58 protein-coding genes (1 of these 58 running past the window's edge) are annotated in these 57,671 nt (G+C 39.2%); 29 read left to right on the forward strand and 29 right to left on the reverse strand.

Annotated features, from left to right (window positions below; genetic code table 11):
• Nucleotides 1-865: 865 nt before the first annotated feature.
• Genes Q0976_RS11925 through Q0976_RS11940 form a run of 4 tightly spaced genes read right to left on the reverse strand, consistent with a single transcriptional unit; the run spans nucleotide 866 to nucleotide 2,047 of the window.
• On the reverse strand, nucleotides 866-1,180 hold the full coding sequence (locus Q0976_RS11925) for an alkyl sulfatase C-terminal domain-containing protein (protein ID WP_299494057.1): 315 nt from the start codon (nucleotides 1,178-1,180) through the stop codon (nucleotides 866-868).
• Between the two features lie 16 nt (nucleotides 1,181-1,196).
• Entirely contained in the window at nucleotides 1,197-1,475 is a 279-nt protein-coding gene (locus Q0976_RS11930; protein WP_299494059.1) for an alkyl sulfatase dimerization domain-containing protein, read from the reverse strand.
• Entirely contained in the window at nucleotides 1,463-1,783 is a 321-nt protein-coding gene (locus tag Q0976_RS11935; RefSeq protein WP_299494061.1) for a hypothetical protein, read from the reverse strand. Before Q0976_RS11935 ends, Q0976_RS11930 begins: the two co-directional genes overlap by 13 nt.
• On the reverse strand, nucleotides 1,784-2,047 hold the full coding sequence (locus Q0976_RS11940) for a hypothetical protein (protein ID WP_366525075.1): 264 nt from the start codon (nucleotides 2,045-2,047) through the stop codon (nucleotides 1,784-1,786).
• Between the two features lie 1,104 nt (nucleotides 2,048-3,151).
• Between Q0976_RS11940 and Q0976_RS11945 the strand changes: the two genes are divergently transcribed.
• Nucleotides 3,152-3,952 (forward strand): putative porin, encoded by an 801-nt coding sequence (locus Q0976_RS11945; RefSeq protein WP_299494063.1) that lies wholly within the window; start codon nucleotides 3,152-3,154, stop codon nucleotides 3,950-3,952.
• A 350-nt stretch (nucleotides 3,953-4,302) separates the two neighbouring features.
• A complete protein-coding gene (locus Q0976_RS11950) occupies nucleotides 4,303-5,184 on the forward strand; it encodes a putative porin (protein ID WP_299494064.1) in 882 nt (293 codons plus the stop codon).
• A 371-nt stretch (nucleotides 5,185-5,555) separates the two neighbouring features.
• Here Q0976_RS11950 and Q0976_RS11955 read toward each other — a convergent pair whose 3' ends face one another.
• Nucleotides 5,556-6,152: a tRNA-uridine aminocarboxypropyltransferase gene (locus Q0976_RS11955; protein WP_299494065.1), complete on the reverse strand. Its 597-nt coding sequence runs from the start codon at nucleotides 6,150-6,152 to the stop codon at nucleotides 5,556-5,558.
• A 203-nt stretch (nucleotides 6,153-6,355) separates the two neighbouring features.
• On the opposite strand from Q0976_RS11955, the gene Q0976_RS11960 reads away from it, so the two are divergent.
• Entirely contained in the window at nucleotides 6,356-7,300 is a 945-nt protein-coding gene (locus Q0976_RS11960) for a hypothetical protein (RefSeq protein ID WP_299494066.1), read from the forward strand.
• A gap of 114 nt (nucleotides 7,301-7,414) precedes the next feature.
• Here Q0976_RS11960 and Q0976_RS11965 read toward each other — a convergent pair whose 3' ends face one another.
• Nucleotides 7,415-8,620: a multidrug effflux MFS transporter gene (locus tag Q0976_RS11965; RefSeq protein WP_299494067.1), complete on the reverse strand. Its 1,206-nt coding sequence runs from the start codon at nucleotides 8,618-8,620 to the stop codon at nucleotides 7,415-7,417.
• 109 nt (nucleotides 8,621-8,729) lie between these two features.
• On the opposite strand from Q0976_RS11965, the gene Q0976_RS11970 reads away from it, so the two are divergent.
• Nucleotides 8,730-9,689: a LysR substrate-binding domain-containing protein gene (locus tag Q0976_RS11970; protein ID WP_299494069.1), complete on the forward strand. Its 960-nt coding sequence runs from the start codon at nucleotides 8,730-8,732 to the stop codon at nucleotides 9,687-9,689.
• A 193-nt stretch (nucleotides 9,690-9,882) separates the two neighbouring features.
• Complete coding sequence (locus Q0976_RS11975) at nucleotides 9,883-10,194, forward strand: hypothetical protein (RefSeq protein WP_299494070.1); 312 nt, start codon at nucleotides 9,883-9,885, stop codon at nucleotides 10,192-10,194.
• Nucleotides 10,195-10,279: 85 nt separating this feature from the next.
• Here Q0976_RS11975 and Q0976_RS11980 read toward each other — a convergent pair whose 3' ends face one another.
• Nucleotides 10,280-11,017, reverse strand: coding sequence for a hypothetical protein (locus tag Q0976_RS11980; protein ID WP_299494072.1), 738 nt, complete (start codon nucleotides 11,015-11,017; stop codon nucleotides 10,280-10,282).
• A 174-nt stretch (nucleotides 11,018-11,191) separates the two neighbouring features.
• Here Q0976_RS11980 and Q0976_RS11985 point away from each other — a divergent pair, with 174 nt between their 5' ends.
• The gene (locus Q0976_RS11985) at nucleotides 11,192-11,746 is read left to right on the forward strand and encodes a DUF2780 domain-containing protein (protein WP_299494074.1); all 555 of its coding nucleotides are present in this window, start codon (nucleotides 11,192-11,194) and stop codon (nucleotides 11,744-11,746) included.
• A 44-nt stretch (nucleotides 11,747-11,790) separates the two neighbouring features.
• Nucleotides 11,791-12,240, forward strand: coding sequence for a TerB family tellurite resistance protein (locus Q0976_RS11990; RefSeq protein ID WP_299494076.1), 450 nt, complete (start codon nucleotides 11,791-11,793; stop codon nucleotides 12,238-12,240).
• A 40-nt stretch (nucleotides 12,241-12,280) separates the two neighbouring features.
• Here the strand turns inward: Q0976_RS11990 and yjeH are convergent, their stop codons facing one another.
• The gene (gene yjeH / locus Q0976_RS11995) at nucleotides 12,281-13,528 is read right to left on the reverse strand and encodes an L-methionine/branched-chain amino acid transporter (RefSeq protein WP_299494077.1); all 1,248 of its coding nucleotides are present in this window, start codon (nucleotides 13,526-13,528) and stop codon (nucleotides 12,281-12,283) included.
• Nucleotides 13,529-13,682: 154 nt separating this feature from the next.
• Here yjeH and Q0976_RS12000 point away from each other — a divergent pair, with 154 nt between their 5' ends.
• The gene (locus Q0976_RS12000; RefSeq protein WP_299494078.1) at nucleotides 13,683-14,138 is read left to right on the forward strand and encodes an Lrp/AsnC family transcriptional regulator; all 456 of its coding nucleotides are present in this window, start codon (nucleotides 13,683-13,685) and stop codon (nucleotides 14,136-14,138) included.
• On the opposite strand, the gene rpoH is transcribed toward Q0976_RS12000, so the two are convergent.
• The 4 genes from rpoH to ftsY form a co-directional block, all read right to left on the reverse strand.
• Complete coding sequence (rpoH, locus tag Q0976_RS12005; RefSeq protein WP_299494079.1) at nucleotides 14,115-14,972, reverse strand: RNA polymerase sigma factor RpoH; 858 nt, start codon at nucleotides 14,970-14,972, stop codon at nucleotides 14,115-14,117. The genes Q0976_RS12000 and rpoH overlap by 24 nt on opposite strands.
• A 275-nt stretch (nucleotides 14,973-15,247) precedes the next feature.
• Nucleotides 15,248-16,219: a permease-like cell division protein FtsX gene (gene ftsX / locus Q0976_RS12010; protein WP_299494080.1), complete on the reverse strand. Its 972-nt coding sequence runs from the start codon at nucleotides 16,217-16,219 to the stop codon at nucleotides 15,248-15,250.
• Between the two features lie 49 nt (nucleotides 16,220-16,268).
• The gene (gene ftsE / locus Q0976_RS12015) at nucleotides 16,269-16,952 is read right to left on the reverse strand and encodes a cell division ATP-binding protein FtsE (protein WP_299494082.1); all 684 of its coding nucleotides are present in this window, start codon (nucleotides 16,950-16,952) and stop codon (nucleotides 16,269-16,271) included.
• Nucleotides 16,953-17,000: 48 nt separating this feature from the next.
• On the reverse strand, nucleotides 17,001-18,455 hold the full coding sequence (gene ftsY / locus Q0976_RS12020) for a signal recognition particle-docking protein FtsY (RefSeq protein WP_299494083.1): 1,455 nt from the start codon (nucleotides 18,453-18,455) through the stop codon (nucleotides 17,001-17,003).
• Between the two features lie 208 nt (nucleotides 18,456-18,663).
• On the opposite strand from ftsY, the gene rsmD reads away from it, so the two are divergent.
• Nucleotides 18,664-19,245, forward strand: a complete 582-nt coding sequence (rsmD, locus tag Q0976_RS12025) for a 16S rRNA (guanine(966)-N(2))-methyltransferase RsmD (protein WP_299494084.1) — start codon at nucleotides 18,664-18,666, stop codon at nucleotides 19,243-19,245.
• 58 nt (nucleotides 19,246-19,303) lie between these two features.
• The gene (locus Q0976_RS12030) at nucleotides 19,304-20,308 is read left to right on the forward strand and encodes a glycosyltransferase family 4 protein (protein WP_299494085.1); all 1,005 of its coding nucleotides are present in this window, start codon (nucleotides 19,304-19,306) and stop codon (nucleotides 20,306-20,308) included.
• A 36-nt stretch (nucleotides 20,309-20,344) separates the two neighbouring features.
• Here Q0976_RS12030 and Q0976_RS12035 read toward each other — a convergent pair whose 3' ends face one another.
• Nucleotides 20,345-20,935, reverse strand: coding sequence for a hypothetical protein (locus Q0976_RS12035; protein ID WP_299494086.1), 591 nt, complete (start codon nucleotides 20,933-20,935; stop codon nucleotides 20,345-20,347).
• An 11-nt stretch (nucleotides 20,936-20,946) separates the two neighbouring features.
• Entirely contained in the window at nucleotides 20,947-23,091 is a 2,145-nt protein-coding gene (locus tag Q0976_RS12040) for an LruC domain-containing protein (RefSeq protein WP_299494087.1), read from the reverse strand.
• A gap of 319 nt (nucleotides 23,092-23,410) precedes the next feature.
• Here Q0976_RS12040 and fucP point away from each other — a divergent pair, with 319 nt between their 5' ends.
• Nucleotides 23,411-24,703: an L-fucose:H+ symporter permease gene (gene fucP, locus Q0976_RS12045; protein ID WP_299494088.1), complete on the forward strand. Its 1,293-nt coding sequence runs from the start codon at nucleotides 23,411-23,413 to the stop codon at nucleotides 24,701-24,703.
• Here fucP and Q0976_RS12050 read toward each other — a convergent pair.
• The 4 genes from Q0976_RS12050 to Q0976_RS12065 form a co-directional block, all read right to left on the reverse strand.
• Nucleotides 24,692-25,285 carry an FMN-dependent NADH-azoreductase gene (locus Q0976_RS12050; protein ID WP_299494190.1) on the reverse strand — a complete coding sequence of 198 codons (594 nt, stop codon included), beginning with the start codon at nucleotides 25,283-25,285 and terminating at the stop codon, nucleotides 24,692-24,694. The genes fucP and Q0976_RS12050 overlap by 12 nt on opposite strands.
• Nucleotides 25,286-25,408: 123 nt before the next feature.
• Nucleotides 25,409-25,873, reverse strand: a complete 465-nt coding sequence (locus Q0976_RS12055) for a thioesterase domain-containing protein (protein ID WP_299494089.1) — start codon at nucleotides 25,871-25,873, stop codon at nucleotides 25,409-25,411.
• A 28-nt stretch (nucleotides 25,874-25,901) separates the two neighbouring features.
• Nucleotides 25,902-26,339, reverse strand: coding sequence for a D-aminoacyl-tRNA deacylase (gene dtd, locus Q0976_RS12060; RefSeq protein WP_299494090.1), 438 nt, complete (start codon nucleotides 26,337-26,339; stop codon nucleotides 25,902-25,904).
• 64 nt (nucleotides 26,340-26,403) lie between these two features.
• Complete coding sequence (locus tag Q0976_RS12065) at nucleotides 26,404-27,285, reverse strand: virulence factor BrkB family protein (RefSeq protein WP_299494091.1); 882 nt, start codon at nucleotides 27,283-27,285, stop codon at nucleotides 26,404-26,406.
• Between the two features lie 82 nt (nucleotides 27,286-27,367).
• Between Q0976_RS12065 and Q0976_RS12070 the strand changes: the two genes are divergently transcribed.
• Nucleotides 27,368-27,586: a hypothetical protein gene (locus tag Q0976_RS12070; protein WP_299494092.1), complete on the forward strand. Its 219-nt coding sequence runs from the start codon at nucleotides 27,368-27,370 to the stop codon at nucleotides 27,584-27,586.
• A gap of 101 nt (nucleotides 27,587-27,687) precedes the next feature.
• Here Q0976_RS12070 and typA read toward each other — a convergent pair whose 3' ends face one another.
• Nucleotides 27,688-29,523 carry a translational GTPase TypA gene (gene typA / locus Q0976_RS12075; protein ID WP_299494191.1) on the reverse strand — a complete coding sequence of 612 codons (1,836 nt, stop codon included), beginning with the start codon at nucleotides 29,521-29,523 and terminating at the stop codon, nucleotides 27,688-27,690.
• 610 nt (nucleotides 29,524-30,133) lie between these two features.
• Here typA and glnA point away from each other — a divergent pair.
• Complete coding sequence (gene glnA, locus Q0976_RS12080; RefSeq protein ID WP_299494093.1) at nucleotides 30,134-31,543, forward strand: glutamate--ammonia ligase; 1,410 nt, start codon at nucleotides 30,134-30,136, stop codon at nucleotides 31,541-31,543.
• Between the two features lie 259 nt (nucleotides 31,544-31,802).
• Nucleotides 31,803-33,962 (forward strand): carbohydrate-binding family V/XII, encoded by a 2,160-nt coding sequence (locus tag Q0976_RS12085; RefSeq protein ID WP_299494094.1) that lies wholly within the window; start codon nucleotides 31,803-31,805, stop codon nucleotides 33,960-33,962.
• Between the two features lie 14 nt (nucleotides 33,963-33,976).
• Here the strand turns inward: Q0976_RS12085 and Q0976_RS12090 are convergent, their stop codons facing one another.
• Complete coding sequence (locus tag Q0976_RS12090; RefSeq protein ID WP_299494095.1) at nucleotides 33,977-35,599, reverse strand: diguanylate cyclase; 1,623 nt, start codon at nucleotides 35,597-35,599, stop codon at nucleotides 33,977-33,979.
• Between the two features lie 218 nt (nucleotides 35,600-35,817).
• On the opposite strand from Q0976_RS12090, the gene Q0976_RS12095 reads away from it, so the two are divergent.
• The 5 genes from Q0976_RS12095 (at nucleotide 35,818) to glnG (ending at nucleotide 40,946) form a co-directional block, all read left to right on the forward strand.
• The gene (locus Q0976_RS12095) at nucleotides 35,818-36,405 is read left to right on the forward strand and encodes a TetR/AcrR family transcriptional regulator (RefSeq protein ID WP_299494192.1); all 588 of its coding nucleotides are present in this window, start codon (nucleotides 35,818-35,820) and stop codon (nucleotides 36,403-36,405) included.
• Nucleotides 36,406-36,447: 42 nt separating this feature from the next.
• On the forward strand, nucleotides 36,448-37,605 hold the full coding sequence (locus tag Q0976_RS12100; protein WP_299494096.1) for an iron-containing alcohol dehydrogenase: 1,158 nt from the start codon (nucleotides 36,448-36,450) through the stop codon (nucleotides 37,603-37,605).
• Between the two features lie 139 nt (nucleotides 37,606-37,744).
• Complete coding sequence (locus tag Q0976_RS12105; RefSeq protein WP_299494097.1) at nucleotides 37,745-38,263, forward strand: DUF4124 domain-containing protein; 519 nt, start codon at nucleotides 37,745-37,747, stop codon at nucleotides 38,261-38,263.
• A gap of 163 nt (nucleotides 38,264-38,426) precedes the next feature.
• On the forward strand, nucleotides 38,427-39,479 hold the full coding sequence (gene glnL / locus Q0976_RS12110) for a nitrogen regulation protein NR(II) (RefSeq protein WP_299494193.1): 1,053 nt from the start codon (nucleotides 38,427-38,429) through the stop codon (nucleotides 39,477-39,479).
• A gap of 54 nt (nucleotides 39,480-39,533) precedes the next feature.
• Entirely contained in the window at nucleotides 39,534-40,946 is a 1,413-nt protein-coding gene (glnG, locus tag Q0976_RS12115; RefSeq protein ID WP_299494194.1) for a nitrogen regulation protein NR(I), read from the forward strand.
• 78 nt (nucleotides 40,947-41,024) lie between these two features.
• Here glnG and Q0976_RS12120 read toward each other — a convergent pair whose 3' ends face one another.
• The 4 genes from Q0976_RS12120 to Q0976_RS12135 form a co-directional block, all read right to left on the reverse strand.
• On the reverse strand, nucleotides 41,025-41,603 hold the full coding sequence (locus Q0976_RS12120) for a porin family protein (RefSeq protein ID WP_299494098.1): 579 nt from the start codon (nucleotides 41,601-41,603) through the stop codon (nucleotides 41,025-41,027).
• Between the two features lie 219 nt (nucleotides 41,604-41,822).
• Complete coding sequence (locus tag Q0976_RS12125) at nucleotides 41,823-42,395, reverse strand: porin family protein (protein ID WP_299494099.1); 573 nt, start codon at nucleotides 42,393-42,395, stop codon at nucleotides 41,823-41,825.
• Nucleotides 42,396-42,648: 253 nt separating this feature from the next.
• Nucleotides 42,649-43,290 (reverse strand): porin family protein, encoded by a 642-nt coding sequence (locus Q0976_RS12130; RefSeq protein WP_299494100.1) that lies wholly within the window; start codon nucleotides 43,288-43,290, stop codon nucleotides 42,649-42,651.
• 412 nt (nucleotides 43,291-43,702) lie between these two features.
• Nucleotides 43,703-44,197: a Spy/CpxP family protein refolding chaperone gene (locus Q0976_RS12135; RefSeq protein ID WP_299494101.1), complete on the reverse strand. Its 495-nt coding sequence runs from the start codon at nucleotides 44,195-44,197 to the stop codon at nucleotides 43,703-43,705.
• Nucleotides 44,198-44,480: 283 nt separating this feature from the next.
• On the opposite strand from Q0976_RS12135, the gene Q0976_RS12140 reads away from it, so the two are divergent.
• The 4 genes from Q0976_RS12140 to Q0976_RS12155 all read left to right on the forward strand — a co-directional run bounded on the left by Q0976_RS12140 (nucleotide 44,481) and on the right by Q0976_RS12155 (nucleotide 48,686).
• Complete coding sequence (locus Q0976_RS12140) at nucleotides 44,481-45,164, forward strand: response regulator (protein ID WP_299494102.1); 684 nt, start codon at nucleotides 44,481-44,483, stop codon at nucleotides 45,162-45,164.
• Complete coding sequence (locus tag Q0976_RS12145; protein WP_299494103.1) at nucleotides 45,164-46,552, forward strand: ATP-binding protein; 1,389 nt, start codon at nucleotides 45,164-45,166, stop codon at nucleotides 46,550-46,552. Before Q0976_RS12140 ends, Q0976_RS12145 begins: the two co-directional genes overlap by 1 nt.
• 66 nt (nucleotides 46,553-46,618) lie before the next feature.
• Nucleotides 46,619-47,080, forward strand: a complete 462-nt coding sequence (gene trmL / locus Q0976_RS12150; RefSeq protein WP_299494104.1) for a tRNA (uridine(34)/cytosine(34)/5-carboxymethylaminomethyluridine(34)-2'-O)-methyltransferase TrmL — start codon at nucleotides 46,619-46,621, stop codon at nucleotides 47,078-47,080.
• A gap of 388 nt (nucleotides 47,081-47,468) precedes the next feature.
• Nucleotides 47,469-48,686: a dicarboxylate/amino acid:cation symporter gene (locus Q0976_RS12155; RefSeq protein ID WP_299494105.1), complete on the forward strand. Its 1,218-nt coding sequence runs from the start codon at nucleotides 47,469-47,471 to the stop codon at nucleotides 48,684-48,686.
• A 52-nt stretch (nucleotides 48,687-48,738) separates the two neighbouring features.
• Here Q0976_RS12155 and nrfF read toward each other — a convergent pair whose 3' ends face one another.
• The 3 genes from nrfF to Q0976_RS12170 are packed head-to-tail and all read right to left on the reverse strand — an operon-like array spanning nucleotide 48,739 to nucleotide 51,783.
• Nucleotides 48,739-49,236 carry a heme lyase NrfEFG subunit NrfF gene (gene nrfF, locus Q0976_RS12160; RefSeq protein ID WP_299494106.1) on the reverse strand — a complete coding sequence of 166 codons (498 nt, stop codon included), beginning with the start codon at nucleotides 49,234-49,236 and terminating at the stop codon, nucleotides 48,739-48,741.
• Complete coding sequence (locus Q0976_RS12165; RefSeq protein ID WP_299494107.1) at nucleotides 49,233-49,787, reverse strand: DsbE family thiol:disulfide interchange protein; 555 nt, start codon at nucleotides 49,785-49,787, stop codon at nucleotides 49,233-49,235. The genes nrfF and Q0976_RS12165 overlap by 4 nt, the downstream gene beginning before the upstream one ends.
• Before the next feature lie 13 nt (nucleotides 49,788-49,800).
• Entirely contained in the window at nucleotides 49,801-51,783 is a 1,983-nt protein-coding gene (locus Q0976_RS12170) for a heme lyase CcmF/NrfE family subunit (RefSeq protein WP_299494108.1), read from the reverse strand.
• A gap of 427 nt (nucleotides 51,784-52,210) precedes the next feature.
• Between Q0976_RS12170 and ccmI the strand changes: the two genes are divergently transcribed.
• Complete coding sequence (gene ccmI / locus Q0976_RS12175) at nucleotides 52,211-53,431, forward strand: c-type cytochrome biogenesis protein CcmI (protein ID WP_299494109.1); 1,221 nt, start codon at nucleotides 52,211-52,213, stop codon at nucleotides 53,429-53,431.
• A gap of 61 nt (nucleotides 53,432-53,492) precedes the next feature.
• Here the strand turns inward: ccmI and Q0976_RS12180 are convergent, their stop codons facing one another.
• Nucleotides 53,493-53,792, reverse strand: coding sequence for a c-type cytochrome (locus Q0976_RS12180; RefSeq protein WP_299494110.1), 300 nt, complete (start codon nucleotides 53,790-53,792; stop codon nucleotides 53,493-53,495).
• A 514-nt stretch (nucleotides 53,793-54,306) separates the two neighbouring features.
• On the opposite strand from Q0976_RS12180, the gene ccmA reads away from it, so the two are divergent.
• Genes ccmA through ccmE form a run of 5 tightly spaced genes read left to right on the forward strand, consistent with a single transcriptional unit; the run spans nucleotide 54,307 to nucleotide 57,082 of the window.
• Nucleotides 54,307-54,957 carry a cytochrome c biogenesis heme-transporting ATPase CcmA gene (ccmA, locus tag Q0976_RS12185; RefSeq protein ID WP_299494111.1) on the forward strand — a complete coding sequence of 217 codons (651 nt, stop codon included), beginning with the start codon at nucleotides 54,307-54,309 and terminating at the stop codon, nucleotides 54,955-54,957.
• A gap of 8 nt (nucleotides 54,958-54,965) precedes the next feature.
• Entirely contained in the window at nucleotides 54,966-55,652 is a 687-nt protein-coding gene (ccmB, locus tag Q0976_RS12190; protein ID WP_299494112.1) for a heme exporter protein CcmB, read from the forward strand.
• Between the two features lies 1 nt (nucleotide 55,653).
• Complete coding sequence (locus tag Q0976_RS12195) at nucleotides 55,654-56,400, forward strand: heme ABC transporter permease (protein WP_299494113.1); 747 nt, start codon at nucleotides 55,654-55,656, stop codon at nucleotides 56,398-56,400.
• Nucleotides 56,400-56,600, forward strand: coding sequence for a heme exporter protein CcmD (gene ccmD / locus Q0976_RS12200; protein ID WP_299494114.1), 201 nt, complete (start codon nucleotides 56,400-56,402; stop codon nucleotides 56,598-56,600). The genes Q0976_RS12195 and ccmD overlap by 1 nt, the downstream gene beginning before the upstream one ends.
• Nucleotides 56,597-57,082, forward strand: a complete 486-nt coding sequence (ccmE, locus tag Q0976_RS12205) for a cytochrome c maturation protein CcmE (protein ID WP_299494115.1) — start codon at nucleotides 56,597-56,599, stop codon at nucleotides 57,080-57,082. The genes ccmD and ccmE overlap by 4 nt, the downstream gene beginning before the upstream one ends.
• Nucleotides 57,083-57,151: 69 nt before the next feature.
• Here the strand turns inward: ccmE and Q0976_RS12210 are convergent, their stop codons facing one another.
• A protein-coding gene (locus tag Q0976_RS12210) for a fumarylacetoacetate hydrolase family protein (RefSeq protein ID WP_299494116.1) crosses the window boundary here: on the reverse strand, nucleotides 57,152-57,671 show its 3' portion. 320 nt of this gene lie beyond the right edge of the window; the window shows 520 of its 840 coding nt (coding positions 321-840); the start codon falls outside the window, past its right edge — the gene reads right to left on this strand; the stop codon is at nucleotides 57,152-57,154.

Here is a 57,671-nt window from a genome sequence, read left to right on the forward strand (position 1 = left end):
GGGTGCGCATTATAGGGAGATTTGAGATTAGCGCAAGGGCTTTTTTGCATTTAATTTCGATAAACCATTTAAGTGCATACAAAGCCAGCTAAACGTATAAAAAAAGGGCTAAGCAGCCCTTTTAAAGTCTTATTATTCAAATAAAATTCGATTTATATAAAACATAATGCCAAATCCCAGAGGAATATTATAGGTTTCATGTTCAAAACCAAATGTCATAGTCGCAGAAGAGCGTAAGGAGTAACCTGAATAGAATAGGTTACAAACTTGCCATACTTCCCTCATCCTATAATTCACTGGCTGCTGCGTTATAGTCGTTGGTGATAAGCATCCCATGTTGAAATATTTCTGGCTCCGTATCAAAATCACTTGCGATCATTCCAACGCCAATTGCATCACTGCCCAATTGATCATTAGTATGCGTTGGAAGGGTTAAAGCTAGTCAAATACCATAACTAAAAGTCCTCTCAAGCTTTAAGAGTATTATCGGCATAATAATATTGAAATCTCCTATTCCAGACTCTTCACTATCACCGATTGTATATATAGGTAAGAAAAAGCGAGTCATCACATGACTTTATATCTCTCCCAAGACTGGGCTAAAATGAGTTTGATAATACTTTGCCTTTACTATATTTACTGAAAACCACCCCATCAATAATTTTGAAAGGATAGTGATTTTAAATTAGAAGCTTGCTGCTCTATACTAGAAACCACTTTAGGCGGATCAGTAATTGTACTCGATATTAAGGTGTTTAGTGTCATAAAAGTAAGCACCACCTTAATTAATGATGCTATTACCTATTGACGATGCTTCATAAATACTCCCTTATTTTAAATCAATAATCGCTAACTAGATGACAAATCAAGGGGTCACAATATTAAACCCAAAATATTGCCCAAGATTATCAAGCATTCCCATTGTTTCTAAAAACTTTTCTTTATCTCCTTCAAAAGTTATGCTGCCATCACTTATTGCATCTTGCATGGCTACCGCTCCTGTCATCAATTCATTCAATGTCTTACGTTGAATGGATACAGTGGCATCTGCATTTTCATCTTGCGTATTTGGAGAAGCATTTAAAACTGAATTTTCAAGGTAAAGGGCATACTTCTCTTTCACATCAGGTAATACATAATTAATGGTAATCATCTTACCCTCAGCTTTTTGGGCATCCAATTATATTCCCATATGATCAAAAATTAGGGGCCATAGACATATTTAAAATCACATCTATGCAGGCAGTATTTGGCGCTGCAACTTTTTGAATCCCATTACGAAGCTCTGTTGCTCCACTTAAATAGAAATTCCGCCAAGGCCCACTTTCAGCTTGATAACCTAATTGCTCTAACACATCTGCTTGTAATAATAGTGCAGTCCTTCTCTCTGGTTCTGCAAAGACTAAGTTATTCAAAAGAGTCGCAGCCCATTTATAATCCCCACGTTTGAAAGCTTGCTGACCTAAATTAAGCACTTTTCAGGCTGTTCATTCATAGTGAAACCCATATTAGCGAAATGCAGTGTCTGATCATGCATAAACTTATAGATATCACGTTGTGATTTTAAATGCGGGATCACACCTTGGTCCCACTCAAGCCAGTGATGCATACCTATAGCGACCTTAGACTCATCACCCCATATCATAATGGCTTGGTTTAAATATTTCGGCCATAACGAAGCGTCCCGTGTTTTTGCTCCTCTTAAAGTATATAAATTATGCATTGTATGCGCAGCATCTTCTGCGGTATTAATCATTTTATATTTTGGTACATACCACATCATTTATGAAGGTGCTTCTGATCCTTGAGCCATTAAAAACTCATATTCAAGCCCATCAATAGTTCTTTTTTCACTGGGAGGCTCCGCATTACCGTACACATATGATGCACAAGGACTCATTACTGTTCCAGCAAACACATTTTCCGCTATCGAATGCTCCATGAAGCCTTCGAGTGCAAATATTTTCACTTTACCACTATCGATATTTACTTGATAAACGACACCTTTCACACCACCAAAGTCATCGGCATGGAAATATGTATACATCGCAGCAACAACAGGTTTTTTAGGTCGGTGCTGATAATATCACTCAAGTGCCGCTTTAGCCGTTTCTGTTGAAATAAGAGGATCATAAATAGTGCTCCCTTTTTCACTTTCCACGATGGTCATGTTAGATAAATCTATGCTACGCATCTGGTAGACTCCCGGCACTACTTCAAATAAACTACTAATCATGAACAACTAACTTTGGCGCCACAAGTTAGGATTAACACTATTAGGAGACTGACTTCCCTGTTTAATAAAATCCTGATACACCTTTAAATCCCAGACGACCTTGTCTTGCGTATCTTTTACGATACCCTCATTGTTTAATGGTGCGATAAAACCTCTCTTTGCATCTTTAAAGCTATTTTTATTACGAATGGATAGGCCTCATATAGCGCATTATTTTTTTGTATCGTAAATTTACTTGCTTCCTGCCTAGTCGCAGACTCAGCACTTAACTCCCCCCCCAACAGAAAGCATCAGTTTAATGACTGGGAGTACTCTCCAAGAATCAATTATATTATTACTTTTACACTTCATAATTAGACTTTCCTCATTTTATAAATGAATAACCACAATAAATTTAGAACAGTTAACAACAAATCAAAACAGACCTTTCACGCTGGAGAAAATAGAGGGGGCCTATTCATAAACTTATTGCCACTTTTAGTCTTTATTTAAATAATAACGTTAAGAAAATTAACTTATATAAAATAATGCCTATATTTATAGTAAGATATAAAAACTGAAATTTATTTCACAATTTATTTAACTTATAATCATTAAAATATGCTTTTATTTATTATGTTAAATATATAAGTGATATGGCTCACAAAAATTTATTGATACCCACATCAAACTTAGAATAATAAATGTACAACCGGTATCGAAATCAATCAGTAATTATTTTTTATATTCAATATTTTTATTGTTTTTTATTTTTAACATCTGTATATTTGTCGGCGCTAGGAGCAAACAGTGTTTATTAATATACATTAAGACACTAATAATAACTTATGGATGAGTTGACTTTAGTCTAATAAAAACTTCATCACTTCTCATTTTTGTTCCTAGCTTTATTATAATTACAGGGACAATGAACAAATGAACAAATCAACAATCGCAGCTGCTCTTTTATTAAGCTTAACCAGTGCATCAGCACTTGCAGCTAATGATAACAATTATCATCATGAAGCTCAGTTAGATTACAACACTTCGAGTGAAGAATTCTCTGACGGTGACTGGGATCTAAACTACCGTTATTACACTGAGTCTGTTGATCAAAAAACCGTGCCTTATGCATTGAGCGGCTTTTTAGCGCAAAGCTCTAACATTGGCGGCCATTTTGGTTTTAATAATGACGAAATAGATTTCCGCAATTATGGTTTCGATGGCGAGTATGTGTTTGATTCCAAGTGGTTTATCAATGGTAAATTGAATCGAGCCGATCAAGATTCAGCAGATCAAATGACATATGGTATTGGTGGTGGTTACTACTTCAATAATACATCGAAAGTCTATGCAAACTACCAACGTTTAGATGTGGAACATCATGGTGAAAACACCGATGTTTATACTTTTGGTGTTAAAGGTTATTTACCAATTCCTGTTACTGAAGGTATTTTACTGGGCACAGAGTTAAACGGCTATCATTATTCAACCAAAGGTAAAACATCGACCAATGACTTTAGCATGTATGCCGATTGGTACATTACTCGCGCATGGTCTTTCGGTGCTAATTACGAAATTAAAGATAAAAGTGGCAGCGATGACGGTTACAGCATTAACACGGCTTATTTCTGGCGTCTAACGGATTCTATTTCAGCTATTGCCAAAGTTCAAAAGCAATTTGAACCCAATCAAGATGGTGTATCAGGTACATTAGCGATTAACGGCCGCTTCTAATATCGAGCAATAAATAGTGTCACAGTATCAACTTGAATAAAGTTGATTATTGATAAAAATGAATGCAAATCGTTTAATCGTTGGCATTCATTTTTTATTCAAATGAGTTAAATTACCCACTGCTAATATATTAGCTGTTATTTTATATAAAGAGTCCCTTCACTTGCATCTTTATTAATATTTCGCTTATAGTAATCGCGCTAGGAGCTAAGGGCTAAAAGTTAACGACTAATCCCCCAATAAAATTAATAAATATAGACTTATGGATAAGCTGAGCCGTCTTTCAACTCCCTTAACAATGTCTAGCTATTTTGTCTCCTAGCCTTATTCTAATTACAGGAACAAAATTAATGAATAACATCACTCTTGCAAGCCTGATTTTATTAAGCTTAGCCAGCCATTCGACCATTGCCGCAGAAGATAAGCCTTTTCATCATGAGTCACAAGTCGACTATATTACCTCCAGTGAGGAATTTTCAGATGGTAAATGGGGCCTACAATATCGATATTATCAAACAGCCGTCAACCAAGAAACAGTGCCCTATGCACTTAGTGGCTACTTAGCACAAACATCCAATATTGGCGGTGAATATATTGGCTTTGGCGATAGTGATAGGCAATATAATCTTGACGGTACTTATGTTTTTGACTCCAAATGGTTTGTTGGTCTAGGCTATCAAAAAACCGACCTTAGTGATTCAAACAACCTTAAACTCATTGAATCATACAAGGCTATAACACCTGACTCTAAAACCTATCAAGTCACCGGAGGATACTACTTAAATAAAACCAGTGCGGCTTATTTTTCATACCAATATAATGACGGAAATAAAGACAATAGCTTGTATAGCGAGGATACTACAGGTCATTATGTCGGCGCCGGATTAAAAACCTTAGTTCCCATGACTGTGACTGAAGGCATTTTTATCGATGCCAGTTACCATTATGCCGACACAGAAACAAAATATAGCGGTACAGGTATAGGAGGGAAAACAGAGCAAAACAGTAATAATTTTAATCTACAAGCTGATTGGTATTTTACTCGTTCTTGGTCTGTTGGCGGTTACTACCATACCGATGACAGTAGCAGCGATAATGATGATTACGGTATTGGTACCGCATACTTTTTACGCTTAAATAATGTCCTATCGGCACGAATTAATATCATTAAACAGTTTGAGCCCGATCTTGATGGTGTTTATGGTAATTTAAGTGTAAACGCCAGATTTTAACGCGTTACCCGTGAGACTTAAAGATGCATGTTTTCAGAGCCTGTAAAAGGTCCTAATTCAAAGCGTACTCTTGTAAAAGAAAAGGTGCAAGAATGCTTATTGCCTTTTAAGGTGATACAACTTCGATGCAGGTGATTTTACAGACTCCCAAAGGGCAGACTCTTATCAGTAAAGAGGAAAGCCTTTTATACTGCGTTATTGAACATCAGCTTAGAATGACTAGGCACGCTGTTTAGCTGACCATCAAGGATGATGGAAATGTCATTTATGCAAGAGCAATTAATGACCTTGCCTAAAAGGCTTTTAATTCCAGCTGCATCCTACATCTTCAAGTATCACGGGTATTGTTGCACGGGGAAAATTAACTCTCATCATTTATCATAGCGCTTCCTCGCCGCTTCAGGCATAAATTGAAGTTGTTTGTTCACCATGGCATTAAGCGCCAGATACAAAGGCGCCACATCAAGATCGCAATCGATAGTCTTAAGACTTAATGCCACAGCCTCAAGCGTGGATAAACTATCACCGCGAGGCGCTTTGCGTATTTTATACTGCGAAGGCTTATCTAAATTTAAATGCAAAGCTGGGTATTGCTCAAGCCAAGGATTTAAATTGATCATTTTGAACACTTTACGCCAGGTACCATCTAAAAAAAGTAAAATGGCATCCTTCACAGGTTTAATATCATCTATACATATGCTGTCATTACTTGGGTAAATGACATATACGGCTTTTTTACTCTGCTGCAAGAACAGCTTTAATCGAGTAAAGTCTTCTGGTGTTTCTCCCACGATAACGCTGATATTTGGAATAACCAATGTTAATAACTTAACCGTATTTTTTGCATGCTTCACTTCAGCAGGATCTTGTAACACAATCACTTTATTTGTGATTTCAAGCTGAGTAATGCTCTCACAAATACAAGCGACCTTGGGATATTGGCACTTCAAACATTTCTCTCGTGACACAGAATAATTCTCTTCATTAAATAATCGATATTAAGCAATAAAAATCTCAATTTTGATATTGGCGAGTTTTACACTTCTAGTCTATATTCACAATGCTGGGAGCGTAGGCAAGAGATAACTAACTCAATGCCAAAATAAATTTATGGATTAAGTTGTACCCTTAACAATACTCGCCTCCTAGTCTCATCAAAAGGGAGATGATTATGAAACGTACAACCGCTATTGCTATTTTACTTAGCTTAACAGGATCTGCCGCTATCGCAGCAGATGACAACAATTATAAACACGAAATTCAAGCCTATTACTCTTCATCCACTGAAAATTTTTCAGACGGGCGATATGGTCTTAGTCAACGTAGCTACTTTGGTGGTGACGGTGTCAACCAGAGCAACGTCCCCTATGCTTTAAGTGGCGAGCTGGCTCAAAAAACAAATTTCGGTACACATTTTGCCGGTTTTAATGGTAACGGAAAAGATTATCATGTCGATTTTGAATTTGTCTTCGATTCCAAGATTTTTATTGCTGCAAAATATTATAAGACTGAACTAAAAGATTATGATGTAGATGGTTACTTTAGTTTAGGCGACTATGATGATTTTTACGGCATGGATATTGATAGAGACTTTACTGTACAAGATTATAAATCTGATGGTTATATTGGAGCTATCGGCTTTTATTTTGATCCCACATCATCAATTTATTTAGATTATCGTCGAGGAAATCTAAAGAATTATCCAACTATTCTAGACACCGAATTTGAATATAAAACAACTACCAATAATTTTGGTATCGGGGCAAATAGCTTCGTTGATTTTGTGCATACAGCGGGCCTTTATATGGCCGCTAAATATACCTATACCTCCTATGACCTAGAGCTTGTTGGCTACTCGCCAACCACAGAAGACTCCATTAATAGCATTGATTTAGCTCTTGATTGGTATCTTACTCAATCTTTCTCTATCGGAGGTAAATACCATGCTGATGATGGCAGTTTCGTCAGCAACGACGATGATTATGATTATAATGTGACCGCGGCTTATTTTTGGCGTATGACGGATCTTTTTTCTGCTCGACTTGAAGTCACTAAGCAACTTGAGCCCCAATTAGATGGCGCATATGGACGTATCAGCTTGGATGGACGTTTCTAAATAGCTCCCTTCCAAATCATATACTTTATGTTCTATAAAATGGCCAGAATCAATTCTGGCCATTTATTTTCAAGCAACATGAAACTCACTTTTCCAATGACTTTGATATTACAGTCACTCAGACAAGATTTTTTGTTTATGCCAGTGTGACAAGCGTTTCATTTTCATAATAACTAGCGAAATACTTGATAACACCAACATGACCAATCCAACAGCATAAGGTGCACTTAAGCTCGTTTGCTGAACTAACCCCGCTAATATAGACGCCCCGCTCATCTGAATAAAACCCAATATCGCCGTTGCCGTTCCTGCTCTCTCTCCAAACGCTGACAAAGCCATACTTGTTGCAGGTCCCAAAAGCAACGCAAATCCAATACACAGTAATAAGATAGGCAGCATAAAGCTCAGTGCTGCTTCAAAACCACTATTTGGCCCCCATTCTTTTAATACAATTTGCAAGCTTCCAGCCATAAACAAACATATTAATGCGAGGATCACTGTGCCTCGGTTACCCAGCTGTTTCATCACTAAAGGTGCAGCAAAACACGCCATAATATTCACCACGGCATTGAGTGCAAATAAGCCACTAAACGTTAGCTCGGACATACCTAAATGTTCAATAATCCATACAGGAGCATAAGACACATAACTTAAAATTGATGTCATTCCCACCATACAAATAAAGGCATAAAACAAGAAATGAGATTCTAACAGTACCGGCTTATAGCGTGACCAACGATATAACGCGCCTTCTGTCACCGTATGACTCGGTCTCGTTTCGGGTAAACGATAGCCAACATAAATGATGACAAATATGGCATAAAGCATCATAAACACAAATGTTGAACGCCAGCCAAATTGCAACGCCAACATCCCGCCTAAAGTGGGTGCTAACGCAGGAATAACACAAATCATACCATTTAAATAGCTATAATAATGCGCCCCCTCTTGAGATGAAAAACTGTCTCTGACTGCACTAAATACCACAATAGATGTTGCACATGCAGCCAAGCCTTGAAGCACTCGGGCAATTTGCAGCCAATGAAAATCAACAGCCATTGCAGCTAGCAAACTGCTTAGACAATAAAGAAGAATACCTATTAAGGCGATAGGCCGCCTACCATATCGATCTGCTAATGGGCCAATTAATAGCTGGCCTGTCCCCATTGCAAATAGGAAAAGTATCAAGGTCGATTGAATTTCACTTGCCGACACCCCAAACTCCGTTGCCATATTAGGCATTGAGGGTAAATAGATATCGATAGCGAGTGGGCTTAATACCACCATAGACATTAATATCGGTAATAAATTACGACGCATGCTTAAACCAACCCTCTTTTCTCTAATAATAAAACGGCTATTTTACTCAATTCATGTTATGAATAGAAATGATATGATTTACTAACTATATTTCCTATAAGGAATATCTATGAATTTAGATAACCTAGCTCGAATCGATCTAAATTTACTGGTCATTTTACAAATTTTGATTGAAGAGCAAAGTGTTACACGAGCAGCTAATCGTCTACACTTAAGCCAATCTTCCATCAGTAAAAGTTTAAATCGTTTAAGGGAGACCTTAGATGATCCCCTCTTTATTCGTACTGCTCATGGTTTAAAACCTACAGTGCATACTTTACACTTAACCAAAAAGTTGCCGCCGTTATTACAACAAATATATCAACTGACACAAGCCCCGCAATTTGTTCCAACAAGCAGTGAACGGCACTTTTCATTTGCTATGGTTGAAAGTGCCTATGACACATTAATTCCTTATTTTATCGGCCCTTTACTCAACGAAGCTCCAAATTTAAAATTAGACTCATACATATGGACAGAGAAATCCATGCAAGCAATCCAACAAGGTCAAATTGACTTTGGTATTTCAGGACGAGACTTGCATCCAAAATCTAATTTACAGATCCAACAACTTCCAGAAGGCATCGCACATCAAACATTGTTTACCGATCACCAAATTTGCTTGGCAAGAAAAAACCATCCTGTATTGAACATCGTCAAATCAGGACAATGGGATCTTAACCATTATCTCACTATGCAACATGTACAGGTTCGCTGTGAAGGCAATAATTGGTGGATGCTTGATTATCACTTAGCAGATCTTGGTTTGCGACGCCAACTGAGTACAACAGTATCTGATTTCTATGGCGCAGCGAGTGTTTGTGCCCACACTGATCTCATTTTTACCTTGCCAAGCAGTTTTGCTTGCCATGCCAAAAAGCTCTATCCATTAGTTGAACTGCCTTTACCGCTTTCTTTTGCGTCTATGGCTTATGTATTGCTTTGGCATACCAGCAATTCAGAAGAGCCAGGACATTTATGGGTCAAAGACACCATATGTAAAAGCATTTCTCAAATTATTAAACCTTAAGAAGCTAAATTTAACCTGAATAACCTGACATGAAAGCTATGAAGCACCTTACTTTACGTATATTATAAGGGTATTAAGTTTATTTAACGTGATCCTAAGCGCCAGAAGGTGCAACATATAAACTGACATTGGTGTTAGCGCCCTAAAATCAAACTGCGCCAGTCACCAATCATCAAATTATTTTGGAGTCATTATGATTTACAGCCAATTTCAACAAGCCCAATTACGAAATAGACTATCGGGTGCTCGAGGCTGGGCTTCCTTTGCAATAGGTATTTTATTACTTGCACTTATCCTCATCGCTCTCCCCTTTATCTTATTACTCGGTGCGATAAGTTTTGTGACGTTAGCCGTTTTTGGGCGTGTTTTTTTAAAGCGTCAATTAGCCCGTTTTCGTCAACAACAAGCCAAAGATATTAATCAGCAAGCACAAGACATTAATGCATCCTCCTCGCAAGCTCCCTCAGAAGGACGGACTTTTGAACATAACCCAAATGAAAAATAATCCATTTGGGCTCAGTACAGTTTACATTATTCAATAGTCAATTATCCCAGTTCAATTCGCTTATACCGTTTGAACTGGGTATCACTCATTCCCCATCTTGACTGATATTTTGGCTGTCATCCGTGTGTTCACGAGACACCATATATAAACGAAACAAAGCCACATTAATAAATAAACCAACAAAAGCGACGATGACATCCATCAAGTATTGTACTGGTAAACCTACCCCTTCTACTAACTTTGCTAATCCACCCCCTAATATTAATAGGGGGATATAAAGGCTGGCTATCATCATTGTTTTGTACACAATTGGACCACTAAAAGCAAAGCTACGCTTAATTGCCTCCATTGGCGTTAATCTTTCAACAACAACCATGAAATTAACAAAGGCTAAACGAGAAAAAATATAAAAACTAGCCGCTATTCCAACCACCCCTAACACCGGTGCGATAGCAACTAAAATAAAGAAGGGACCCAATATCGCTAACCCTGAAAACACCCCGGCAAGTAATAAACCTGGAACAAAATTTAAACTGGTTTTCAAAACTAAACCATTACTGGGTTTGTGCCCGAGTGAACGTAATTCTAAAAATAATGTTAATGCCGCAATTAACAAAGAAAAAAGCAATAATAAGACCATCATCACAATCATATGGGATGCACTAAATTGTGGATTTTCAACATCTGCGGAAGTAACTTCTAAACTTAACCACATTTGTAATCCGACCTGAATTAATAGGATCGGGATAGTAAGAGTTGCTAGTTGGCTGATATTATTTCTAAAAAAATTCAACGCTTGATTTAAAATTGCAGACAATGACATGTGTCTTTCCAATAAATAATGTAGATAAAACGAATTAGTGCTAAGGATACCCAAGTTTTAACCTGAATGCACAATACAAAGGTTAAAATTATGCCAATCTTAATGTAAAAAAATGCACCATAAGGCACAAAAAAGCTAAAATTATTGATATCAATTGACACTGGAGAGTCTCCAATGAAATCTTTAGCCCCTTTCCCCTTCACCCTGCTTCTTTTTATTTTTTCTTCTATGGTTTATGCTTCTCAGCTTGAAAGTTTAGCCGACACTATGCTTCAAGCAGATAAGACCTCAATATCAAATAACCCCGATCAGAAAGATCTTGTCAGCATGACAATGGATGAACTGGGGATCACACAAAACCAAGCACAAGGCGGATTAGGTAGCTTACTGTCAATGGCCAAATCCAGTCTTGGTGATAAAAGCTTTAGTTCTATAGCCGAATCTATTCCTGATATTAATAGCTTACTACAAGCGACACCTCAATTAGACAATACCTCAACGTTATCGACATTGAATAACACATTAGGTAATCAAAGCCCTACAGCACAAGGAAGCCTTATGGTCTACAATGCTTTCGATAAATTAGGCTTGTCCAAAGGACTGGTTGATCCTATGATGGATATTCTCGAAGATTATTTAAGCTCCTATGGTGGCAAAGATACTTCTGATTTACTCATGAAAGCCCTAACACCTTTAACTGTTACACAAGATCCTCTCGATCTTAGATAATCTGCCGATGCCTTACTGATCACGCTTATAAATTGAGTATTACTATGATAGAGAAATTAAAGCAGTTCTTAAATTTTCATGCTCAAGAACTTTCACCAGAAGACAAAGCTCAACACCTTAATTTAGCCGCAGCCTGCTTATTATTAGAAGTCATATACGCTGATGAGTCTTTCTCGGCTGAAGAGGCAAAACTACTTCCTCAATTGCTTTCCAAGACATTAAAATTAGATGATAAAGCTGTTGAGCAACTGATTAGTGATGCCAAAAATAAACAGAAAAAAAGCACCTCGCTTTTTGAATTTACATCTGAAATTAATGAGCAATTCTCTATTAAACAGAAACAACAGCTTATTTTAGCCATGTGGCGCCTCGCTTATGCTGATGGTCACTTATGTCAATATGAAGATCAACTCATTCGTCGCATGGCTGAGTTACTCTATTTAAAACATAGTGAGCTAATACAGATGCGAAATCTTGCGCTTAAGGAACGATAATAACCAAAAAGCCACGTGACGTGGCTTTTTGGTTATTATATTAAGCTAGTGCTGCTTGCCTGCGCTTTTTATGTTGTTTACGGCCTTCTAAGTAACTAAATAAAAGAACAACCAAACATACGGCATAAAGCATATTAGCCCCTAATGCGATACCAAGTATTAAACATAAAAAACAGCTGACGATTGCCAACGGCAGATAACGTTTACTTAATAATCGCCCAGCCGCTAACATAGAAACCGAATAAATAATCACAAAAACGCCATTCGTCCATGAAATAAGATCGTCCAACTCTTGCCCTGTCACATAAGTCAAAACAATCACGACAGCCATCGCAGCAATCACTGCATTAGATGCTCTCACGGGTAACTTATTCTCATTAAGTACTGAAAAATATTGCGGTAAGACTCCTTCACAACTAAAGCTATGAATAAGACGTGAGACACTGGCCGTATACACATTCACAGTAGCTAAGCCACTGGCAATCCCCAATACACCAATAATCTGTGCTCCATAGCCACCAAACTGTTGATTTATCACTCCCACCATAGCAACCCCACTCCCCTCAGGCACGAGCAATAATAGCAAAGTACAGCCCAAATAAACCAATCCCACAAGCATAATTCCTATCATCATTGCCGGAAGCATGTCTTTTTTAGGATTTTGAAAGTCATTAGCCAGATGTGTCATCGCTTCCACACCAAGAAAGCTCCAAAAAGCAATACCAGCTGCAATTGCAATGGTATGAACTTCCACTTCAATATGTGTCGTCAACGTCTTAATATCATCGACATTAGCCCCTATAGCTCCAAATAAGCTAACCACAACAGCCACCACACCTAAGGTCAGCATAAATTGGATTTTAGCCGATACCTGAATTCCTTTTTGATTGAGGAGAAATAAAATACTCAGCAGTAATAACTCCACCCCAACCTGATACCAGCCTGATAATGCCACTAATTCATTCACAAATTGAAAAGTCATTAAAATGGCTGCAGGGGCACCTAATGGCACAACAAGTACAAACATCAAGCCAATGGTACGCCCCGCACTTTGTCCAAAAGCTTTCTCAGCAAAATACGCAGGACCCGCTGCATGAGGAAGCGCTCCAGCCAAACGCCCAAAAACTAACGTAATAGGGATCATCGCAACGGTCAATAATACCCAAGCGATTAACGCTCCATTTCCCGCCGCTTCTATTGTCAATTGAGGTAGGATAAAAACTCCAGTACCCAGCAAAGTGGTGGCCATTAACCCCGCCCCCTGCCAACGTCCAATTTTTCCTTTCATTGATTATTTTTACACTATTCATCTGATTTATAATCTTTATATTTTAAACTTTCCTCATACTAAAATCTGACATACCACTCTGCCATACTCACAGCTTTTCCGTTAAAATGACGGAATTCCCGCCCTACACACACATTTTGATTGATACCCCCTCATGGACAAATTTGACTCCGCTATTGTAAATGCACTCAAACAAGACGCTAGACAAAGTATCTCTAATATTGCTGAGCAAGTGAGCCTATCTCGGTCGGCGGTATCTGAGCGGATCAAAAAAATGGAGCAACAAGGGATCATTCGAGGTTATCAAGTCTTGCTAAGTGAATCTCAAAAAGTCGGTGTATCCGCCTATTTTGAAATTCAACATCACTGTCCACGTTGCGCTGATGTGGTACACGTTTTTCAAGCAATTCCTGAGGTCATGACTTGTCGCGGGATCACTGGCGACATGGATTTATTGGTTTATGTGCAGGCGAAATCAATGCAGCGACTGCATGAAATAAGGGAATATATTGATGCACAAACTGACATCATCAAAATTAAAACTCACGTCGTGATGAGTGAGTGGATAGATAATCAAGTCAAATACTTAAGCTTCCATTCGACCTTTTAATTTATTCATGGCATTCTTTTCAAGTTGCCTGATCCGCTCAGCTGACACTTGATAGGTTTCAGCAAGCTCTTGCAGCGTTGCTTTTTCATCATTTAGCCAACGCGCTTGTAGAATATGTTGGCTACGCTCATCTAACGTTTTAATCGCTGACAATAAACGAGAGTGATTTTGAGAGTCCCAATTATCATTTTCAACTTGGGAAGCAAGATCGGATGAATGATCTTCTAAGTAATGCATGGGAGCAAAATCATGCTCATCATCATTATCACTGGATAAGTCAAAGGCAGGATCTTGTGCGGCCATTCGAGATTCCATTTCTGTCACATCCGCTTTTGACACACCTAAATTCTCAGCCACCATAGTGACCTCTGCATCGCTGAACCAGCCTAAACGCTTTTTAGCCTTACGCAAATTGAAAAATAACTTCCGTTGCGCTTTAGTGGTTGCCACTTTGACAATGCGCCAGTTTTTCAATACATACTCATGAATTTCAGCTTTGATCCAATGCACTGCAAAAGACACTAAACGCACCCCAACATCAGGATCAAAACGCTTAACGGCTTTCATTAAACCAATATTACCTTCTTGAATTAAGTCAGCTTGAGGCAATCCATAACCAGAGTACCCTTTGGCAACATGAACAACGAATCTCAAATGCGACATAATTAATTTTTTTGCCGCTTGCAAATCACCTGTCTCTTGAAGTCGCTTCGCCAGCTCATATTCCTGCTCTGGCTCAAGCATACTAATACTTTGGGCCGAGTGAACATAAGACTCTAAGCTACCACTACTTTGAGGAACCATTAGTGCCATTGTTTGCGTTTGATCAGTCATTCACGCTCCTAACTGTACTTAAACTCTATCGATACACTGCTAGTAAAGACTTTTAGCAGGCTGAAGAACTATCGACTATCTGACAGAATATGTCAACTATTCTACTAAGTAAATCCCACTTAATTATACTCAAATGGTCTATTACATTATGTGATAACGATCTTTATTTTCATTATTACACTATTTCATTTACGTTTATTTTTGCAACAAGAGTGTGCCAATGCAAATGAAGTCTCGTTCATATTCCCTTCTTCCATTTAATAGAGTCCAAATCGCTAGGAAGGTTCAATGGCTTTTAAATGCTGCCGAACTGATAAGTATGACCCTAACCATCCTAGAAAAGAAGCCAATATTACCAGTTGTATTAATTCAGGGAAGGTCAATGATTGCATCTTCAGCTCACTACCATACAAACCGAGCAGTTCACCTAAAGCTGATGACAAATATAACACCAACACATTAATAATAAGCCAAGCCAATACGCCGCCTATAATGCCGTACCAAATCCCCGTATAAAGAAAAGGCCGGCGAATAAAGGCTTCTGTCGCCCCCACCAGCTTCATTACTTCTATTTCTGTTTGCCGATTCATAATGGCAAGTCTTATGGTATTTCCTATCACTAAAACAACCGCTAATACCAACAAAGTTGCAATAGCGAGTACTGTACGCTCAAGTAAATTTAATATTGCTTGTAAACGCTCTAACCACTCAATGTCTAAACGACCAAAGCTCACTTCTGACTCTTGCTCTAATTTGGTCAATAGCCTTCTAGCCCCTTCAGGACTTGAGTAATGTAAAGTGGGGATCACGGTGATCACCGCAGGCAATGGGTTCGTATCTAAATAAGATAACGCCTCTCCAAAGCCGGAAAGTCGCTGAAACTCAGCCAAAGCTTGTGAGCGATCAATAAAATTCACTTCACTGACTTCAGGGTAAGCCTGAATGCGTGTCAGTAAACTCTGCATGGCCTTTTCATTAGGCTCTTTTTCAATAAATAAAGAAATTTCAGCGGCGCTATTCCAAGAGTGAGTAATCGCCTCGGCGTTTTTAACAAGTACCTGTAATGCAGCAGGTAAACTTAGACTCAACCCCAAAACTAACATCGTCATCACAGAGGATACTGGATTGCGCCAAAGCTCTCCCATGCTCGCCATTCCATGTTGAACATGACGAACAAAAAACATAATGAATCGACCCGATAAAGGCAGTTTACTGCGATTAAGTGAAACAGATTTTGATTGACTCATGAATATATTCCTTTCTACATCACCATAACTCTTCTTTACGAGTATATAATCACTGAATAATGGAAGATTCTAGCTCTTGCGCCCCTAGCATTCTTCCTTGCTTTAAGGTTAACGTTCGATATTTCATTCGCGCAATCAATCCCAAATCATGAGTAGCAACTAATACTGTTGTCCCTGCATTATTGAAGGTTTCAAATAAACGCAGAATATCCATCGACAATTTGGGATCCAAGTTCCCAGTAGGCTCATCAGCTAATAACAAAGGTGGCTTATTCACAATCGCTCGAGCAATACCCACTCTTTGCTGCTCACCGCCCGATAACATAATAGGCTGATGCTTCTCTTTACCGTACAAGCCAACCATGTCTAACGCTCCAGCGACTCGCTTACGAATTTCACCATGAGAAAAACCTTCTATCATAAGCGGTAAGGCCACATTGTCAAACACACTCTTATTCATCAATAAATGATGATTTTGAAAAATCATGCCAATATCACGACGAAGATAAGGCACTTGAGCCCGCTTCACTTTCGCTATATCGTGTCCATTAATCGATACACGGCCACCATTCGCTCTTTCTATTACGGTGATCAATTTGAGCAAGGTACTTTTACCCGCGCCAGAATGCCCGGTTAAAAAAGCCATTTCTCCCACTTTTAAATGAAAGCTGACATCTGATAATGCTTTTTGACCACCAGCATAAACTTTACTTACTTGCTCAAATTGGATCATTCATTCTCCAGAGTATGCGATTAAGCATTCATTCACATAACACTTTTATTATTGACCTGAATTATCAAGATTCTCTTGACTGAATAAAGCGTCAATAAAGTCTTTTGCATTAAAGGTACGTAAATCTTCAATTTGTTCCCCAACACCGATATGGCGAATAGGAATACCAAACTTATCGGCAATCGCAAAAATAACCCCCCCTTTTGCTGTACCATCTAACTTACTTATCGTGATACCTGTTACACCCACAGCCTCTTTAAATAACTGAGCTTGGCTTATCGCATTTTGTCCCGTACTCGCATCAAGCGTTAACATCACCTCATGGGGGGCATTCTCATCTTGTTTTTTCATCACACGAACGACCTTCTTCAGCTCATCCATCAAATGCGATTTATTCTGTAATCTGCCAGCAGTATCGGCAATTAACACGTCAATATTACGCGCTTTCGCTGACTGCAACGCATCAAATAATACCGAAGCACTATCAGCCCCAGTATGTTGAGCAACCACAGGAATATCGTTACGTTGACCCCACACTTGCAACTGCTCCACTGCCGCGGCTCTAAACGTATCGCCCGCAGCCAACATCACTGATTTACCTTGAGCCTGATATTGTTTTGCTAGCTTTCCAATGGTTGTGGTCTTCCCCACCCCATTAACGCCCACCATTAAAATAACAAATGGCCCCTCTTTATTGTCAGGGACTAAGGGGACAGAAACAGGCTCTAAGGTTTTTTGCATCTCCTCCCTTAATAAATCGTACAGTGCTTCACCATCTTTTAACTGCTTTCGACTTGCCTGATCTGTTAGCGTATCAATGAGACGTGTCGTGGTTTCAACACCCACATCAGCAATTAATAATTGCTCTTCTAATTCTTCAAATAAATCATCATCAATCTTTTTACCGCGAAACAGCCCTACAAAACCACTGCCAATATTTTCGCTGGTTCGCTTCAATCCTCGCTTTAAACGCGTAAAAAATCCTTCTTTTTCAGGTTTGGATTGCGGCTCGGGTTGAACGTCTAAAGCTTGTTCATCGATTGCGGCTTTTTCTGCAGCTTGTCTGGCTTCTTCTGCTTTCAGCGCCTCTAAACGTGCTTGCTCCTCAATTGCCGCTTTTTCGGCAGCTTGTCTGGCTTCTTCTGCTTTCAGCGCCTCTAAACGTGCTTGCTCCTCAATTGCCGCTTTTTCTGCAGATTGCCTAGCTTCTTCCGCTTTCAGCGCCTCTAAACGTGCTTGCTCCTCGATTGCCGCTTTTTCTGCAGCTTGCCTAGCTTCTTCAGCCTTCAGTGCCTCTAAACGTGCTTGCTCCTCGGCTGCGGCTTGTTCGCTTACCGCCTTTTCTTCTTGTGCGATTAACGCCTGCTCGTCTAACGCTCTCGCCTCTAGCAGCGCTTTGTCATCTTGTACTTTATCTTCTGTTACCGTTTCTGTCGGTTCAGCCTTAACTTCACCTTTAGATTTATCTTTACGAAACCAAGAAAAAAAACCTTTTTTTGCCATGTTAGATACCAGTGCTCAAATAACGAATATAATGCAATTAGGGTAAAAGACGCCTAAAAACACCTCAATGACACATTAAAATAGAGATGTTAATCGACAAAACGACGGTATCTCACCTTTTATGCCCACTTTGATATAAAATAACGACCTTAAATCAAAACGTGACAGTCTACCACTTTCTTTCTTCAGGCAAAATCATGAGGGCAAAATGACCAAAAAAAAACCGAATACGGGTCAGGTTCGTATCATTTCAGGACAATGGCGCTCACGTCGCTTACCCATTCATGATTTAGAAGGATTACGTCCTACAACGGATCGCGTCAAAGAAACACTGTTTAACTGGCTCAGTACCGATGTTGTAGGCGCACGAGTATTAGATTGCTTCACTGGCAGCGGCGCACTGAGTTTTGAAGCCTTATCGAGATACGCCGACTTTGCACAAATGTTGGAATTACAGCCCTCTGCAGCCAAGCAATTGCAACAGAACTTAACCACATTAAAATGCGAGCAAGGAAAGGTCATTAAAGGTGATACACTGACTTTACTCAAGACACCGCCTGATGAGCCCTTTAATATTATTTTTATTGATCCCCCTTTTCGTCAATCTCTCGCTGAAGAATGTATTCGCTTACTGAATTTACATCAATGGATAGCACCTGACGCATTAATTTACCTAGAAACAGAAACAGAGCTTTCAGCGCTGACTCTTCCTCAGCATTGGGTACAACTGAAAGAGAAAAAAGCTGGACAAGTGACTTATCGTTTATTTCAATCCACAAGCATAAACTGACATTAATCATTCGTTATCCTAGGCTTAAATAAAATATATATGAGCCTAGGAGCAACACTTGCGGCCTAAAGTCCTACATTTAATTAGTGCGTCTGAATTTGGCGGAATCCAATCAGCACTAAGTAGCTTGCTATCTTCTCCCCTGATAAATGATTTTGAGTTTCACATCAAAACGATTGATCTGAAACATTATCCATTAACGCATTACGAAGCAGATATAATATGCCTACATCATGCACTCAGCTGGCAATATCTCCCCAAAATACTCTTACTTAAACTCAGGAATTTTCACACCCCTATTTTATATCAAGAGCATCATTATTGTGATGGTTTTGTAAAGCACCAAGTCAGTAGGCCTAAGCGTTTTTTTTTAATGCTAAAGTTAAGTTACGGCATCATAGATACTGTCATTGCAGTTTCCCATTCTCAAGCTCAATGGATGAACCAACACCATCTTATCCCTCCAAAAAAACTGTTCGTGCTACAACAGGGAACAAAATTAAATCGCTTTGTTACATTACCAACAAAAAAAGCCGGGGAAACCTACGTTATTGGTTCCTACGGCAGATTACATAAACAAAAAGGATTCGACATACTTATCGAGGCTATCAAACTCATACCGAACGAAAATATTGAGCTCAAAATTGCAGGATCAGGAGAATTAGAACATATGCTTAAAAAGCTGGCTTCATCATTAACTAATATCCAATTTGTTGGTGCGAGTGACAATATCCCTGCTTTTCTAAACGAATGCGATGTCATCATTATTCCCTCAAGGTGGGAACCATTTGGCTTAGTGTTTCAAGAAGCAATGGCTGCAGGAAAACCTATCCTTCATTCGGGAGTCGATGGTCTCAATGAGCAAAGTACCCTACTCGATAAAAACCAAAATGAAGCCATATTTGAATTAACAGCCGAGTCCATTGCTCAAGCAATCCTTCACAGCATAAAATCCCCTTTGAACACTCTAACATCAGAACAACGATTGCAGATGCGGAAAAAATCGGATGAAACAGTGAGTCAATGGAAAAACTTATTAAACGCTTTTAAAGATAACAATTAAAAAGGGGAAATCGCTTTCCCCTTTCATATGTCATGCTCAATTAATCATCAAGCTTTGATTAGTTAGGTTTTCGTCATAACGCCACACATAGTAAGCAGGTTGGCTACCATCAAACGTCCAAATAGCAACAATCAACTCCTGTTGAGCAGTACCCAATACAAGATCTGTCACCAATACACCTTCATTTAATGGCCCTCTTATTAAACAAGTATCATAATCAACCTTATAACCACCTTCATCTTTGGTAACAAATTCTTCACAAATAGACACATATGCTCTATCACTGTATCCAGTATCGATACCTACAAACAAAGTATATTCAGATAGTAACTCATTCTCTGATCCAACAAACAAATTGCTTAATGATTCCACATCAACAGCAGCTTGTTCATCATCAGTCGTCGATACCGGCTCATCATCTACAGAATCTGTCGTGGTTATGCCTGACGAACTATCATCAGTTGTGCTGCTTGTATCCGTGCCGCTTGTAGTACTTGCCGCTGTAGAGCTATTATCACTCGCCGCACTAGAAGAGCTGGAATCATCTCCTCCTCCCCCTCCGCCACAGGCAACCAGTAGAGAAAATAAACCTAAAATACATACTCTTTTATACATTGAATTATTCATCGTCATTCCCTCTACTCGTTTGGAATAATTAAACCAGTGTCACCATTTTGATACCAATTGGGATTACCATTACCCAATGCATAATCAACAAAATCTGGATATGCTTCATTTAACGGTATTTTTTCAACTGGGTATGACCATCTCTCTGGAATAATTAATGCCCAAGGCATGCCATTCGCATTCTGAAAATACAAGCCTTCACTGGGGTTTGATGCATCATCGCCTTGACCAAATAAACGTGGATCAAACTTATCTGTGGGAGCCTTATTCTTAAGGTGAACCTCTAAAGCTCGCCCTGGATTACCACCGAGTACCGCTTCTGGTAACCAACCATGTGGAATATTGGGATTAGCAAAAATAAATGGATCATAAGGTAGCTCAGGCATGTCACTACTATTTATAGGTGTTTCAAAAGGGATCGTAATAGTCCAAGTAGGGTGCTCTGTTTGAGTACAACCTAATTGTGTGCCCAAGAATTCGCAGCCATAGGGAACAGTAGTATAGGAATGAACATCTTCAGTGATTATAAAAACGGCATTAGTTTGCCCTTCCTCTAGGATAGCATGGGACTGATTAACACCATCTAAATCCCAACGGATCGCAGATTCTTTGATTGCAGAGCGAGGAATGCCGGGTAATTGAATACCAAAACCATTGTGAAATGTTGCTCCAACAGCTAGGACTTTAACTTCTATTTTAACTCTTCTGATCTTTCCATCTTTTTCAAACTCATTAATTTTTACCTCCATCACAACATCGTTAAAATCATAATCTCCTTCCAGAGGATAAAGATCTTCATATACAATTGTCGCCACGCCTTCCGAACCGACAGGGTAATAACCCGTTGTCACGCCAGTTTCTGTTATTGTGATAGGATAATCTTCTACTTCACCATCCCCTGCGCCACCTGTAGGCCCTAAACTCTGTGTTGTACTCAAACGAAAACGTGCCCAAGTGTCACCTGCCTCAACCCAGCTTGGCACCTGAATAATGACAATGTTCTCACCTTCATCCATATATTCAGAGGCTATAACTTGCTCGTCACTATCGAAGTCTCCATCATGATTCAAATCAATCCAGGCATTGAGGTAACCTTCATTTCCTACGACATCGACAATTAATATCATATCTTCACCCACTTCAAACCCAGTAGGCATAGTAATACCATCTTCGTCATGACTATTATCACTGACATCATCAGAAAGAGGATAAGCATAAGCATCACCTTCATTATCAATTAATGCACCTAATTGAATACCTGAAACAATTTTATGACGAGCACCGTTACTAGCAATATTACTGCCATAAGAGTCTGGGGCATCGCCAAAATCAACCGAATCTCCAACAGGTACGTCAGCTAATGCACATCTTGCACCATCATTACTAGTAGAAGAGGGCCCATAAGCAAAAATGCCACTCACGCTCGGCTCCCCCTCTAAATTAGAGACTTTGTAAATATAACCATCAGAATTATTACTAATATACAAATTGCCATTCACGTCGAAAAACTGAGCACCGAAAGTAAAACCTCGTTGTGTGGCTGTTAAAAGTGTACCTAAATCCTCAGCTGCACCCGACGTTTTGTCTATTTTTAATAATTTTGCTGTTGTGCCATTGGTGACTGTGTATAAATATCCATTATCAGGATGAAAAGCAAAATCCGTAATACTATAACTCGCGTTAGACTGACTGCCTGCAACCAAGGTCATTTCATAATTATCTGGATCATCTAAAATAATTTTGAATAACCCCTTATTTTTCCGATAGCCATACCAAGCATTTTCATCTAATGCCACATCGCCTACATAAAAATTTCCTGCACTCGATGAAGCACCATCTTTACTCACATCCAATGCCACAACTTGATGATCAGTCCCCACTCTACCAAGTGAACCACTGGCGTAATCCCAACCATATAAATAACGATCAAATTTATTAAAACCAACACCGTTAAATGCAGCACCGCTTCCCATATCATTAGATAAAATGGTATAGCTACCCGTACCTAAATCGACACCAAAATTTTTAGGTAAAGATGAGGGCTTTTGAATAATAAAGGCTTTGGTTGGACACTCCTCAAAAGGTGCCGCATACGCGGACAACGAAAAGATAATGCCAATAATAAAAGTAAATGAAATAGGCCTTAGAGATAACATAGCAGCTCCTTCGCTAGAATAGATATATCTACTAAGCAATAGCCATGCCAAAAAAACAAAAACATTAAATATCAATAAGTAAGACTTAAACCATAAAAAACTAAAAGCGCATATTCGCATTTTGCAATGCAAATTCTCAAATTAAGAAAATGTTCCTTTGACTCTTCATCAAATGAAATAACAAGGTTAAAAGAATAAAGGTATTAAGTTACATATTTAGCTATCTACAGGGAAAAGGCTAAGATTAATTTATCATTGCAGTCACTGATGCATATGATGGGTAAATAACCCACAATAATAAAATGCAGCGGATCACCACATGAAAAAAATCCCTCTTATTTTCCCCACTATGCGACTGCCTTTTCTTTTATTACTTATTTGCTTTGCAGCATGGGGGGTCGCAGCCAATATGACCGATCCTTTAGTCAAAGTGTTTAGCCAAATTTTTACTATGTCTAGCGTTCAGGCTGCTTTAGTGCAATTTTCATATTATGGTGCCTATTTTTGTTTAGCCATTCCAGCCGCCATGATCAATAAACGCTATTCTTATAAAACAGGTGTTCTCACAGGATTAGGTTTAGCTATAGTTGGGGCTTTTTTATTTTACCCTGCGAGCCAATCTCTCTCATATGGTTACTTTCTCACAGCACTTTTTATTTTAGCAGGAGGGCTCTCTATTCTAGAGACTTCAGCCAGTCCTTATGTCATCAATATGGGACCTGTCGCCAATGCCACCAAAAGACTTAACTTCGCTCAATCATTTAATCCCATTGGTACCAACATAGGTGTCTTTCTTGCCGCCAGTTTTATCCTTCCTCATTTAAACCCAGCAACGGCACAAGAGCGAATGAGTATGCCAATTGATCAGCTAGCATCCATACAAACAGCTGAACTTAGTGCGGTAATGACACCTTATGTCGGCATGGCCTTTGCTCTGTTACTCACTTGGCTTGCCATTGCGATTAATAAGGCCCCCTCAGTCAATGCTTCCGTTTCATCAGAGGCACATCCTAAAATTCACTTTTTTAGTACCATAAAGCACTTATTAAAGAATCGACATTATAAATATGGTGTCATGGCACAGTTTTTTAATATGGCTGCACAAACCTGTGTGTGGACGTTTACGATTAGGTATGTCATGAATGCTTTGTCTAGCAATGCAGAGGAAGCTGGCACCTATTTGCAATACAGCATGATAACCTTCCTATTATCTCGATTTCTTATGACATGGTTAATGGGCTATGTTAAACCAACCCTATTGCTTGCCATTTCCACCATCATTGCAGCTAGTCTATCGGTTTTCATGATGTTTACTCCTACAATCTATGGAGTATGGGCGTTGGTGGCAATTTCAGCCTGTATGTCGCTTATGTTCCCAACCATATACGGTATTGCACTACAAGGCCTCAAACACAATACACAATTTGGTGCTGCAGGTTTAGTCATGGCCATGTTAGGAGGTGCCCTAATCCCTATGGTACAAGGACTTCTCATTGATACCTATGGCGTCGTATTTTCTTATATCGTGCCTGCTATTTGCTTTATATTAGTGACATGCTATGCCTTATTCGATTTAAACGTCATAAGGCATAATACAGATTTAAGCGAGTAATAAATCTAATTCAAATTGGGCTTTTTCTATACTTTCTTGAGCGATAGCCTCTCCCATAGATAAGCCTTCTGCGTAGATAAATTCAAGCTCTGTGATCCCGACAAACCCTAGTACCGTTCTAAGATAAGGAGAGAGATGATCGCTGGCCATATTTTTATGGACACCGCCTCGAGTAGTAATGACAATGGCTTTTTTATCAGTTAATAACCCTTCAGGTCCCTGATCGGTATAACGAAAAGTTACACCTGCTCTAGCAACAAGATCAATCCACTGCTTCAATTGGGTAGGAATGGTGAAATTATACATTGGGGCGGTAATAATGACGGTGTCGTGTGCTTTTAGCTCTTTCACTAAACGATCTGACAAAGACAGCGCATCTTGTTGCCGAGCATTTAAACTCTCAGCCCCTCTTAAGGCCATCGCCAATTCACCATCCAATGTCGGTAACTGACTGTTTGTTAAATCTCTAATGGTCACATTCACATTTTTATCTGATAATTGTGCCATTGCATAATCAATCAATTGATTAGATTGAGAATGCTCTCCTAATATGCTTGAAGTTAATACTAAGACTTTAGACATCATTGACTCCATCAATATAAAGAGACCCTTTCTCTTTATCATAAGCTGATTCTAATAGCCTACAAAATAGAAAAAAAGTGCATAAAATCTCTATCAATGAATCAAAAAATCGAAAGGTTAATCTCAGTTGTTCTCCACAGGAGTCGTCACATAAACCCCGTCAAATACTGCGCAACGCTTTTCATTACAAAAGAGTTCAATCAATAACTTACACTTTACTCTACGACCTTTCTCTAACCCTGACAAATCAATATTCGGCCAAGTCACAACCGCTTGAGGTTGCTCATGAATGGGGGCAATGTACCTTATATCGGCCTTAGCTAACACGATATCACCTTTAAGTTTACACTGCTTTTGTTTTAACCATATCAGTCCCCAACCCGTTAATGTCATCAAAGTATAAATACTGCCTGCAAACATAGTTTGATGTAGGTTGAGATTAGGTTCCAAAGGAGCTGAAACAGACAATTGCCTGCCATCATACTCAGCCGCCTTTACTTGCATAAATTGACTTAAAGGAATGGTTTTATGCCAAGTCATTGTTAATTCTTTTAATAAATCATCAGTATCCATACACTCATCATTCATAACAACCTCAACTCAAATTCAAACGTATTTATACCTGAAGGTTAAACGTCACAGGACCATCATTAACTAAGGATACTTGCATGTCTGCAGCAAATTGCCCTGTTTGAGTTGTCACCCCCTCGCTTCGACAAAAATTGATAAATCCACCGTATAAAGCTTCAGCCTGCTCAGGCGTACCCGCTCCCGAAAAACTGGGGCGTAACCCTTTTTTAGTATTAGCAGCTAAGGTAAATTGAGAAACAACCAGTAATTCTCCAGCAATTTGCTGTAAATTCAGGTTCATTTTTCCATTTTCATCAGAAAATACCCTATACTGCATCACTTTTTTCGCCAACTTTTGCATTTTCTCTATCGTATCATCTTGCTCAACACCTAATAACACGAGTAAACCTTGTTTTATCTCACCACAGGTCACTCCATCCACATCAACTTTAACCTGTTTAACTCTTTGAATTAACGCTATCATTTTTACCTTTACTTCTATGATTAAGTGTATGTCAATTGATTGAATAACCATTTTCCGCTAATAGCTATTCTTCTTCATCTACGCCAGCAATTAACTTCTGTAATTGTTGATCGATATGTTCAGGTAGTGCAGCAGTAATTTCAGCGCCAATTAATACAATCACCCAAGATAAGTAAACCCACACAAATAAAATAGGGATGGATGCTAATGCACCATAAATAGCTTCATAAGTCGGAAATTGCGTCACATATAAAGTAAACCCTTTTTTACTCAACTCAAATAAAAGGGCAGCAACAAACGCACCAAATAATGCATGAATGAACTTCACTTTTTGATTAGGCACTACCATATACAACAATAAAAAAGCGGCCATAGAAAAAAACATAGGCAAGCGTTTAACCAAAGGCGCCACATGAACAAGATCCGATTCACTCACTACTTTTAGCGATACGATATATGAACTTGCAACTAAACTGGCCCCCACAAGTACTGGACCAAGAGTAAGTACCATCCAGTACATCGAAAAAGACACCATACTGCGACGCTTCTCTTTTGTGCGCCAAATACTATTGAGTGCCTTATCGATAGCGGAGATCAAGAAAATAGCCACCAGCACTAACGCGGCAATCCCCACCGTCGTTCCTTTCGAAGCATTATCAACAAACTCATTTAAATAGACTTGAACAGTATCACCGGCTGCGGGAAGAAAGTTTTTATAAACAAACCCTTCAATTTCTTCTCTCAGTCCCACAAAGACTGGAAAAGCCGATAACATCGATACCATAACTGCGACTAAAGGTACTAATGATAGTAAAGTCACATACGCTAAATGACCCGCACGAATATTGACTTGATCGGTTTTTAATCTTGCTAATAAATGGACTAAAAATTCCCAAAACCCTCGAAACAGACTGATAAGCTTTTTAATATTCATCATTTTTTTCATAAGGTTTCTCTTGCTTTTTCCCTAGTTACTTCAGTATTGTGACTCATATAAGGTTATATTAACAAGTTACTAAGGTAGATCTATGTCTCAACAAGGTTCGGCAGGTAATGTGATTGCTGCTATCGCTAGCGTATTCATTCCCGGTCTTGGGCAACTAGTGCAAGGACGTGTTTTGGCTGCTCTATTATTTTTTGTCTTTATTGGCGCGGCGTATAGCATGTGGGTGTTTATTATTCCTCCTATCATTGGCTTTCTACTCCATATTTGGTGCATTGCTGATGCTGCAACTTTTAGAAGCTGAACAATTGAAAACAAAAAAGCCTAAGATATTTTCATCTTAGGCTTTTAATTCTCAGTGCTGTTCTTGCTTATCTAAAGGAAAGAACAAATCGAGTTGATACTTTATTTACTGCTGCGGTTATGACGCTTACGCTCATTCTCAGTCAAATAACGCTTACGAACACGAATATTTTCAGGTGTCACCTCAACTAACTCATCATCATCAATAAACTCTAATGCTTGCTCTAGAGTCATTTCAATATGTGGCGTTAAGACTTGTGCTTCATCAGTACCTGAAGCGCGCATGTTAGTAAGCTGCTTACCTTTCAAACAGTTAACTGTCAAATCGTTAGCTCGCGCATGCAAACCAATCACTTGACCTTCATACACTTCTGCAGCATGACCAATAAAGAGGCGGCCACGATCTTGCAAACCAAATAATGCGAATGTCAATGCTTTACCAGTAGCATTAGAAATCAAAACACCACGTGCACGCTGACCAATATCACCCCCTTTCACTGGACCATAATGATCAAATGAATGATAAATAAGGCCAGTACCAGACGTTGATGTCATGAACTCAGTTTGGAAACCAATTAAACCACGGCTTGGAATAATAAAGTCGATACGAACACGACCCTTACCATCAAGCTGCATGTCTTTCATATCACCTTTACGGATCCCTAACTTCTCTATGACACTCCCTTGATGTTCTTCTTCAACATCAACCGTCAATGTTTCGTAAGGTTCACACATCACGCCATCAATTTCTTTTTCGATAACTTCTGGACGCGATACCGCTAACTCATAACCTTCACGACGCATGTTTTCAATCAGAATTGAAAGGTGAAGTTCACCACGACCTGATACACGGAAACGATCTGGGCTTTCAGTCTCTTCAACGCGAAGTGCAACGTTATGTACAAGTTCCTGCTCTAAACGCTCAAGGATATTACGCGAAGTAACGTATTTACCTTCTTTACCTGCGAATGGAGAGGTGTTGACTTGGAAAGTCATAGTAAGTGTTGGCTCATCAACCGATAATGGCGGTAGAGCCTCTACGGTAGTTGTTGCACAAACAGTATCTGAAATTTGAAGCTGACCAAGACCGGTAATCGCCACAATATCACCTGCATTGGCAACATCGACTTCATGACGGTCAAGACCCATGTAACCAAGCACTTGACCCATTTTACCATTGCGTTTCTTACCGTCAGCGCCTACGACTGTAACTTGCTGATTGGTTTTAACGCTACCACGCTTGATACGACCAACACCGATTACCCCTACATATGAGTTGTAATCAAGTTGAGAGATCTGCATTTGGAAATCACCTTCTGCATCGGCATCAGGAGAAGAGACTTTTTCCACAATTGTTTCAAACAATGGTGTCATATCTTCACTTGTTTCATCTGGATCAAGTGAAGCAAAACCATTTAATGCTGACGCATAAACGATTGGAAAGTCCAATTGCTCATCGGTTGCACCTAAATTATCAAACAAATCAAAAACTTGATCAATTACCCAATCAGGACGAGCACCTGGGCGGTCAATTTTGTTAATGACGACAATTGGTTTAAGGCCTTGCGCGAACGCTTTTTTGGTCACAAAACGAGTTTGTGGCATAGGACCATCAACCGCATCAACTAACAATAAAACAGAGTCGACCATTGACAAGACACGCTCAACTTCACCACCGAAATCGGCGTGACCTGGAGTATCAACGATATTAATACGATAATCGTTCCACTTGATGGCAGTGTTCTTGGCCAGAATCGTGATCCCACGCTCCTTTTCAAGATCATTTGAATCCATCACCCGCTCAGCGGCTTCTCCTCGAGACTCAAGGGTTCCTGACTGCGCCAGCAGCTTATCAACCAAGGTCGTTTTACCATGGTCAACGTGTGCAATAATGGCGATGTTACGTAAATTCTCTAACACGGCTAAACCTCTTACCATCGGGATATATATAGGGTTATTATAACGAAACAAATACACTTCATTTTATTCGTTACGATAAAAAGCGTGCTATTCTACTCTAGCCTAGAGTAATCTCACAGGATTATTTTTAACCAATCACAATAAAGTTACCTTTTTAGTGACTTTTGTTACTCAGGCCAATCAAATCCAATCAATAATCATGCAGTTTAATACAAATGATAATTTTTTTTGCAAGAGCCCAAACTGAAGGTGCACAATAATCGAGCATTTATCGATCCAGTAAAGTCACTTTTTTATTATCTCAATCAAATAATCAGCTATTCTTTTTACACCATGAAGGTAAGATGATGAGTTATAGAGTATTTACTCTTTACCATTATTCACTTACTTTACCGGATTGAGTGCACTGATATGATGCGAATGAAAGCGCTAAAATCGTGCAACCAACGCACCAAATTGGTGCGAAACACCCCCAGATTAAAATGGTAAAGATCTTATAATTATTTTAAATCATATTGTTACAATATTGGCACGGCTCTCGCTAATAGTCTTTCGAACTGCATCTAGCCAAAAATATGATGCCATTGAAATTAGAGTGTGACTTTACCCAACTCGGAGACTTTATATAATGTCAGCTGAATCAGTTTTACAGCAATTACAAGAATTAGAAGTTAAATTTGTTGATTTGCGTTTTACCGATACTCGAGGTAAAGAGCAACACGTCTCAATTCCAGCTCATCAGATTGATGATGACTTCTTTGAAGACGGTAAAATGTTTGATGGCTCCTCTATTTCAGGTTGGAAAGGGATCAACGAATCTGACATGGTGCTGATGCCTGATCCTAGCAGTTTTGTTCTTGATCCTTTCACAGCCGATGTCACTGCCAATATACGTTGTGATATTTTAGAACCGACCACCATGTCTGGCTATAACCGTGATCCTCGCTCTATCGCTAAAAAAGCAGAAGAGTACCTTCGCTCTACAGGTATTGCTGACACGGTATTAGTTGGCCCTGAACCAGAATTTTTCTTATTTGACGACGTTAAATATGGCGCAGATATGTCAGGCTGTTTTTATAAAGTTGACGCTGAAGAAGCCAGTTGGAATTCAGGAAAAAGCTATGAAGGTGGTAACACAGGTCACCGACCTGGCGTTAAAGGTGGTTATTTCCCAGTAGCACCCGTTGATTCTTCACAAGATTTACGCAGTGCCATGTGTCTTGTTCTTGAAGAAATGGGACAAGTGGTTGAAGCCCACCACCATGAAGTCGCAACAGCAGGCCAAAATGAAATTGCAACACGTTTTAATTCTCTGACTCTAAAAGCAGATGAAGTACAAGTATTGAAATATGTCATCCATAATGTTGCCCATGCTTATGGAAAAACAGCCACTTTTATGCCAAAACCTGTTGTAGGTGATAACGGCAGTGGAATGCACGTTCACCAATCACTCGCTAAAGATGGCGTCAATCTTTTCGCTGGAGATAAATATGGTGGATTAAGTGAAACTGCCCTATATTATATCGGTGGGATCATCAAACACGCTAAGGCGATCAATGCATTTGCTAATCCAGCAACGAACTCCTACAAACGCCTAATTCCCCATTTCGAAGCGCCTGTTATGCTAGCTTATTCTGCACGTAACCGCTCAGCTTCTATTCGTATTCCTGTGGTACCAAGTGCAAAAGGTCGTCGTATTGAGGTACGTTTCCCTGATCCAATGGCAAACCCTTATTTGGCTTTCTCTGCTATGCTAATGGCCGGTATTGATGGGATTCAAAATAAAATTCATCCAGGTGAAGCTATGGATAAAGATCTCTATGACTTACCAGCTGAAGAAGCTGCTGAGATCCCACAAGTGGCCACCTCATTACAAGAAGCCCTCGACTGCCTCGATGCAGATCGTGAATTTTTAACACGTGGTGATGTTTTTTGTAATGATTTCATCGATTCATACATAAACTTAAAACAAGAGGATGTTGAAAAAGTAAACAACACCACTCATCCTGTAGAGTTCGAGCTTTACTACAGTCTTTAAATATCAGCTATGCCTTCGAGAATAAATCCTCGGCCGCCTCTTTGAGGCGGTTTTTTCCCCATTGACTATCCTACCTTTGTACCTCGCCCTATCACTGACTACACTTTATGATAAGTAAGTCGTAATTCAGTTAACTTATGGTAATGTTAATCAATCAAATGAAAAATAATCACGCTAACTCAGACGATGTCCAATAAATTGGCTTTTATTTCTGAGGGTATTTTTCATCATAATGAATCCACTAAATCAGGGTATCGTCATGATAATACAGATAATGCGCTTATTGAAATCAGCCGTGATAGGTATGTTACTTGTCAGCTTATTTCCAATAGCAGCCTTCGCCGTTGATTGGCCTCAAGAAATTACAGAACCAGAAGGAAAAATTGTTGTTTATCAACTTCAACCTGACTCTTTATCGGGCAATACTCTCCAAGGAAAAGCGGCCTTATCAATTGAATTAACAGGCCAAAGCACGCCCACTTTCGGCGCCTTTTGGTTCATCGCTAGAGTCGATACCGGCAGTGAAGTTGCTCAAGTAAGAGATGTCGATGTCACACAAATTAAATGGCCAGATTCAACACCTAATACCGATAAACTCAATACGATTGTTGATAATGCGCTAAAATCCACCACATTTCAGCTTTCAATGAAAAGCTTAACAGCCAGTTTAGCAAGCTCAAAGCAAGAAAGAAAAAGCTTAGAAGAACTTAAAAATACAGCCCCAACCATCATTTTCAAACAAGAACTCACAGTTTTACTCACTTATGATGGTGCGCCAATTTATCGGGCTATTGATAATTCGCAATATGAAAGAGTCATTAACACTCCCTTTGCAGTTGCACGAAATAAAACGACTAAAAAACTTTATTTAAGCAGTGGTAGCTTTTGGTATGAAGCTGACAACCCATTAGGCCCTTGGACATTAACCCGCAAGCCACCTGCAGAGCTTGTAAAGTTGATGCCTAAACCCAAAACAACCTCGTCGACCTCAGGTACTCCACCTGCTATTTATGCCACAACGACTCCTACTGAGCTTATTTCAACTCAAGGACAACCAAAATGGAAAAGTTTAATTGCAGGACAATTACTTTATGTCACCAATACAGAAGTACCTTGGATAAGAGATACCTCCAATAATAAAATGTATGTTTTACTGTCAGGTCGTTGGTATAGCGCTGCAAAAGAATCAGGCCCTTGGACCTTTGTGAGAGCAGATAAATTACCAGAGAGCTTTAGCAATATTCCCCCAGATTCAGATATCAGTGGTGTACGAGTATCCGTTGCAGGTACTGCGGAAGCCAATGAAGCTGTTATCAATGCCAAGATCCCGCAAACGGCAGCCATCACTCGTAAGGGCACGACAACAACAGTCACTTACAATGGCGACCCCAAATTTGAAATGATCCCAGGCACTCAAGTCGCCTATGCTGTCAATACTGACTCACAAGTATTAAGAGTGGATAACAAGTTCTATGCCGTCGATAATGGTGTTTGGTTTATTGCCTCGTCACCAACAGGGCCTTGGATTGTTGCCGATCATATTCCGAGTGAGCAAATCGCTCAAATACCACCAAGCTCCCCTGTTTATAACACGACTTATGTGCAAATTTATGATTCGACTCCTGATGTCGTTTATGTTGGCTATACTTCAGGCTATTTATGGTCCTATCCGTATTATGGTGTCCCCGTTTATGGTACAGGCTGGTATTACCCCCCATTATGGGGTCCCTACTATTATCCCAGACCCGTAACATGGGGAGTTTACGTTGGTTATAACCCATGGATTGGTTGGAACTATGGTATGTCTTGGGGTTATGGCTTCTATAGTGCAGGATTTGCATGGGGTGTTGCTTGGGGAGGAGGATATTATGCAGGAGGCTATCACGGCGGAGGTTATCGCTCACCAGTCTTTATCAATAATGGCAATATTAATATCAATACAGGTAATATTAATATTGGAAATAATATAAACTTTGGAAATAAAACCAATATAAACAATCAAATACAAAAAAACAATATTACTAGGAATAATATTTATAATAACCCTCAAAACAGAGTAAGAAATGCTGATAAGTCGACCTTAAATAAAAATTTTACTCAAGCAACTCATAATCCAACACGAAAGAATAATGTTTTTTCAGATAGAAATGGAAACGTTGCTCGCGATAATAATGGACAATGGCAAAGCCGAACAAACAAACAATGGCAAAATGTTAGCAATCAGCACAACATGTCTCAAACACAAAAAAATAACCTGAATAACAAAGCCCAAAATCATACCAATGGTTCAGGTGACTTCTCAAATGATTTCAAGCAACAAATGAATAATCGGGGTATCGATAGAGATAGTTTAAATAACTCAAGAAACATCCGTCAAAATTTTCAAGGTCAAGGACGTTTCCAAAGAGGACGTAAATAACCTCAACAACGAGGTCATTTTTCTTTAAATTGAAAACATTGAATGTTATTACGCCCTTTATGTTTAGCCGCATAAAGGGCCTCATCTGCCTGTTCTATGATATTTTCTTCATTATTTCCCGTAAAACGACAAATACCCGCTGAAAAACTCACTTTAAACTCACCTTGCTCGCTACTGTGTTCTAATTGATTAAATGCTTCTCTAATTTCATTCATTACAAACAAGGCTTCACTTTCTCGTGTTCCAGGAAAAACCACAGCAAACTCTTCCCCTCCATAACGTCCAATACTGTGACTGCCCCTCAACCTTTGCTTAAGAAATAAAGAAAGCGTTGAGATAACTTTATCGCCAACAGTATGACCATAGCTATCATTAACTTTCTTAAAAAAATCAATATCAACCATAGCAAAACACAAGGCTTCCCCTTGCTCTTTGGCATAACGGCATGCTTGCTTCAATTTATCTAATATATGTGTATGATTAAATAATCCTGTTAAACTATCCCGAATAATCAAATCATTGAGTACTCGACCTCGCTCACAACGCGTTTGCACCGTTGAAACAAGGTGTTTTGGCGCAATAGGCTTAGTGAGAAAATCATCTCCTCCCAACTTCATAGCATTTAATTGAATATCTTTATTATTCTCACCTGAAAGGAATAAAATAGGCAATCGTAAGTATGCCGATTGCTGCCGAATAACACTGGCTAATTCCACTCCTGTGCACCCTGGCATATACATATCCATTAATATCAATTCGGGTTCAAATTGCTCCATAGCATCTAATATCATCAAGGGCTCAGTCACAATATGCGTTATCATTCCCGCCCGATTTAATGCATGCTCACAAAACAGTGCTTGGCTATGAGAATCATCCATGATTAATACCTTATAAGGCTTTAATGATGGACTGGTATAAAATTGTTCTACTGAACGAAGCAATTGAGCCACTGTCGGTCGCACATAGAAACCCGAACCACCCACATGGCAAGCAGATAATCGAAGTTCAATCGAGACATTTTCTTGATGAGTAATAAAAATTTTAGGTACATTTGCCTGGTGAGCCTTCATCAACTCAATACCTAATCCTTCTTCGTCAAAATCAACATCAATGATAATAGCGCTTCGCGTGAACTCGTTTGATCGTGAAATAAAATCTTGCTTATTTTTAATAATCTTGCAATAAACATCAAAGAAAACAAGCTGTTCAGCCAACTTTTCTGCCAACTCTTGGTTTAATGCTAGAAGAATAGGATATTTATGTGGAATATAAGGCGCAGGATCCAGTTTATCATCATGACGTAACACTATTTTGGCAAGGACATTAATGTCATAATCTAAAGACACCAACTCTTCAAATTTCAAGTTGCGATTCATCTGCTGTAAGCTATTTAACTGCAATTGAATTTTAATCACTTTGTCCAATAAATCCTGTGACTCCACTTCTTTTATTTGACGGAATAAGCCATGAACTTTATCAATGAGTTTATCTAACTCATACTGTGTCAAACTCATCTGAGCGACATCAACATCTATGGGTGACGAATAAAATGTTCGCCAGCAATGCAATAATTCTCTCACCTTATGAGTTATTTTTTGAGGTAACTTATTCTTGACAGTCTGCTGATTATTCACCATGAGACTCTCTTTCCTCTTATGCCATTAATCCATTCCTTACAGTATAGCTGTCCCCTGTTTACTTTCTCTAAATACTGAATCCACATGATTTAAAAGTGTGAGTTTCATCACCGTCAAAATACTCGAATACGATGCATTCAAGATGGCTCTAGCATATTTTTACGAACCCAATATAAAAACCAATAGACGACCGGTCTATTTTAACGTAATCTCTTGTGATGAAAAAAACACCTCATACCACCAAACAACAAATCATCAATTCAGGTTATAGATTAATTTCTCAAAAAGGCTTTACCCATGTCGGGTTATCGCAAATTTTAAAGTTTGCAAACGTCCCAAAAGGCTCGTTTTATCACTATTTTTCATCAAAAGAACAATTTGGCGAGAGTGTTATCCAAGAGCACTTTAAGCACTACTTGGATTCCATAGACAACTTATTTAATGCGACTAACAAAAATGGCTATCAAAAATTAATCAGTTATTGGCAGCAATGGGAGAATACACAAACACAATCACATCACTCTCAACAGTGCCTAGTCGTTAAACTTAGCGCCGAAGTGGCTGATTTATCAGAACCTATGCGTTTAGCCTTAAAAACAGGGGCAAATGAGATTATAAAACGCATCACCGATTGTGTTCAGGCGGGAATAGAAGATGGCTCAATTAAGCCTATAAAGCCATCAAGTACTGCCGAAACCTTGTACCAAATGTGGCTTGGAGCAAGTTTGCTGAATAAGCTATACCGAGATGGAAGCGCAATAAATAACGCCATGGAACGTACTCAACAACTATTAAAACCAGAATAAGACCGCAATGGTCACAGTAAAATTTAAAATAAAGGATGTAGCATGTTAGATTTCGAATATTGTAACCCAACCCATATTAGCTTCGGCAAAAACAAAATTGCCGAATTAGATAAACTGGTGCCAAGTGACGCACGAGTATTAATTCTATTTGGTGGCAGCAGTGCTAAAAAAACAGGAACCCTAGATGAAGTACTCGCCGCACTTGGTAACAGAAATATCACCGAATTTAGTGGTGTTGAAGCTAACCCAACCTATGAAACTCTCATGCTGGCTGTTGATGTCATCAAAGAAAAAAATATCGATTTTCTTCTTGCAGTAGGTGGAGGCTCTGTTATTGACGGTACCAAATTTGTCGCCGCAGCGGCCTTATTTGAAGGAGAGCCTTGGGATATTTTATTAAACTGGGGTAATAATGTGACTCAAGCTCTGCCTTTTGGTAGCGTATTAACCCTACCAGCTACAGGCTCTGAAATGAACAGTGGCAGTGTCATCACTCGTAAAGATATTCAATCTAAGCGTTCATTTATGAGCGATCATGTTTTTCCAAAATTCTCCATTTTAGACCCCACCAAGACCTTTACATTACCCCAAAGACAAATTGCCAATGGCGTCGTTGATGCTTTCGTCCATATTATTGAGCAATATCTGACTTACCCCGTTAATGCCGCTGTACAAGACAGATTTTCAGAAGGATTATTGCAAACCTTAGTTGAGCTAGGCCCCCAAGCTCTAAGTAATCCGACAGATTATGATATACGCGCGAATCTAATGTGGGTAGCTACTATGGCATTAAATGGGCTGATTGGACGAGGGGTACCCCATGATTGGGCAACCCACATGATAGGTCACGAACTCACCGCCCTCTATGATATTGATCATGCTCGAACACTGGCCATTATTTTACCAGGTTTATTGGACTGTCAACGAGAGTCTAAAAAAGAGAAACTGTTACAATATGGTGAACGTGTTTGGAATATCTCTCAAGGCACCGAAAACCAGCGTATAGATGAAACCATAGCCAAAACCCGCGCTTTCTTTGAAGAAATGGGCATCAAAACACGTTTAAGTGATTATGATCTCAACTACACGCACGTAAAAGAAATACTAACTAAACTTGAGTTTCATGGTATGACTGCATTAGGCGAACATCAAGATATTGACCTTGAAAGAAGCCGTCATATTTTAGAACGTAACTTGTAATAATGTCATGCCACTCCAAGTATCAAAAATACTTGGGATGGCAAAGCTCCTATCACATTTAATTTTTGCAACACACTACTTTTTTTGTACAAACAAGCTAATCTACTCAATACTTAATGTTATTTGGGACATCATCCAAATGCGATTATTCAGCTTCATCACACTGATATTATTAAGCTTCATGACTTATAGCACTGTCTATAAATGGGTCGATAAGGATGGACAAGTACATTACACCGACAAGCCAGTAAATAATGCTGCTCCCGTAAAATTTAAAGACAATACTGAAAACCATGTCAGCCTTCCACAGGTTCCGGCAATCTCAAGCAGTACAGTCCCTTCTCAAACGCCCCCCATACAATACCAACTTTCCATCATCAAGCCGCTAGAAGAAGAAACCATACGCAATAATAATGGTGATTTATCTGTCATCGCCCAAGTGACTCCCACACTGCCCCCTAAATTTACATTGCAGCTGTATTTAGATGATCAAATACTCGGTCAACCACAAACCTCCAGTGTCTTTTCACTCAAAAATATAGACAGAGGTACACATAGAATCATCATTAAAGTGCTCAATAAAAACGGCAAAATACTTGCATCAAGCCTACCTAGAACCTTTTTTTTGCACCGAAGCATTAAAAATAGGCCATCCTAAAATTAATTAACTCTATATTTTATTTATACTTATTTAATAAATTAATGATATTTAAAAGAGTATCAATCACCTAATGGTTGCTTGCAGATTGCACCATTATGGTGCATAGTCAAAACGTAACAACCAAATGCACTCAAAAGGGGCAATGAATTGGGCACTTTACATGGATAGCCATAGATTATTAAATCATCTCGTCACTGCGATAGTCGTCATTGATCATGAGCTGCACCTGCTATACGCCAATACTGCTGCAAAACAATTATTTAAGATCAGCCATAATCGATTATTTGAACATGCACTAACAGAGCACTACAAATCTATCGGTATCGATCCTCAGCTATGGCGTAATGCAATTAACAATCATCAAGGATTAACGATAAATAGCGTTTCGTTAACGACACTCGATGGAAAACAGCACACACTTGATATCAGCTTAAGCCCTATTGAAGAAGAAAAAAGTGCGGCATTATTAGAATTAAGACTTGTGGATCAACAACAAAGGATCCATCAACAATTATCTCAAGACGCACAGCAACAAGCCGCTCAATTTTTAGTCCGTAACCTTGCCCATGAAATCAAAAACCCATTAGCAGGAATAAGAGGCGCGGCACAGTTATTATCCAGAGAACTCGTAGGCAGCACACAAAACGATTTCACCGATCTCATCATTGAACAGGCCGATCGATTACGTAATCTAGTTGATCGATTATTAGGCCCTCAACGTCCTTCAGAACATGGCATATTTAATATTCATGAAATTATACAAAAAGTACTCTCTCTGATCGCCATTACGCTTCCTGAAAACATTCACATACAACAAGACTACGATCCTTCTATCCCAAATCTAAAAATGGATTCGGAACAACTTCAACAAGCATTATTAAATATTGTTCAAAATGCAGTCCAAGCCCTACAAGGTAAACCAGGGAAAATTACTCTTCAAACCCGAACTCAACATCAAGTTACTATTGGCAATCATAGGCATAAACTCGTTTTAGCATTAAGCGTAACGGATAATGGTCCTGGTATAAATCCTGATTTAATTGATACGCTCTTTTATCCTATGGTCACAGATAAAGAAAATGGCTCAGGCTTAGGCCTCTCAATTGCTCACAATATTGCCCGTTTACATGGCGGAAGAATTGATTGCCATAGTAGTCAATCTGGTACGCAATTTATTTTACTATTACCCGTAACACCACAGAGTGATAAATAACAAAAAATGATAATAGTTTCAAACAAAATAGAAATGATCAAGTTAGATTAAGGCATTGATATGAAAGAACAAGTTTGGATATTAGACGACGACAACTCCATACGTTGGGTACTTGAACGTGCAATACAAAGTATACCGCTGACTTGTGCCAGTTTTGCTGCAGCAGAGTCTTTATGGCAAGCCCTTGAAATGAACCAGCCGCAGGTTATCGTGTCCGATATTCGCATGCCAGGCACTGATGGCTTAACCTTACTTGAAAGGCTCAAAAGTCATTATCCCCATATTCCAGTCATCATTATGACCGCCCATTCTGATTTAGATAGCGCGGTAAGTGCATATCAAGCTGGCGCATTTGAGTACCTTCCAAAACCCTTTGATATTGACGAAGCAACCGCATTAATTGAACGTGCTCTCAGTCACGCTAATGAACAAGATCACAATAAAGAACAACAAGAATCCATTATTAAGACCCCTGAGATTATTGGCGAAGCGCCCGCAATGCAAGAAGTCTATCGTGCCATTGGCCGGTTATCTCGCTCCTCTATTAGTGTGCTTATTAATGGTCAATCTGGTACGGGAAAAGAGCTCATAGCCAGTGCATTACATAAACATAGCCCTAGAAAACAACAACCTTTTATAGCCATTAATATGGCCGCAATCCCAAAAGACTTAATAGAATCTGAACTATTTGGCCATGAAAAAGGGGCATTTACAGGCGCACAAGGGATCCGCCAAGGCCGCTTTGAACAAGCCAATCATGGTACGCTCTTTCTTGATGAAATTGGTGATATGCCAATAGATGTTCAGACCCGTCTGTTGCGAGTACTCGCAGATGGTCAATTTTACCGAGTTGGCGGTCATGATCCTGTTAAAGTGGATGTGCGGATTATTGCTGCAACCCATCAAAATTTAGATCAAAGAGTCGCAAATGGTGATTTTCGAGAAGATCTCTTTCATCGATTAAACGTCATTCGCATTCATCTACCCACATTGTCTCATCGCCGAGAAGACATTCCACAACTCGCCCATCATTTTCTGCATGCTGCCGCAAAAGAAATGGGAGTCGATACAAAAATATTAACGGAAGAAGCAGCCACAAAACTAGCCCAACTCCCTTGGCCGGGAAACGTAAGACAATTGGAGAATACCTGTCGCTGGCTTACCGTCATGGGATCTGGACAAGAAATTTTACCCCAAGATCTTCCACCTGAGTTATTAGCCGATCCAATAGAACATTCTACCGACAATAAAGTGCATGACTGGGAGCAAGCCTTAACACAACTTATTGATGATCGCTTAAGTCATGGCGACAGTGATTTACTCACCCAAATACAGCCCACCTTTGAACGTATTTTACTGACGACAGCCTTAAAGCATACCAACGGACATAAACAAGAAGCCGCAAAGCGGTTAGGATGGGGCCGTAATACATTAACCAGAAAATTAAAAGAATTAGCAATAGAATAAACACTAGAATATTTAGTCATGCAAATATAAAGGGATCAACAAGGTCCCTTTATTTTAATAAACTCAATAATGAACAACCTAGAACTGGTAATGTAAGCCCAGACTAAATTGTGATAAATCAGTCCCGATATCATCATAATAATACGTGTCATGATCAAATTCGAGATCGCCAGACGTTTTCTCATAAGCCAAACGTAAGACAAGATTATCAGACACAGCAGCATTCACTCCAGCACCGATAACATAACCCACTCCACTTAAATCATTTGAATAAGTGCCATAATAACCATCAACTTCATTTGAAATCACAATATATGCAAGGCCTGCTTTAACATAGGCAGAAAAAATATCATTAAATGCTAAGGTTAATTTAGGCGCAATAGAAAAAGCCGATGCATGACTCTCCAATTCACTGTAATCACTGTAATCACCAGTACCAAAAAGATGGGCTTCTACGCCAAACCAATCATTAAAGTGATAACCACCATAGACACCAAAACTATACGCTGACTCATCACTGGCTCCCGAATCCACACTTAATTCAGTAGAACCAATATCCCCACCAACATAAAAGCCCATTCTATCTGTTTCTGCAGAAACAGATGCTGAACCTAAAAACCCCGTTAACAATAAAGCTGAAATACTACTTCTTTTCATTACAACCACTTAAAACACCAAAAAACATTATCATAACACTAATACTTTATCTGCCCCCTCCATATTGATAAAATGTTACATTTACTATAAAAAAAGTGAATTTACCTAAAAAACAACCAATAATAGTACATTAAACCATACTGTTTAATTTCCCCATCCCCATTAAACAAGAAGCTTGAAGATTTCTTTAAATCTCAAATAAACAATCATTCAAAACTCTTAAAATAAGTAATGTACACCTAAGCTAAATTGAGAAAGATTCGTTCGATAGTTGTTATCATAGTAATAGTCGTTATTGTCAAAATCTAAATCACCTGAGGTAAACTCGTAAGCCAAACGGATCACAATATGATCAGATACCGCCGCGTCCACTCCGGCGCCCAAAACATAACCGACTCCCGTTAAATCATTATTATAAGTTCCCCAGTAGGTCGTATCTCTCTCGAAACTAATATCGATAAACGAAATTCCACCTTTGAGATAACCGGAAAACATATCATTAAAATTAAGCGTAAAAGTGGGCGTAATAGTCAATACTCCCGCATTAACATCTTCACCACTCACATCACTGTAGTCAGTGGTACCATAAATATGACCTTCAATACCAAACCAGTCATTAAAGTTATAGCCGCCATAAGCACCAAAACTCATAGCAGAATCACTACCACTGAAGTCATCAAAGCTTAATCGTGTCGTCCCAATATCTCCTCCGACATAAAAACCAGGATATTGAGGCTTAGCCATCGCAAACAAAGGTAATATACAGAGACTCACTAACAATATTTTTTTCATCACAATTCCTTATGTTATAAATGAAGCGCCCTCAAGAGACAATAGGTTAAACTTGAAAAAATGTCGACTTTTAATGTTAATTCAATACTAAAATAAAAATGAAAACAGCTAATAATAAAGTCGGCAACCTTTTTAATTATAAAGAACATAAAAAAGCCGAAGAAAATATCTCGTTTCTTCGGCTTAATATTTCACTAAAAATAACATTCTATTACTAAGACACTCTGTCTCAATAATATCAAACGATGTTATTCTAGAATTGGTAGTGCAGACCTAAACTAAATTGAGATAACTTGGTATCATCAATTTTTGTTGCATCTAAAGCTTTAGCTGCCCAATCGTTCGATTCTAAATCAGCTTCCATAAATTCATAACCTAAACGCACCACTAGATGCGGCGTAATAGCAGCGTTCAAACCGGCACCCAATACATAACCCCAACCATCATGGTCAGCACTAGCACTGCTATAAAAACCGTTAGACGTTCCACCGATCTCAGAACTAACCTTCATATACGTAATACCAGCTTTAGCGTATGCAGAGAAGGTTTCATTGATATGCCAAGTCACTTTGGGTGCGATAGTCAATCCTGAGGCTGATAGTTCAGCTTTCGTGATGGTAGCTGTATAACCATTTAAGGTTACACTTTGTCCCTCAAGACCAGTATCATAATCGCCCGTCCCAAAAACATGACCTTCAACTGCAAACCACTCATTAAAGTTATAACCACCATAAACACCAATGCTAGCAGCGGATTCACTTTCACCGTTAATTTTTAATTGAGTGGAACCAATATCCCCACCCACATAAAAACCAGCATCACTGGTTTCAGCCATAACGGTATGGGTACAACCTAAGGTTAATAATAGTGCCGCTGCACTAGAAAATGCTTTCATTGCTAATCCTAAAAAATAAATGACTTAAATTCAAAGGCCGCGGAGATTAGCATTGAAAAAATGAAATAAATAGACTTTCTCGACTAAAGTTCTAGTCTGTAATTAATAGATTAAAAAATAAAATTAATTCAAAATTAAAACACAAAGTAAAAACAATTTATTGTAATATCATGATTTTTAATCATAAAAATAAAAGCTGAATACCGGATTAATAAAGTTACAATTAACAATATAAATATAACATTAATAATTTTAAACTTTAAAAACATATAGATATTTATTATTTATCCATACAATAAAAAAATACACAACATGAACTTTAATTTACACAAAAATGAATCAGTGAAAAGGGTAAGAAACCCTATTCACTGATAAAATGAATAGGGTTTCGAAAGTACACTCCCAATAAATGTTAGCGAGTCGGTTGATGAGGCACTTTATTCATTTTATGTGGCTTATCAAAATTTTCTTTGAATTTTACTTGCTGCTCTGGTGTCAAAATTTGATACACCTCATTTTGTAATCTCAACATATTCACTACGCCCATTTCACGCTTAGCTTGCTGTGACGCAATAATTTGCTTTGCTTTAGCCTCATCAAAGGTGGGGGCAGAAATCAGTGAATAAATCTGTGACTTCATTGCTTGACGCTCTTCATCAGAAGGACGACTTTCCTTTTTAGCGGCTTTACTTGACTGAACGAGACTCTTTACTTGCGCTTTTTGAGCATCGGTTAAATCTAAATTGTGCAGCATGCTCTTTAATTTACGATCAGGACCGTGATCGCCTTTCATCCGCTTTTGCTCAGTTGCTGTATTGCTACCATCTTCCGCATTGACTACACTGGAGAGCAGAGAAGTAGTTGTTAAAATCGCGAGTAGACCTGCTTTTAATGTCTTTGACTTCATGTTTATAGCCTCTTTAAGTTTGCGTTGCTTTAAATCACTAACAATCGAGCTGTATTTATCTGCTAATCAGTATAGTCAACGCATTTGTCAATGTGGTAATAAGCGAGGTAAAAGACTGTAAACAGGCCTATTGAATTGCTATTTTTTATATATGTAAGTCATATTGTTTTCATTATTTACATATACTTACACAAGAAAACCACAATTGACACCAAACAAAGTATACTGAATCACATCTCCGTCCACTTAGTTACTTGGGCAGTGTCAATATTAAGGGAGACGTATGAACCGTATATTATTGATTGATGATGATTTAGGTCTATCTGAATTACTCGCACAACTCTTAGAGTTAGAAGGTTTTCAGCTCACTTTAGCCCACAATGGGCAAGTCGGATTAGATCTAGCCATTGAACAAGATTTTGACCTTATCCTCTTAGATGTCATGCTACCAAAGCTCAATGGTTTTGAAGTATTAAGAGCATTACGTCAAAAAAAACAAACCCCCGTACTCATGTTAACTGCAAGAGGTGATGAAATTGATCGCGTAGTTGGCTTAGAAATTGGCGCCGACGATTATTTACCTAAACCCTTTAACGACCGAGAATTAGTCGCTCGTATTCGTGCGATTATTAGGCGTACACATTCTCTTCCTCAAGATAATCCAAAAAGCATTCAAGAATTTGGTGACTTACAGCTCGATCCCGCTAGACAGGAGGTATATTGTCAAGATGTGCTGATCTTACTTACTGGAACAGAATTCAGTTTACTTTATGAGTTAGTTCAACATTCCGGTGAACTTGTCAGCAAAGAAACCTTAAGCGAGAGTGTACTCGGTAAGAAACTGATGCCCTTTGATAGAAGTCTTGATATGCATTTATCCAATTTGCGTAAAAAAATGCCTGAACGTAAAGATGCAAGGCCAAGAGTAAAAACAATTCGTGGTAAAGGTTATATTTGGCTCCCCTAATGAAGACAATCCCTAATAGTTTATTTGTCAAACTGTTACTGAGCTTCTGGATCTGCAGCTCTCTTATTATAGCCACAGTTGGGATCTTACCTTTACTGCAACAAAAGCACGATACTGGTGTGCCGATCCCTCCACCGTTACATCATATGTTAGTAACAGTTGCTAATCGGATTATTGATAATCCTGAATTATTAAACTCACAACAAGCTTGGAAAAGGGTTAATCGTTTTCGCGATCCTGAAGGTAAACCTGTTCGTTTATTTATCGTAAACGAGCACGGAAAACTACTCAATAATGCTAAGAACTCAAAAATGTTAAGACGCTTTGTCTTAATGGCTGATAGCTCAGATCGCCCAATTAAATACCAATTTAGGGATCAACTCATGTTTGGGCCTTACCAGTTCTACGTTGCTGGAGAGCAATATTCTCTGTACGGTCATGCTCCAGATCATAGACCGCGGCCTTGGTTTTTCTTTTTTACCGACAATAAAATGCTAACCCTCAGCCTTGCCATTTTCCTATCAGGCCTATTATGTGGCTTATTGGCATGGCACTTAGGCAAACCTTTACGCTCATTAAAATCCAGTGCAGATGCACTCGCCAATGGCGATTTAAGTAGTCGAGTCAATGTCAAAACAACCCTACGCCAAGATGAGTTTGGTCAATTAGCTAAAGCCTTTAATGGAATGGCTGATGCTGTTGAAGACATGATAAACACACAACAAAGACTGATTAGTGATATTTCACATGAATTACGCACCCCTCTGACTCGACTACAGTTATCTCTTGCATTGAATCGTAAAAAAGGCCAAGAAACACAAGAAATGATCCGTATTGCTTATGAAGCTGAGCAATTAGAAAAAATGATTGCAGAATTATTGGAACTCTCTCGTGTTAAACTCAATACACAAGAGAACAAAGTCTCCTTAGAACTGGCCGAAACACTCAGTCAAGTGCTAGATGATGCAGACTTTGAGGCAGGGCAACAACATAAAAAACTCAATATTGAAATACCGGAGTCAATTCGCTTTCCCCTGCATCCTAAACCTTTATCACGTGCGGTTGAAAACTTATTGCGTAACGCAATTCGGTATGCACAAAACAGTATCACGATTTGTGCAAAACAGTATAGTCATTCTATTGATATTGAAATTTTCGATGATGGACCCGGTATTGCTAATGAAAATGATCTTGACGCTATTTTTAAACCCTTTTACCGTCCTCAATCCGCTAGAGAAAGAGAAACCGGTGGTTGGGGCCTCGGACTCGCGATTGCTGATGCAGGCATAAAAGCACATGATGGCCATATTAAAGCTGAAAACATTAAACCCCACGGTTTGAAAGTCACTATCTCTTTGCCTATAAAGACTTCATCCTCACCAACATGATCAAACGTTTAAAATCAAATACACTATTGCTATAATGGCGTTTCAATTTTTATGAGTTAAGTTGTCATGTTCCATATTGCGCTATACGAACCAGAAATCGCTCCTAACACTGGAAACATCATTCGCTTAATCGCTAACAATGGTTGCCAGCTACACTTAATTGAGCCATTAGGCTTTGATTTAGAAGAAAAAAAACTTAGGCGAGCAGGGCTAGATTACAGCGACTTGGCCAATATCACACGTCATGCCGATTTCGATACTTTTTTAAGTGCGATGACAGGTAAACGCATCATGGCCTGCACCACAAAGGGGAGTCGTCCACACTCAGAGATCCAGTTTAAAAAAGATGATGTCTTGCTCTTTGGCCCAGAAACTCGAGGATTGCCTATAGAAATTATTAATGCGACCCCTTTAGAACAGCGTCTTAGGATCCCCATGATGTCAAGCAGTCGAAGCCTAAACCTTTCTAATTCAGTCGCTATTATTAGCTACGAAGCATGGCGACAATTAGACTATGCAGGCGTATAAAACGTCATAAATCTACTGAAACAAAATTAACCTGATAATTTTAAATGAGTTAATTGGGTTATTTGACACTCAACATATCTATTTCAGGTTAAGGAGTGTGTCGTTGGCTCAATACAACGGCATACTCCTTCGTTTTACATCATATTTTTTGTTGTACACCTTAGCAACTTCAGCTTTTCTCTCAGATTTCAAACATACAACCTCTACCGCTAAAAATAGACACAAGTTGATTTTAAATAAAAACATTAATTATCAGATGATTGTCCGTACTCTCTGAACTAAATTATTTTATAAAAGCAACATCCAATAACTTTACATATAAATCACTATTCATCCGCTGCAAATACTGGCAACGTTAAATCAAACAAATAATAAAGTGGAGTCTGATATGCAAATGTGGTTAAAAATATTATTTAGTGTTTTTCTTGGTGCCGTCGCTGGATATCTAATTGGCCCTCCCATTGAAGTCATAAAGCCTATTGGCGATATTTTCCTTAACTTAATCAGAATGCTGGTCATTCCTTTAGTCTTTAGCTGCATTATTACCGCAATTACTGCTAACAAAGATTTATCCAACCTGACTCATCTGGGCTTGCGATCTGTTTCTCTTTATATGTTAACGACATTAATGGCCGCTGTTGTCGGGCTGACATTTGCCTTAAGCTTTCATGTCGGTGATTTAGGTAATAGTTTGCCCCTCATTAATGTCACGAATAACGATACCATTGCCCCTCCCTCTATTATCAATATGTTAGTTGATATCTTTCCCACAAACCCTATTGCAAGCATGGCTGAAGGCAACATGATCCAAACCATTGTGTTTGCCATTTTTATTGGCGTCGCCATTAACTTAAATGGAAAAAAAGGTGAGACATTTCAAAGGGTCATTGATTCAATGGGCCATATCATGCTAACCCTAATGCAATTAATCATTAAAGTAGCACCTTTAGGTATTTTCGCAATTATAGCCGTGATCGCGGGTACTCAAGGCGTCAATGTACTCACACCACTCATCAAACTGCTCTTACTCGTTTACGTGGCTTGCCTAACACAAATTTATGGTGTGTATACCCTATTGCTTACTTTATTCGCTAAAGTATCCCCACTGCCTTTTTTCAAAAAAATTATTAGCGCCCAACTTATGGCTTTCTCTTCAAGTAGTAGCGTTGCCACTTTACCCATGACACTCGATGTCGCCAAAGAGCAATTAGGTATCTCTAAAGAAACAGCCCATTTCGTCTTACCATTAGGCATGACCATTAATATGGACGGTTCATCATTAAACTATGTTTTAAGTAGTATCTTTATAGCCAACATTGCGGGTATAGATCTATCCACTCCCCAATATTTATTAATCATCTTCGTCTCTATTATCACTTCAATTGGTGCTGCAGGCGTCCCCGCTGTAGCCATGTCGGGGCTCTTTGTTGTTGTGGCTACTTGTGGATTACCAGTTGAAGGAATAGCCATCGTATTAGCCATTGATAGATTGATGGATATGGTACGAACAGCAACCAGTGTCACGGGGGATTTAGCAGTAGCGACTACAGTCGACAGCTTAAACAAAACACTTGATAAATCATATTACTACAGTAAAAATACCTAAGGTTCTAATCTATTCTTAAAAAAAGAGACTGTTCAATACAGTCTCTTTTTCTTTACTGCTTGTTTTTTTTAAGCAGAGCTTCAAGCTCTCTATGCTCATCTTCACTCATTGCTTGCACACTATTCACTCTAGTACTGTGCCGACGAATAAAAATAAACCCTATCAACAAAGCCATCAAGAGTAATAAAGACGGGCCTAACCAAAGTAAATAGGTTTTGGGCTCCATCTTAGGCTTATAAAGGACAAATTCACCATAACGACTGGTCATAAAGTCAATAATGTCTCGATCGCTCTTACCAGCGTCCACCATTTTAAAAACCACTAAACGTAAATCTTGAGCGACAGGAGAATTTGAATCGATCAAATTTTGATTTTGACACTGAGGGCAACGCAACTCATTAGCAATGGACAGCGCCCTAACTTGATTAACCTCTGATTTAAATTGATAAGTATCCACAGGCGTTGCCTGCACTGATAAACTTATACTCAAAAACAGCATCGCAACCAAACCAACAAACATCGCCAAGCGCAGACCGTTAAGCGTCTTCATAGTCGTTCAGCTCCTTTGGCTTCAGCTTGTAGCTGTTTAACCATAGGCAATAATGTCTCTGTCCACACTTGATTATCAATCGGACCTGCAAAACGAAAACGAATAATGCCTTTATGATCCACCAAAAAACTCTCCGGCGCACCATAAACCCCCAAATCTAAACCTAAACGTCCTTTATCATCAAACATATTCAGCACATAAGGATTGCCATCATCTTTTAATAACTTGATTGCAGCCTCTCGATCGTCGCGGTAATTAATCCCATAAATAGGCAAAATATCTTGCTGCGCCAAGCGCATCAAAAAAGGATGTTCATACATACAAGATGGGCACCACGTCCCCCAAACATTAAGTAAAGAAACTTGACCATTAATCGTCTCATTAGTAATCAGAGTCTCAGGGTTATCTAAGTCCTGTAATTGAAAGTGAGGCACAGGTTTACCTTCAAGCACTGATTCTAGTTTCTGTGGATTTAAAAACAAACCACGATATAAAAGTATGCCCATCACTAAAAATACGGCTAATGGAATAAACAATATTAATTTTTTCATCTTTCCTCGCCTATTATACTGTCACAGGTTTGTTGTTAATTGACGGAATTTTATTAACTTGAGCCGCTGTTTTACGTTGACGATACCGTTTGTCCATCGCCGCTAACAAACCACCAAACATCATAAAAATTGCCCCAAACCATAACCAACGCACAAAGGGTTTATAGTTTAAGCGAACAGCAAACTCAGTGCTATTTATCGGATCGCCCATAGTAATATAAAGATCTCTAAACACTCCCCAATCAATACCCGCCTCTGTCATGCTCATCACTTGCACCGTATACTGGCGTCTATCGGGCTGCAATAATGCAACAAACTCACCATTTTTCGATACTTGAATTTGCCCCTCTTGCGCCATATAGTTAGGCCCAGGAACGGGTTTAGTTTCAAGGTAAGCAAACTCATAACCAGCCAGTTCCTTGGTGATTCCAGGTCCCATTCGAACACTCTTTTCTACAGAATAATTCGATACCATAGTCGCACCAACAATCGATACCGCAATACCAAGATGAGCAATCAACATGCCCCATTGACTCCCCGTTAAGCGACTAAGCTGAAGTTGACCTTGAGGGCTTCTCAGTAAATTATACCCCGCTCTCAATGTTGACAGTGTCACCCAAGTCGCAGCAGTAATACCTAACATCACCCAAAGATTAAATTCACTACCGGCAATAAAAGGAACTGCCCCCCCCGTTAATAAAGCTATAGCTGCAGGTAGTAATAATTGCTTTTGTAACTCGCCCGCCTTAGATTTTTTCCAACGGATAATCGGTCCAATCCCCATCACGCCGAAAAGAACCAATACAATAGGCACAAATACCGCATTAAAATAAGGGGGACCAACAGAGATTTTCCCCATTCCCAAACCATCAATAATCAGTGGATATAAGGTTCCCAACAATACTGTTCCGCAGGCGACAGTAAGGATCAAGTTACAGGCTAACAACATGGTTTCTTTTGAATTTAATTCAAACCGTGCGGGACTTTTTAAATTACTTGCTCTAAACGCAAATAACGTTAAGGAACCACCAACGGTGATCCCAAGCAATAGCAAAATAAACATGCCTCTTCCGGGATCAGACGCAAATGAATGGACTGAAGTCAATACGCCAGAACGAACAATAAAGGTGCCTAATAAACTTAACGAAAACGCAAAAATAGACAGTAAAACCGTCCAGTTTCTAAACGTACCACGCTTTTCAGTCACAATTAAAGAGTGCAATAAGGCCGTTCCGATCAACCAAGGCATAAACGAAGCATTTTCAACAGGATCCCAAAACCACCAACCGCCCCAACCTAACTCATAATACGCCCACCAAGAACCGAGAGCGATTCCACCCGTTAGAAATATCCACGCAGCCAGCGTCCAAGGTCGTGTCCAGCGCGCCCAAGCAGAATCGAGTCGCCCACTCATTAAAGCTGCAATAGCAAAAGCAAAGCTCACCGAAAAACCCACATAACCAAGATACAACATCGGAGGGTGAATAATTAAGCCAACATCTTGCAGCATTGGGTTTAAATCGCGCCCTTCCATCGGCATGGGAAATAAACGCTCAAAAGGATTTGAGGTCAATAGCATAAAAAAAGTAAAGCCAGCGATAATGATAGCTAAAATCGCCAGCACTCGAGCAACAAAAGCCGCTTCTAAATTTCGGCTTAACAGTGCCACAGCAGTAGTCCAAACTGATAAAGCAAAGACCCAAAACAGCAGCGATCCTTCGTGCCCTCCCCACACAGCAGCTAACTTAAAGAAAAAAGGCAATAAAGAATTTGAATGATTGGCGACATAAGCAACGGAGAAGTCATCGACAGCAAAGCTATAACCTAATGCCAAAATAGCAAAACCAATGAATGTAAACATGCCATAGGTTAAAGGACGTGCGTAACCGACTAGATATTGATCTTTTCGAGCCACGCCCACTAATGGAACAATCGCCAATAGCAAAGCAAACGCCAAGCCTAAGATCAGCGAAAAATGTCCAAGTTCAGGGATCATGCTGTTACCTCTTTAATATTGGATAGGTTTGGGGCTCAACCAAAGCGTGCCAAACAACATCCGTCATTATCGCTTTCCCACATTATTATCAATATAATGCTCAACAAGTTACATGCTTAAACAACATTTTGTTATAAATTTTACAAACAAAAAAGATCATTCTCTTTTGATTCGTTAATCATTTAGCGTGGGTGTTAATTTGCGCTATTTTAATGTTTGTCAGGCTCTATGTCTGCTTATTTCGCAAAAAACTGCGGGTTTCGTCTCATACCGGCACCCTAATAAGCCTCATTTAAGAGCTAAAATGTGAAGCAAAACTCAAGACTGAGAAATTAAGGTTATATTAGTGTGTAATGAATGTATAATCAGCAATCAACTCAGCGGTAACACCGCCTTTTGATCACCCAATTTTAAGTGAAGTAAAATAATGACCACATTATGGATTTTTTTAGCGTTATTCATATTAGTCAGTATCCTATTGATTTGGTTACCACATTTTCGTCAAGCGGCGTTATTGAAAACAGAAACACACACTGTACGCCAGCAAACGAATCTCAATTTGTTCAATCAAAGGCTACAAACCTTAGAACAAGAACTAAATGATAACTTATTAGATCAAAAGGAATTTGACTCTCTCAAGCAAGAGCTTGAAATCGGATTATTACAAGATATTAAACAAGGTAAAGATGAAGCCTTAATGCCTCATACTAAGGCTAAAGGTGTCTTTTGGCCTAGCTTTATGACACTCATGGTCATTGGAATATCAGGTTATCTTTATTCCTCTATTGGCGCCTATCAAGCACTTGAATGGGCCAATTCGCCTATTAGTCAGAAAAAAGGCCCTTTGACTATGCTAGAGCGCATTGAAATGATGCAAGCACAAGCCAAAGTGCAACCTGATAATAGTCAATTATGGTTCAGCTTAGGCCATGCTTATATGGCGATGAATCAATATAAAGAAGCGATTAATGCTTTTGACAAAGCGATTGATTTAGCAGGTGTTCATGCCGAATTACTCGGCCCTAAAGCCACTGCAATGTATTACGATGCCCAGCAACAACTGACACCTGAAGTACAAGCATTGATTAAACAATCATTAACGCTTAATCCTACCGATCCTGCAACATTATTATTGGTGGGGATGGATGCATTCCTTAATGGCCAATATCAAGCTTCAATCGATGCTTGGCAACTCATCCTAGATAGTAATCAAGATAATATTGATAGAGCTGCTATTAACAACGCAATCGATAATGCCAAAGCCCAACTGAAACCAGAGCCGACTCAGGCTGTTAATGAAGTCAGTTCAAGTCATACTTTGACAATGAATATCAATGTTGACAGTGCATTAAAAGCACATGTTGACGCGAGTGATACCTTGTTTATTTTTGCTCGAACACTTTCAACACCTAAAATCCCACTCGTGGCCACGAAAATATCAGCTAGCCAATTACCGACTCAAGTTGTGCTGACAAACCAAGATAAGCTCAATGAGCGAGCCCTCATTCCCGGCGAGACGGTGGAAGTCATCGCCGTATTGTCAAAACACAATCAAGTTAAACCGCAAAAAGGTGACCTCACAGCTGAGATAATGCATTTACAAGTCGGTCAAAGTGCCACACTTAAATTGAATACACTTATCAGATAACATTTAAACACAAAAAAACCGGCAATTGCCGGTTTTTTAATGTAAAAAAGCAATCAAATTATTATTTTGCCTTAGACATAAATTCAATGGCATTTTTGTAATCTTCATCTGTACAATCCATGCACATTCCACCTGGTGGCATCGCATTCTTACCCGTTTTAACAGTAGAGATTAATGTCTCCATACCTTGAGTTAGACGAGGTTCCCATGCGGCAACATCATTGACTTTTGGTGCGCCAGCAACCCCCATGCTGTGACATACTTGACACGCCTTGTTATACACTTCTTCGCCTGTTTGAGCGAAAACGTTAGCGGACAAGGTTAATGCTGCTACTGCAGTCATAGCTAACCGTTTTTTCATGATTTATGTTCCTAATGCAAATACATACAAAGCCCAACGCCGCTTTTTAATGATTAATCTTAGATCTTTCAATCCAATGAAGCGGACTCTTTTTTAGCGCGACAAGCCTACTACAAAAGGTAACAAATCTCACCTTTTTGTGACCAAAATGCCACCTAGATCTCGATTTTAGTACAAAAATAGCGCTATAATCGCACATTAGATATTGCTAAATAACAGGTATCCACTCTATATAAGCAAGAATATTGTCGAGATAAGAGGATAGATAGCCAACACGGTACCCAGATCAAATATTCGACACACAAAGTTAACCAATACTAAACCCCTTGACCTATTTATGTTAATATCGCTCCCTATTGAACGTACTATCGGTTCAATAGGCTGCAATAATTTAATAAATAAAATTAAATATCGGCATTCGGTCAATAAAAAATCTCATGTTTGGTACTCCACACATGGGTTAATAATATGAAATATAAACAATATTAATGACATCATTGCATTAGGTGATAACGTGGTAGTACCGACAAAAAATAACACACTGCTGAGTGCTACTGATCTCACTTGTATACGTGAAGAACGTATTTTATTTGATGAACTCAGTTTTGATATCAAGTGTGGCGATATTATTCAAATAGAAGGCCCAAATGGTGCAGGTAAAACAAGTCTTTTAAGGATCTTAGCCGGGCTATCACGCCCCTATTCAGGACAAGTCCTTTTTAAACATCAACCCATTATCTCTTGCCGCGATGACTACCACGGTGATTTGCTTTATTTAGGTCACTTGCCCGGCGTAAAAAGTGAGTTAACCGCAAGCGAAAACCTTAATTTCAATTTAACATTAATGGGCTACCAAGATTTCGATTCCAGCGATATTTTAAACAAAGTGGGTCTTTTTGGATTTGAAGACAGTGTAACAGGTCATTTATCTGCGGGACAACATCGCCGCACAGCATTAGGTCGTTTGTGGCATAATGATGCCAGTATTTGGATTTTAGATGAGCCTTTTACCGCCATTGATAAAAACGGCGTAAAGCAATTAGAAAGTTTATTTATTGAACATGCAGACAGGGGGGGCTGCGTGATCTTGACCACTCATCAAGATATGAGCCTTATCAGCCCACAAAGGTTGAAAAAAATTCAACTCGAATATCGTATGCTATGAGAAATGTTATGCAAAAAAACATGAATTATTCCCGTGCATTCCTCTGTGTACTCTTACGTGATTTACAGGTTGCAGTGCGTCATCGCAATGATATCTTCAACCCATTATTATTTTTTATTCTAGTGATCGTGTTATTTCCATTGGCCATTGGCCCAGAGCCAGCAACATTAAGTCGCATTGCCTCAGGAAGCATTTGGGTTGCCGCTTTATTGTCTTCAATGCTATCACTTGAACGACTCTTCAAGGCTGATCATCTCGATGGCAGTCTTGAACAAATGCTATTGAGCCCGCATCCACTGATTTTATTAGTGTTAGCAAAAGTCATTTCACATTGGGTACTTACAGGGATCCCGCTTATCATCATCGCTCCGCTATTGGCTGTACTATTACACCTTGAGTCTCAAAGTTATGGTGCATTATTGATGACTTTAGCCCTTGGCACGCCTATTTTAAGCTTATTAGGCGCAATTGGTGCAGCATTAACAGTAGGACTGCCAAAAGGTGGCGTGCTACTGAGTTTGTTAATTTTGCCTTTATATATTCCCGTTCTTATTTTTTCGACCAGCGCGATTGACGCTGCAAGTATGAATTTAGTTTATACCGGACAACTCGCCATTATCGGCGCAATGCTAATAACATCATTAATTTTGGCCCCTTTTGCCATTGGGGCTTCATTGAGAGTGAGTATTAATTAATATGTGGAAATGGTTACATTCTTATGCTGATCCTCAGAAGGCATACCGTTTATCAAACATCCTATTACCGTGGTTTAGTTATTTAGCCATGCTATTTATTGGTGTGGGTACTCTTTGGGGACTGCTTTTTGCCCCCAGTGATTACCAACAAGGTGATAGCTACCGTATCATCTTCATCCATGTACCCGCAGCCTCAATGTCAATGACAGCCTATGTCGCTATGGCCAGTGCCTCTTTTGTCGGTATTGTATGGCAAATAAAGTCAGCAGATTGGGTGGCAGCTTCCATCGCCCCTGTCGGCGCTGTCATGACCTTTATTGCGCTGATTACTGGTGCCGCTTGGGGAAAGCCTATGTGGGGAACATGGTGGGTCTGGGATGCAAGACTCACCTCTGAACTCATATTACTTTTCTTATATTTAGGGGTTATAGCCCTCTATGCTTCATTTGAAGATAAAGTATTAGCCGCACGAGCCGCTGGCATTTTAGCCATTGTAGGCGTGGTAAACATTCCCATTATTAAATATTCCGTTGAATGGTGGAGCTCTCTTCACCAACCATCGACCATTAAAATTACCGAAGAATCAACAATGTCCAGTGACATGCTCTATCCGCTATTGATCAATATCGGTGGCTTTGGCTTACTCTTAGGCGCAATCACTTTGCTACGTTTTCGCACAGAGGTTCTCACTCGAAACAGCATGCGTTCTTGGGTAAGAGAACTTGCTCAACAAGAGGATAACCAATAATGCAATTTCACAGTATCAGTGATTTTTTAAATATGGGGGGCTATGCATTTTATGTATGGCTATCTTATGGCGTCACCTTCACTTGCTTTGGATTATTAATCTTCACCAGCCGAGCTAAAAAGAAGCAGCTATTTAAAAATATCAATAAAAAAAGACAAAGAGAACAACTATTAAAAGCCAGACGGAGTAATACACAGTGAATTCAAGACGCAAAAAAAGACTCACCTTAGCCATCGCGCTTATTGCTGGCGTTGTGGCTGTGACCTCTTTATTACTGTATGCACTAAACAGTAATATGAATTTATTTTTCACCCCATCAGAAATTTTACACGGCAAACCAGATACAGGCATAAAACCAACAATTGGACAAAGGATCCGTGTTGGTGGAATGGTAACGGTTGGCTCAATGAAAAGAGATCCTGATAGCCTCTACGTTGAATTTGCTATCCATGATGGATCAGGAGAAGAAGTGATTATCACCTATGATGATCTCTTGCCTGATTTATTCAGAGAAGGTCAAGGCATTGTCGCTCAAGGAGTATTGAGCTCTGCAGGCCGTATCGAAGCAACTGAAGTCTTAGCCAAACACGATGAAAATTATATGCCACCAGAAGTGGCTGAAGCCATGGGGAAAAATTATAAAAAACTGGATTACACAGGTAAACAATTAAGCCAGCAATAATGACCCTTGACCACACTCATTAAGATATCAATTTTCAATGAGTGTGGTGGACAAGCGGGTTTAACCACTTTAGCTATAGCAACGCTGTTCTTGCTCACCTAAACCTTCAATGCTCGCAGTAATGATGTCTCCCGCATGTAAAAATTGTTGAGGCGTTGAAGAATAACCTATGCCACCAGGCGTCCCAGTACAAATAATATCCCCAGGCTCTAAAGCCATAAACTGAGAAAGATAATGCACCACTTGAGCTGGAGTAAACACCAACTGCTGAGTATTACTCGCCTGTTTAACTTGATTATTGACAGAAAGCTCAAGTGATAAATTATCAACTTGTACATCTTCTTTAAACGACATCCAAGGCCCCAAAGTACAAAATCCAGGATATGACTTTCCTTTCGTCCACTGCCCTTGCCGATCAAACTGCCAATATCTATCAGTAATATCATTGACTATGGTATAGCCCAATATCGCGTCTTCGGAATCGGCTAGCGTGTTAAGATTAAAAGCCTCTTTGCCTATCACAATGCCCAATTCAACCTCCCAATCCACCTGTTTAGCATGAGGAGGAAGATACAAATCATCAAATGCG

The organism is uncultured Shewanella sp., assembly GCF_947501665.1.
Taxonomy (GTDB): Bacteria; Pseudomonadota; Gammaproteobacteria; order Enterobacterales; family Shewanellaceae; genus Shewanella.

Excerpts from the sequence above, each read along its gene's own strand:
- Q0976_RS11935 (WP_299494061.1), bottom strand. The coding sequence starts at position 1,783 with ATGATGTGGTATGTACCAAAATATAAAATGATTAATACCGCAGAAGAT.
- Q0976_RS11940 (WP_366525075.1), bottom strand. The coding sequence starts at position 2,047 with ATGTATACATATTTCCATGCCGATGACTTTGGTGGTGTGAAAGGTGTC.
- Q0976_RS11945 (WP_299494063.1), top strand. The coding sequence starts at position 3,152 with ATGAACAAATCAACAATCGCAGCTGCTCTTTTATTAAGCTTAACCAGT.
- Q0976_RS11950 (WP_299494064.1), top strand. The coding sequence starts at position 4,303 with ATGAATAACATCACTCTTGCAAGCCTGATTTTATTAAGCTTAGCCAGC.
- Q0976_RS11960 (WP_299494066.1), top strand. The coding sequence starts at position 6,356 with ATGAAACGTACAACCGCTATTGCTATTTTACTTAGCTTAACAGGATCT.
- Q0976_RS11965 (WP_299494067.1), bottom strand. The coding sequence starts at position 8,620 with ATGCGTCGTAATTTATTACCGATATTAATGTCTATGGTGGTATTAAGC.
- Q0976_RS11970 (WP_299494069.1), top strand. The coding sequence starts at position 8,730 with ATGAATTTAGATAACCTAGCTCGAATCGATCTAAATTTACTGGTCATT.
- Q0976_RS11975 (WP_299494070.1), top strand. The coding sequence starts at position 9,883 with ATGATTTACAGCCAATTTCAACAAGCCCAATTACGAAATAGACTATCG.
- Q0976_RS11980 (WP_299494072.1), bottom strand. The coding sequence starts at position 11,017 with ATGTCATTGTCTGCAATTTTAAATCAAGCGTTGAATTTTTTTAGAAAT.
- Q0976_RS11985 (WP_299494074.1), top strand. The coding sequence starts at position 11,192 with ATGAAATCTTTAGCCCCTTTCCCCTTCACCCTGCTTCTTTTTATTTTT.
- Q0976_RS11990 (WP_299494076.1), top strand. The coding sequence starts at position 11,791 with ATGATAGAGAAATTAAAGCAGTTCTTAAATTTTCATGCTCAAGAACTT.
- yjeH (WP_299494077.1), bottom strand. The coding sequence starts at position 13,528 with ATGAAAGGAAAAATTGGACGTTGGCAGGGGGCGGGGTTAATGGCCACC.
- Q0976_RS12000 (WP_299494078.1), top strand. The coding sequence starts at position 13,683 with ATGGACAAATTTGACTCCGCTATTGTAAATGCACTCAAACAAGACGCT.
- rpoH (WP_299494079.1), bottom strand. The coding sequence starts at position 14,972 with ATGACTGATCAAACGCAAACAATGGCACTAATGGTTCCTCAAAGTAGT.
- ftsX (WP_299494080.1), bottom strand. The coding sequence starts at position 16,219 with ATGAGTCAATCAAAATCTGTTTCACTTAATCGCAGTAAACTGCCTTTA.
- ftsE (WP_299494082.1), bottom strand. The coding sequence starts at position 16,952 with ATGATCCAATTTGAGCAAGTAAGTAAAGTTTATGCTGGTGGTCAAAAA.
- ftsY (WP_299494083.1), bottom strand. The coding sequence starts at position 18,455 with ATGGCAAAAAAAGGTTTTTTTTCTTGGTTTCGTAAAGATAAATCTAAA.
- rsmD (WP_299494084.1), top strand. The coding sequence starts at position 18,664 with ATGACCAAAAAAAAACCGAATACGGGTCAGGTTCGTATCATTTCAGGA.
- Q0976_RS12035 (WP_299494086.1), bottom strand. The coding sequence starts at position 20,935 with ATGAATAATTCAATGTATAAAAGAGTATGTATTTTAGGTTTATTTTCT.
- Q0976_RS12040 (WP_299494087.1), bottom strand. The coding sequence starts at position 23,091 with ATGTTATCTCTAAGGCCTATTTCATTTACTTTTATTATTGGCATTATC.
- fucP (WP_299494088.1), top strand. The coding sequence starts at position 23,411 with ATGAAAAAAATCCCTCTTATTTTCCCCACTATGCGACTGCCTTTTCTT.
- Q0976_RS12050 (WP_299494190.1), bottom strand. The coding sequence starts at position 25,285 with ATGTCTAAAGTCTTAGTATTAACTTCAAGCATATTAGGAGAGCATTCT.
- Q0976_RS12055 (WP_299494089.1), bottom strand. The coding sequence starts at position 25,873 with ATGAATGATGAGTGTATGGATACTGATGATTTATTAAAAGAATTAACA.
- dtd (WP_299494090.1), bottom strand. The coding sequence starts at position 26,339 with ATGATAGCGTTAATTCAAAGAGTTAAACAGGTTAAAGTTGATGTGGAT.
- Q0976_RS12065 (WP_299494091.1), bottom strand. The coding sequence starts at position 27,285 with ATGAAAAAAATGATGAATATTAAAAAGCTTATCAGTCTGTTTCGAGGG.
- Q0976_RS12070 (WP_299494092.1), top strand. The coding sequence starts at position 27,368 with ATGTCTCAACAAGGTTCGGCAGGTAATGTGATTGCTGCTATCGCTAGC.
- typA (WP_299494191.1), bottom strand. The coding sequence starts at position 29,523 with ATGGTAAGAGGTTTAGCCGTGTTAGAGAATTTACGTAACATCGCCATT.
- glnA (WP_299494093.1), top strand. The coding sequence starts at position 30,134 with ATGTCAGCTGAATCAGTTTTACAGCAATTACAAGAATTAGAAGTTAAA.
- Q0976_RS12085 (WP_299494094.1), top strand. The coding sequence starts at position 31,803 with ATGATAATACAGATAATGCGCTTATTGAAATCAGCCGTGATAGGTATG.
- Q0976_RS12090 (WP_299494095.1), bottom strand. The coding sequence starts at position 35,599 with ATGGTGAATAATCAGCAGACTGTCAAGAATAAGTTACCTCAAAAAATA.
- Q0976_RS12095 (WP_299494192.1), top strand. The coding sequence starts at position 35,818 with ATGAAAAAAACACCTCATACCACCAAACAACAAATCATCAATTCAGGT.
- Q0976_RS12100 (WP_299494096.1), top strand. The coding sequence starts at position 36,448 with ATGTTAGATTTCGAATATTGTAACCCAACCCATATTAGCTTCGGCAAA.
- Q0976_RS12105 (WP_299494097.1), top strand. The coding sequence starts at position 37,745 with ATGCGATTATTCAGCTTCATCACACTGATATTATTAAGCTTCATGACT.
- glnL (WP_299494193.1), top strand. The coding sequence starts at position 38,427 with ATGGATAGCCATAGATTATTAAATCATCTCGTCACTGCGATAGTCGTC.
- Q0976_RS12120 (WP_299494098.1), bottom strand. The coding sequence starts at position 41,603 with ATGAAAAGAAGTAGTATTTCAGCTTTATTGTTAACGGGGTTTTTAGGT.
- Q0976_RS12125 (WP_299494099.1), bottom strand. The coding sequence starts at position 42,395 with ATGAAAAAAATATTGTTAGTGAGTCTCTGTATATTACCTTTGTTTGCG.
- Q0976_RS12130 (WP_299494100.1), bottom strand. The coding sequence starts at position 43,290 with ATGAAAGCATTTTCTAGTGCAGCGGCACTATTATTAACCTTAGGTTGT.
- Q0976_RS12135 (WP_299494101.1), bottom strand. The coding sequence starts at position 44,197 with ATGAAGTCAAAGACATTAAAAGCAGGTCTACTCGCGATTTTAACAACT.
- Q0976_RS12140 (WP_299494102.1), top strand. The coding sequence starts at position 44,481 with ATGAACCGTATATTATTGATTGATGATGATTTAGGTCTATCTGAATTA.
- Q0976_RS12145 (WP_299494103.1), top strand. The coding sequence starts at position 45,164 with ATGAAGACAATCCCTAATAGTTTATTTGTCAAACTGTTACTGAGCTTC.
- trmL (WP_299494104.1), top strand. The coding sequence starts at position 46,619 with ATGTTCCATATTGCGCTATACGAACCAGAAATCGCTCCTAACACTGGA.
- Q0976_RS12155 (WP_299494105.1), top strand. The coding sequence starts at position 47,469 with ATGCAAATGTGGTTAAAAATATTATTTAGTGTTTTTCTTGGTGCCGTC.
- nrfF (WP_299494106.1), bottom strand. The coding sequence starts at position 49,236 with ATGAAGACGCTTAACGGTCTGCGCTTGGCGATGTTTGTTGGTTTGGTT.
- Q0976_RS12165 (WP_299494107.1), bottom strand. The coding sequence starts at position 49,787 with ATGAAAAAATTAATATTGTTTATTCCATTAGCCGTATTTTTAGTGATG.
- Q0976_RS12170 (WP_299494108.1), bottom strand. The coding sequence starts at position 51,783 with ATGATCCCTGAACTTGGACATTTTTCGCTGATCTTAGGCTTGGCGTTT.
- ccmI (WP_299494109.1), top strand. The coding sequence starts at position 52,211 with ATGACCACATTATGGATTTTTTTAGCGTTATTCATATTAGTCAGTATC.
- Q0976_RS12180 (WP_299494110.1), bottom strand. The coding sequence starts at position 53,792 with ATGAAAAAACGGTTAGCTATGACTGCAGTAGCAGCATTAACCTTGTCC.
- ccmB (WP_299494112.1), top strand. The coding sequence starts at position 54,966 with ATGCAAAAAAACATGAATTATTCCCGTGCATTCCTCTGTGTACTCTTA.
- Q0976_RS12195 (WP_299494113.1), top strand. The coding sequence starts at position 55,654 with ATGTGGAAATGGTTACATTCTTATGCTGATCCTCAGAAGGCATACCGT.
- ccmD (WP_299494114.1), top strand. The coding sequence starts at position 56,400 with ATGCAATTTCACAGTATCAGTGATTTTTTAAATATGGGGGGCTATGCA.